Annotated in this window: 48 protein-coding genes, 2 tRNA genes and 1 riboswitch (1 of these 51 running past the window's edge); of the genes, 38 read left to right on the plus strand and 12 right to left on the minus strand. The window is 43.2% G+C overall.

Annotation, left to right across the window (positions count from 1 at the left end):
• The 4 genes from ACHZES_RS15825 to ACHZES_RS15840 form a co-directional block, all read left to right on the plus strand.
• Positions 1-1206 carry the 3' portion of an aminopeptidase gene (locus ACHZES_RS15825; RefSeq protein WP_154525077.1) on the plus strand. The gene continues 189 nt to the left of window position 1, outside the view, so the window shows 1206 of its 1395 coding nt (coding positions 190-1395); the start codon falls outside the window, past its left edge; the stop codon is at positions 1204-1206.
• Between the two features lie 231 nt (positions 1207-1437).
• Positions 1438-2532: a trigger factor gene (gene tig / locus ACHZES_RS15830; protein WP_395547145.1), complete on the plus strand. Its 1095-nt coding sequence runs from the start codon at positions 1438-1440 to the stop codon at positions 2530-2532.
• Positions 2533-2560: 28 nt separating this feature from the next.
• Positions 2561-3145, plus strand: a complete 585-nt coding sequence (locus ACHZES_RS15835; RefSeq protein ID WP_038280224.1) for a xanthine phosphoribosyltransferase — start codon at positions 2561-2563, stop codon at positions 3143-3145.
• Positions 3142-3939, plus strand: coding sequence for an HAD-IIB family hydrolase (locus ACHZES_RS15840; protein WP_154525073.1), 798 nt, complete (start codon positions 3142-3144; stop codon positions 3937-3939). The genes ACHZES_RS15835 and ACHZES_RS15840 overlap by 4 nt, the downstream gene beginning before the upstream one ends.
• Positions 3940-4024: 85 nt before the next feature.
• On the opposite strand, the gene ACHZES_RS15845 is transcribed toward ACHZES_RS15840, so the two are convergent.
• Positions 4025-5434: an NAD(P)/FAD-dependent oxidoreductase gene (locus ACHZES_RS15845; protein WP_154525071.1), complete on the minus strand. Its 1410-nt coding sequence runs from the start codon at positions 5432-5434 to the stop codon at positions 4025-4027.
• Positions 5435-5445: 11 nt separating this feature from the next.
• Positions 5446-5541: riboswitch (purine riboswitch) on the minus strand.
• Positions 5542-5792: 251 nt separating this feature from the next.
• Between ACHZES_RS15845 and ACHZES_RS15850 the strand changes: the two genes are divergently transcribed.
• The 6 genes from ACHZES_RS15850 to ACHZES_RS15875 all read left to right on the plus strand — a co-directional run bounded on the left by ACHZES_RS15850 (position 5793) and on the right by ACHZES_RS15875 (position 11885).
• Positions 5793-6299: a tetratricopeptide repeat protein gene (locus ACHZES_RS15850; protein ID WP_395547144.1), complete on the plus strand. Its 507-nt coding sequence runs from the start codon at positions 5793-5795 to the stop codon at positions 6297-6299.
• Positions 6300-6513: 214 nt separating this feature from the next.
• On the plus strand, positions 6514-7080 hold the full coding sequence (pth, locus tag ACHZES_RS15855) for an aminoacyl-tRNA hydrolase (protein WP_038280227.1): 567 nt from the start codon (positions 6514-6516) through the stop codon (positions 7078-7080).
• A 9-nt stretch (positions 7081-7089) separates the two neighbouring features.
• Positions 7090-10638 (plus strand): transcription-repair coupling factor, encoded by a 3549-nt coding sequence (mfd, locus tag ACHZES_RS15860; protein WP_395547143.1) that lies wholly within the window; start codon positions 7090-7092, stop codon positions 10636-10638.
• Between the two features lie 131 nt (positions 10639-10769).
• Positions 10770-10955 carry a hypothetical protein gene (locus ACHZES_RS15865; RefSeq protein WP_038280230.1) on the plus strand — a complete coding sequence of 62 codons (186 nt, stop codon included), beginning with the start codon at positions 10770-10772 and terminating at the stop codon, positions 10953-10955.
• A gap of 194 nt (positions 10956-11149) precedes the next feature.
• On the plus strand, positions 11150-11698 hold the full coding sequence (gene spoVT, locus ACHZES_RS15870) for a stage V sporulation protein T (protein ID WP_038280232.1): 549 nt from the start codon (positions 11150-11152) through the stop codon (positions 11696-11698).
• Between the two features lie 43 nt (positions 11699-11741).
• Positions 11742-11885, plus strand: a complete 144-nt coding sequence (locus ACHZES_RS15875) for a hypothetical protein (RefSeq protein ID WP_025230366.1) — start codon at positions 11742-11744, stop codon at positions 11883-11885.
• A 96-nt stretch (positions 11886-11981) separates the two neighbouring features.
• Here ACHZES_RS15875 and ACHZES_RS15880 read toward each other — a convergent pair whose 3' ends face one another.
• Positions 11982-12962 (minus strand): ComEC/Rec2 family competence protein, encoded by a 981-nt coding sequence (locus ACHZES_RS15880; RefSeq protein ID WP_404820245.1) that lies wholly within the window; start codon positions 12960-12962, stop codon positions 11982-11984.
• Between the two features lie 213 nt (positions 12963-13175).
• On the opposite strand from ACHZES_RS15880, the gene ACHZES_RS15885 reads away from it, so the two are divergent.
• The 14 genes from ACHZES_RS15885 to ltrA all read left to right on the plus strand — a co-directional run bounded on the left by ACHZES_RS15885 (position 13176) and on the right by ltrA (position 25324).
• Positions 13176-13568, plus strand: coding sequence for a MazG nucleotide pyrophosphohydrolase domain-containing protein (locus ACHZES_RS15885; protein WP_038280238.1), 393 nt, complete (start codon positions 13176-13178; stop codon positions 13566-13568).
• Positions 13569-13658: 90 nt separating this feature from the next.
• A complete protein-coding gene (locus ACHZES_RS15890; protein WP_013274629.1) occupies positions 13659-13934 on the plus strand; it encodes an HU family DNA-binding protein in 276 nt (91 codons plus the stop codon).
• A gap of 3 nt (positions 13935-13937) precedes the next feature.
• On the plus strand, positions 13938-14177 hold the full coding sequence (locus ACHZES_RS15895; protein ID WP_038280241.1) for an RNA-binding S4 domain-containing protein: 240 nt from the start codon (positions 13938-13940) through the stop codon (positions 14175-14177).
• An 89-nt stretch (positions 14178-14266) separates the two neighbouring features.
• Positions 14267-14551, plus strand: a complete 285-nt coding sequence (yabP, locus tag ACHZES_RS15900; RefSeq protein WP_025230362.1) for a sporulation protein YabP — start codon at positions 14267-14269, stop codon at positions 14549-14551.
• Positions 14552-14566: 15 nt separating this feature from the next.
• Complete coding sequence (gene yabQ / locus ACHZES_RS15905) at positions 14567-14923, plus strand: spore cortex biosynthesis protein YabQ (RefSeq protein WP_038280243.1); 357 nt, start codon at positions 14567-14569, stop codon at positions 14921-14923.
• Between the two features lie 17 nt (positions 14924-14940).
• On the plus strand, positions 14941-15264 hold the full coding sequence (locus tag ACHZES_RS15910; protein ID WP_038280244.1) for a septum formation initiator family protein: 324 nt from the start codon (positions 14941-14943) through the stop codon (positions 15262-15264).
• A gap of 246 nt (positions 15265-15510) precedes the next feature.
• The gene (locus ACHZES_RS15915; protein ID WP_330372887.1) at positions 15511-16926 is read left to right on the plus strand and encodes a SpoIIE family protein phosphatase; all 1416 of its coding nucleotides are present in this window, start codon (positions 15511-15513) and stop codon (positions 16924-16926) included.
• Positions 16927-17000: 74 nt separating this feature from the next.
• Positions 17001-18377, plus strand: a complete 1377-nt coding sequence (gene tilS / locus ACHZES_RS15920; protein WP_395547141.1) for a tRNA lysidine(34) synthetase TilS — start codon at positions 17001-17003, stop codon at positions 18375-18377.
• Positions 18370-18897 (plus strand): hypoxanthine phosphoribosyltransferase, encoded by a 528-nt coding sequence (gene hpt / locus ACHZES_RS15925; protein ID WP_154525063.1) that lies wholly within the window; start codon positions 18370-18372, stop codon positions 18895-18897. Before tilS ends, hpt begins: the two co-directional genes overlap by 8 nt.
• A gap of 12 nt (positions 18898-18909) precedes the next feature.
• Positions 18910-20727: an ATP-dependent zinc metalloprotease FtsH gene (gene ftsH / locus ACHZES_RS15930; protein WP_154525307.1), complete on the plus strand. Its 1818-nt coding sequence runs from the start codon at positions 18910-18912 to the stop codon at positions 20725-20727.
• A gap of 374 nt (positions 20728-21101) precedes the next feature.
• Positions 21102-23165: a glycoside hydrolase family 13 protein gene (locus ACHZES_RS15935; protein WP_395547140.1), complete on the plus strand. Its 2064-nt coding sequence runs from the start codon at positions 21102-21104 to the stop codon at positions 23163-23165.
• An 81-nt stretch (positions 23166-23246) separates the two neighbouring features.
• Positions 23247-23328: transfer RNA gene (locus ACHZES_RS15940), tRNA-Tyr, on the plus strand.
• 40 nt (positions 23329-23368) lie between these two features.
• Positions 23369-23454 (plus strand) — tRNA-Leu (locus ACHZES_RS15945).
• 451 nt (positions 23455-23905) lie between these two features.
• Positions 23906-25324 (plus strand): group II intron reverse transcriptase/maturase, encoded by a 1419-nt coding sequence (gene ltrA / locus ACHZES_RS15950; protein WP_395547139.1) that lies wholly within the window; start codon positions 23906-23908, stop codon positions 25322-25324.
• Positions 25325-25431: 107 nt separating this feature from the next.
• Here the strand turns inward: ltrA and ACHZES_RS15955 are convergent, their stop codons facing one another.
• Positions 25432-26397: a LysR substrate-binding domain-containing protein gene (locus ACHZES_RS15955; protein ID WP_395547138.1), complete on the minus strand. Its 966-nt coding sequence runs from the start codon at positions 26395-26397 to the stop codon at positions 25432-25434.
• Positions 26398-26544: 147 nt separating this feature from the next.
• On the opposite strand from ACHZES_RS15955, the gene ACHZES_RS15960 reads away from it, so the two are divergent.
• Complete coding sequence (locus ACHZES_RS15960; RefSeq protein ID WP_395547292.1) at positions 26545-27981, plus strand: aspartate ammonia-lyase; 1437 nt, start codon at positions 26545-26547, stop codon at positions 27979-27981.
• A gap of 109 nt (positions 27982-28090) precedes the next feature.
• Here ACHZES_RS15960 and ACHZES_RS15965 read toward each other — a convergent pair whose 3' ends face one another.
• The 8 genes from ACHZES_RS15965 to ACHZES_RS16000 all read right to left on the minus strand — a co-directional run bounded on the left by ACHZES_RS15965 (position 28091) and on the right by ACHZES_RS16000 (position 37878).
• A complete protein-coding gene (locus ACHZES_RS15965) occupies positions 28091-29434 on the minus strand; it encodes a sensor histidine kinase (RefSeq protein WP_395547137.1) in 1344 nt (447 codons plus the stop codon).
• 3 nt (positions 29435-29437) lie between these two features.
• Positions 29438-30124, minus strand: a complete 687-nt coding sequence (locus tag ACHZES_RS15970) for a response regulator transcription factor (RefSeq protein ID WP_038280249.1) — start codon at positions 30122-30124, stop codon at positions 29438-29440.
• A 94-nt stretch (positions 30125-30218) separates the two neighbouring features.
• A complete protein-coding gene (locus ACHZES_RS15975; protein ID WP_395547136.1) occupies positions 30219-32141 on the minus strand; it encodes a CotH kinase family protein in 1923 nt (640 codons plus the stop codon).
• 30 nt (positions 32142-32171) lie between these two features.
• Positions 32172-32840 (minus strand): DUF4956 domain-containing protein, encoded by a 669-nt coding sequence (locus ACHZES_RS15980; RefSeq protein ID WP_038280251.1) that lies wholly within the window; start codon positions 32838-32840, stop codon positions 32172-32174.
• 19 nt (positions 32841-32859) lie between these two features.
• A complete protein-coding gene (locus tag ACHZES_RS15985) occupies positions 32860-33534 on the minus strand; it encodes a polyphosphate polymerase domain-containing protein (RefSeq protein ID WP_395547135.1) in 675 nt (224 codons plus the stop codon).
• A gap of 188 nt (positions 33535-33722) precedes the next feature.
• Positions 33723-34427, minus strand: a complete 705-nt coding sequence (locus tag ACHZES_RS15990; RefSeq protein WP_038280254.1) for an SHOCT domain-containing protein — start codon at positions 34425-34427, stop codon at positions 33723-33725.
• Positions 34428-34712: 285 nt separating this feature from the next.
• Positions 34713-36215, minus strand: coding sequence for a response regulator (locus ACHZES_RS15995; protein WP_395547134.1), 1503 nt, complete (start codon positions 36213-36215; stop codon positions 34713-34715).
• On the minus strand, positions 36190-37878 hold the full coding sequence (locus ACHZES_RS16000) for a sensor histidine kinase (RefSeq protein ID WP_404820246.1): 1689 nt from the start codon (positions 37876-37878) through the stop codon (positions 36190-36192). Before ACHZES_RS16000 ends, ACHZES_RS15995 begins: the two co-directional genes overlap by 26 nt.
• A gap of 304 nt (positions 37879-38182) precedes the next feature.
• On the opposite strand from ACHZES_RS16000, the gene ACHZES_RS16005 reads away from it, so the two are divergent.
• The 13 genes from ACHZES_RS16005 (at position 38183) to ACHZES_RS16065 (ending at position 56873) form a co-directional block, all read left to right on the plus strand.
• Positions 38183-39508, plus strand: a complete 1326-nt coding sequence (locus ACHZES_RS16005; RefSeq protein ID WP_038280256.1) for an ABC transporter substrate-binding protein — start codon at positions 38183-38185, stop codon at positions 39506-39508.
• Positions 39509-39611: 103 nt separating this feature from the next.
• Positions 39612-40496 carry a carbohydrate ABC transporter permease gene (locus tag ACHZES_RS16010; RefSeq protein ID WP_154525041.1) on the plus strand — a complete coding sequence of 295 codons (885 nt, stop codon included), beginning with the start codon at positions 39612-39614 and terminating at the stop codon, positions 40494-40496.
• A 12-nt stretch (positions 40497-40508) separates the two neighbouring features.
• Positions 40509-41348, plus strand: coding sequence for a carbohydrate ABC transporter permease (locus tag ACHZES_RS16015; protein ID WP_154525039.1), 840 nt, complete (start codon positions 40509-40511; stop codon positions 41346-41348).
• 28 nt (positions 41349-41376) lie between these two features.
• On the plus strand, positions 41377-43371 hold the full coding sequence (locus tag ACHZES_RS16020) for an alpha-amylase family protein (protein WP_395547130.1): 1995 nt from the start codon (positions 41377-41379) through the stop codon (positions 43369-43371).
• A gap of 757 nt (positions 43372-44128) precedes the next feature.
• Positions 44129-45949, plus strand: coding sequence for a sensor histidine kinase (locus tag ACHZES_RS16025; protein ID WP_038280266.1), 1821 nt, complete (start codon positions 44129-44131; stop codon positions 45947-45949).
• A gap of 20 nt (positions 45950-45969) precedes the next feature.
• Positions 45970-46722, plus strand: coding sequence for a response regulator (locus tag ACHZES_RS16030; RefSeq protein WP_038280269.1), 753 nt, complete (start codon positions 45970-45972; stop codon positions 46720-46722).
• A gap of 114 nt (positions 46723-46836) precedes the next feature.
• Positions 46837-48150 carry an ABC transporter substrate-binding protein gene (locus tag ACHZES_RS16035; RefSeq protein WP_395547129.1) on the plus strand — a complete coding sequence of 438 codons (1314 nt, stop codon included), beginning with the start codon at positions 46837-46839 and terminating at the stop codon, positions 48148-48150.
• A gap of 93 nt (positions 48151-48243) precedes the next feature.
• Complete coding sequence (locus tag ACHZES_RS16040) at positions 48244-49143, plus strand: carbohydrate ABC transporter permease (protein ID WP_395547128.1); 900 nt, start codon at positions 48244-48246, stop codon at positions 49141-49143.
• A 44-nt stretch (positions 49144-49187) separates the two neighbouring features.
• Positions 49188-50018, plus strand: a complete 831-nt coding sequence (locus ACHZES_RS16045) for a carbohydrate ABC transporter permease (protein WP_038280274.1) — start codon at positions 49188-49190, stop codon at positions 50016-50018.
• A 23-nt stretch (positions 50019-50041) separates the two neighbouring features.
• Complete coding sequence (locus ACHZES_RS16050; RefSeq protein ID WP_395547127.1) at positions 50042-52054, plus strand: TIM-barrel domain-containing protein; 2013 nt, start codon at positions 50042-50044, stop codon at positions 52052-52054.
• Between the two features lie 15 nt (positions 52055-52069).
• Positions 52070-54346, plus strand: coding sequence for an alpha-xylosidase (gene yicI, locus ACHZES_RS16055; RefSeq protein ID WP_395547126.1), 2277 nt, complete (start codon positions 52070-52072; stop codon positions 54344-54346).
• Positions 54347-54499: 153 nt separating this feature from the next.
• A complete protein-coding gene (locus ACHZES_RS16060) occupies positions 54500-56470 on the plus strand; it encodes a methyl-accepting chemotaxis protein (RefSeq protein WP_395547125.1) in 1971 nt (656 codons plus the stop codon).
• Positions 56460-56873: an acyl-CoA thioester hydrolase/BAAT C-terminal domain-containing protein gene (locus ACHZES_RS16065; RefSeq protein WP_395547124.1), complete on the plus strand. Its 414-nt coding sequence runs from the start codon at positions 56460-56462 to the stop codon at positions 56871-56873. Before ACHZES_RS16060 ends, ACHZES_RS16065 begins: the two co-directional genes overlap by 11 nt.
• A 276-nt stretch (positions 56874-57149) precedes the next feature.
• On the opposite strand, the gene ACHZES_RS16070 is transcribed toward ACHZES_RS16065, so the two are convergent.
• A complete protein-coding gene (locus ACHZES_RS16070; protein WP_395547123.1) occupies positions 57150-57542 on the minus strand; it encodes a desulfoferrodoxin family protein in 393 nt (130 codons plus the stop codon).
• Between the last annotated feature and the right edge of the window lie 129 nt (positions 57543-57671).

Consider the following 57671-nt stretch of genomic DNA (forward strand, 5'->3'; position numbering starts at 1 on the left):
TATCGCCCCTTTGAAGCCGGAAGAAACTATAAAACTGGCGATAAAGTGTACTATGTGAACCGAGGCAAGGCCATCATTGCAACCACCTTTGGTAAAGCGGGAATGGAACAGGGTCTTCGCATCAACGGTGCTCACATCGATTCCCCAAGGCTTGATTTAAAGCCAAATCCAGTTTTTGAAAAAAATGACCTGGCTTATTTTAAGACCCATTATTACGGCGGAATCCGCAAATACCAGTGGGGAACGGTTCCCTTAGCAATCCACGGGGTGATCATTAAGAAAAACGGTGAGATTGTGGAATTAAACATCGGAGAAAAGGAAGGCGATCCCGTATTCTGCGTGACAGATCTGCTTCCTCATCTGGCGGGGGAACAAAATGACAGAAAATTAAGGGATGGATTAAAGGGCGAGGAGCTGAATGTACTCATTAGTTCCATTCCCTTTATTGACGAGGCGGAGCTTAAGGAACCTGTGAAGCTTCTGGCCTTAAAGCTGCTTAACGACCGCTATGGAATCACAGAAGCGGACTTCTTCCGTGCTGAGATTGAGCTTGTACCGGCTCAGAAGGCTTGTGACGTAGGACTGGATCATAGCATGATCGGTGCTTACGGACAGGATGACAGGGTATGTGCTTATACGGCTTTAATGGCAGAAATCGATGCAAACATGCCGGAGTATACGACTGTTACCGTACTTGCAGATAAAGAGGAAGTCGGTTCTGAGGGAAATACCGGCTTAGATTCCGATTTTGTACTTCATTACATTCAGGATCTGGCTGCTATGGCTGGGGTGGATGCAAGAAAGGTACTTAGAAATTCCATTTGCTTATCCTCTGATGTCAATGCGGCATATGATCCGACCTTTGGTATGGTATACGAGGACCGCAATTCCTGCTTTTTAAACAAAGGCTGCGTTCTTACCAAATACACCGGTGTCAGGGGTAAATCAGGATCCAATGATGCCAGTGCAGAGCTTATGGCAAAGATCATCGCCATGATGGAGCAGGAAGGCATTTACTGGCAGATCGGAGAGCTTGGCGCAGTCGATCAGGGCGGCGGCGGCACCATTGCCAAATATGTGGCTCATATGAATGTGGATGTGGTGGATTTGGGAGTGCCCATTCTTTCCATGCATTCCCCATTTGAGCTTTCTTCCAAACTTGATGTATACAATACATACAAGGCCTTCCGGGCGTTTTATAAATAATGGGGTAGTTCAGCCATGCTTCTGAAATTATCTGCATGGCTGAACGATGCCCCCACTTCATGCTTTTACATTTGAAACAGGGGACTTCTTGATTCGGTTAAATAATAACGGAATTTTGAAATTTTTGTTAATTTCGGGAAAAAGCTTTTTTTACCTTGCCCGATATGGTATAACTGACTGGAAGCACTTTTTTTATCAATTATTAAAAATAGAAAGAAAAAGGATCATATTATGAAGAAAATTTTTAAAGTTTGTATGTGCGGTTTGGTTGCAGCCACTCTTATTTCCGGATGCTCTAAAAAGCCGGCGGAAAAGCCTGCAGAAACTGAGACGGAAGCTACAGAAAGCTCAGCACAGGAAACTCTGGCTGTTGAGGATTTAACAGGCGTAGATAATGGTACCATCACCCTGGGAGACTACAAGGGAATTGAAGTGACCAAGGATCCGGTAGAAGTGACCGATGATGAAGTGAACCAGGCGGTTCAAAATGATTTATCTTCTAATGCAAAGGATGTGGAGGTTGACCGGGCTGTTCAGAAGGACGATGTGGTTAACATTGATTATGTAGGAACCAAAGATGGCGTAGCTTTTGATGGCGGAACCGCTCAGGGCTATGATTTAACAATTGGCTCCGGCCAGTTTATCGAAGGCTTTGAAGACGGCCTCGTAGGTGCGAAAAAGGGGGACAAGGTGTCCTTAAACCTTACATTCCCGGAAGGTTATCAGAATGCGGATCTGGCAGGAAAAGCTGTGGTATTTGAGGTAACTGTCAATACCGTTAAGGAAAAGCAGATTCCGGAATTAAACGATGCCTTTGTTCAGGAAACTACATCCTTTAAGACAGTAGATGAATACAAGGAAGACAAGAAACAGACTCTTTTAACAAATAAGAATGATGAAGCAGACCAGAAGATGAAAAGCGATATCTACACTGCCATCTTAAATGGTTCTAAAGTTGAGACAAAGCAGGAAGCAATTGATGCCAATTTCAATAACATAATTGCCAGATATACAAACCAGGCAGCAGCTTACGGTATGGACTTTAAAACCTTTGTAGGAGCATTTACCGGAATGGGCGAAGAGGACTTTAAGAACATCATCAAGACCCAGGCAGAGGCGACTGTAGAGCAGAGACTGATCGTAAACGCCATTGCGGAAAAAGAGGGTATCACAATTACAGATGAAGACCGTAAGGAAGTTGCAGAGCAGATGGGCTATGAAAGCGCTGAAAAGATGATCGAGACCGCAGGCCAGTTTGACGTAGATGATTATATTATGAACAATAAAGTAATGGATTTCCTGACAGAGAACGCAGTTATCAAATAATGAATAATTTACGATTGGGGGAACCTTTATGCAGCTTTTAAAGGACAGAATACGGAAAGATGGGAAGATTAAGTCCGGTGATGTACTGAAAGTAGACAGTTTTTTAAATCACCAGATGGATATCAAGCTGTTCGTAGAAATTGGAAAGGAATTTAAGAGACGCTTTGCCGATTATGAAGTCAATAAAATTTTAACCATTGAGGCTTCCGGCATTGGCATAGCCTGTATCGTGGCCCAGTACTTTGATGTACCGGTGGTATTTGCAAAAAAATCCAAGACCAAGAATATAGCAGGTGATGTATATACCACCCAGGTGGAATCCTTTACTCACGGAAGAACCTATGACATCATGGTTTCCAAAGAATTTCTGGGAGCCGGTGACAAGGTATTGCTGATTGATGATTTTTTAGCCAACGGGAAAGCCCTGGAAGGTCTGGCTGCTATCGTAAATGATTCCGGTGCAAAGTTAGTTGGTGCAGGAATTGTGATTGAAAAGGGCTTCCAGCCTGGAGGAGATCGATTAAGAGCGGAAGGAATCCGGGTAGAGTCCCTGGCCATTGTGGAGAGCATGGATGAAACAACAGGGACCATATGCTTTAGGGGTGACCGATGAGCGAGAATAGAAAGGCCTTGTTTTTCGATATTGACGGCACGCTTTTTTCCGAGGTGAACCGGAATGTGCCGGAGAGTGCGAAAGAGGCAATTTTACAGGCCCGAAAGAATGGTCATCTGGTCTTCATCAATTCCGGGCGTACGGATTGCCTGATCGGTTCCATCAAAGAGCTGATTAGAGTGGATGGCTACTGCTGTGGCTGCGGAACCCGCATTATAGCGGAAGACCAGGTTCTTTTCTCAGCATCGATTCCTCATGAGCAGGGGCTTGAGATTAAGCGCATCATACAGGAATATGACCTGGATGGAGTGTTAGAGGGAACAGAAAGCTGTTACTTCAGAAAAGGAATCTCCCGTCTTCCCCAGGTGGAGAGAATGAAGGAAATCGTTGAACGGGAGGGAAATTTATCTCCTTATAGTTGGGACGAGGACTGTTACGATTTTGATAAGTTCTGCGTATTTGCAGACGAAAAAAGTGACTTAAAGGGCTTTTCCCGGGCCTTGGGATTGGACTTTGAGATTATTGACCGGGGGAATGGATTTTATGAATGCGTTCCTTCCCAATATTCCAAGGCAACAGCCATTGAACTGGTTATTAAGCACTATGGAATTGCCCTGGAAGATGCCTATGTGTTTGGTGACAGTACCAATGATTTGTCTATGTTTGAATATGCAAAGAACTGTATTCTTATGGGGCATCATAGCGTGGAGCTTGAGCCTTATGCAACCTTTTACACCAAAAATGTAGAAGATGATGGAGTGGCTTATGCGATGAAGAAGCTGGGACTTGCTTGATTCGATACAGAAAAAAAGATGGAAGCATCAATAGATGCTTCCATCTTTTTATATATACTTACGTGAAAACCTTACTTTTTTATTCTTAGTTCATGGCTGCCAGAATGCTTCTGGCTACGCTTAAGCCGTTGGCAGATGCCTGCTGAAGCCCTCTTGTTACGGAGGCACCATCGCCGATGGCACGCAGGCCTTCTACGCTGGTTTCAAAGTCAGTGTTAACCACAACCTTATTGGAATAGAATTTTACCTCTACACCATATAAAAGGGTTTCTTCACTGGCAATGCCCGGAGTCACCTTGTCCAGTGCAAGAAGCATTTCTTTTATGTCAACCATAATGCGGTGCGGAAATACCAGGGATAAATCACCGGGAACCGCATCCTTTAAGGTCGGGATCAGGTTGTTGCGGCATAAGCGCTCCTCTGTGGTACGTCTTCCTCTTTGAAAATCACCAAAGGTCTGCACCAGGATCTTACCATCACAGAGCATGTTGCTCAGCTGGGCGATCTGCTTGCCGTATTCAATGGGGGTTTTAAATGGTTTTGTAAAGTTTTTGGATACCAGGATTGCAAAGTTGGTGTTGTTTGTCTTGTATTCCTGGGATTTGTAGGCATGTCCGTTGACAACCGCCAGCCCGTTTTCATAGTATTCTGTGGCTACCTCGCCGGAAGGGTTGGTACAGAAGGTACGAACCTTGTCATCAAAGGTTGGGGTATGGTAAACAAGCTTTGCTTCATAAAGGTTCTTGTTTAAGAATTCCATGACCTCGTCCCGGACCTCTACCCGGACTCCGATATCTACGGTTCCCACCTTCGTTTCAATTCCGTGGTTTTCGCAGATGTGGCTAAACCAGTCAGAACCTTCGCGGCCTATGGCGGACACGATTTCCGGTGCATAGCAGATTTCTTCCTTATCGGTAATGACACCGATTGCTTTATTATTTTCGATGATAATATCCTTTACCATCGTGTTAAATGCCATTTCAACCCCTTGCTCCAATAAATGCTCCTGGAGGCGGGTGTAGATTTTATAGCCTTCTTCCGTTCCCAAATGGCGGATGGGACATTCAATCAGCTTTAAGTTGGCTCCTATGGCTTTACGGCGGATTTCCTGGATCTCTTTTTGCTTGTCAACGCCGTAAACATTAGTGTCTGCGCCGAATTTCAAGTAAATGTTGTCTGATTCCTTAAGCAGCTCCACTGTCTTATCATATCCAAGTATTTCAGGGAGGTTTCCGCCAACATCAGGAGATAAGGATAATTTTCCATCGGAAAATGCTCCGGCTCCTGCAAAGCCTGTGGTGATGGAGCATGGTTTGCAGCCTACGCATGTTTTTGTTGTCCGTTTCGGACAGGTCCGGTTTTCAATCCGGCGGCCCTTTTCGATCATAAGAATCTTAAGATCCGGCTTTTTTTCGATCAGCTCATAGGCACAGAAAATACCTGAGGGGCCTGCACCAACGATGATGACGTCGTAATTGTTTGAAACATCCTTCATGAACATCACTCCTTTTTCCTTCTAACCCTTATAGTCAACTATTATGGTAGTTGGTAGAAACGCTCAACCGATTATGAACTTATATAAGCGCAACAGCTTTATTCTATCATAGTGGATACGAAAAAGACAAGAGATATCCATTTATCGGAGGAACTTTTTTATATGTATTTTGTTGATCTTAATTATCCACAGTGAAGGATTCCCTTGATTCCATATTTATATACCTGAAGGCAATAGTTCGTCCTTGCACCTGGCCTGAATGTTGAGTATACTTATTCTTAGGTAAATTCTTTTCCGTGCTTATTATGTTAATGGCACGGGGGTGAAAAGTTTAATAACTTATGTAGGGGGAAATTAAATGCCACAAGCTAAAACATTTATTCGTAAAACCGCCTGGATATCAATATTTCCACAGTTAGCTGTAATGGGAACATTAATGTTTGCCTTTAGTTTATTTATTAGACCAATATACATAGATGTCATTCTTGGGTCAGCTACTTACCTGGTATTATCTATGGTATTGGAGCGAGGTATCGCACATAATCATAGAAAAGGAATTTCGCTAACAAAAATGGGAAATTATACTCAAGCAATTGAAGAATACAAAAAAAGCTATGATTTGTTTTGCAAGCATTCATGGATTGATAAGTATCGTTATATTACGTTATTATCTTCAAGTAGTTACTCTTATACGGAGATGGCATTAGTCAACTTGGCTTTTTGTTATTTACATTGTGAAAACGTTGAGCTTGCGAAACAATACTATCAGAAGACACTTAAGCTCTTCCCAGATAATGAAATGGCTATAAACGTTTTAAATGCGATAAAATCCTTTGAAAGTAAAACTGACAATTTAACTACTTAACGACCGTTGCTCTGGAAGGAGTTAAAGCTGGATGCTTTTATAAAATAAAAAAGCTGCGTTAGCCTTTACATCTTAAGATCCAACTGTTAAAATAAAAAAAGCAGCGTTAGACCCCCCCATTTTGGGAAATCTAACGCTTTTCGGGCGTTTGAAACCCCTAAAAAGTCATGAATCGGAACCGTAATTAATATAGACAATAATAAGGAGAATCATCATGTATATCATCGCAGGATTAGGAAACCCCACCAGGGAATATGAAAAAACCAGGCACAATGTAGGGTTTGAAGCTGTGGACGTTCTGGCGGACAAACTGGGGTCCAGGGTAACGGAAAAAAAGCATAAGGCATTCTATGGAACCGGAAGGATCGGATTGGAAAAGGTTATTTTATCGAAACCACAGACCTTTATGAATCTAAGCGGAGAAAGCATCCGGGCTATGGCAGATTTTTACAAGGTGGAACCGGACCACATCATCATTATCTGCGATGATATCAACTTAGCGGAAGGCCAGTTGAGAATCCGGGCAAAGGGAAGTGCCGGAGGCCATAACGGCTTGAAGAACATCATAAGTCATCTGGGAACTCAGGAATTTTTAAGAATCCGGGTGGGAGTAGGTGAAAAGCCAAAGGAAATGGACCTGGCAGACTATGTTTTGGGCCGCTTCCCAAGGGAACAGGCAGCGATCATGGACCAGGCGTATAAGGATGCAGCAGAAGCAGCTATTATGGTGGTTACAGAGGGTGCGGAAGCAGCGATGAACCATTTTAACAGGAAGAAGTAAGGAGATTTCATGAGTGATCTATTTGAAAAACCATTGAGGGAATTAAAGGATTTTGAGGACCTTTCCGGTGATCTGTTAAAAAGGGCCGGACCTGTCATGGCCAGCGGTTGTATGGATTCCCAAAAGGTCCATCTGATGTATGAATCAGCAAAGCAGGAAGGCTTAAGGCTGGTGGTTACTTATGATGACACCAGAGCAAGGGAGATCTATGAGGACCTGCGCTTCTTTGATCCTGATGTTTGGCTGTATCCAGCCAGGGATCTTCTGTTTTTCAGCGCGGACATCCACGGAAACTTACTGACCAAGCAGCGTATGACCGTGTTTCGCCATTTAATGGAGAAATCCTCCGGCTGGGTTGTCACGACCTTTGACGGACTTATGGACCACCTTCTCCCGTTGGAGTATCTTAAGAAGCAGGTGCTGTCTGTGGAAGGCGGTCAGACCATTGACGTGGAAAAGTGGAAAAAGCGTCTTACAGAGCTGGGATATGAGCGTATGGGACAGGTAGATGGCATGGGCCAGTTCTCCATCAGGGGCGGAATCATTGACGTGTTCCCCTTAACTGAGGAACTGCCGGTGCGCATTGAACTATGGGATGATGAGGTTGACTCAATCAGAACCTTCGATATTGAGAGCCAGAGATCTATTGAGCAATTAGAAAGCATACGGATCTATCCTGCCACGGAAATGGCACTGACAGGGAAACAGATCCAAGAGGGAATCGAAGCCCTTGAAAAAGAAACAAAAAAATATGAGAAGGATTTAAGGGCTCAGTCAAAAATCCAGGAGTCCGCCAGGATCCGTTCCATTATATCCGAATTTTTGGAAGGGCTTAAAGAAGGTTTCCGGCAGCATGGGTTGGATGGCTATATTCATTATTTTTGCCAGGAGAGCGTGTCTTTTCTGGAGTATTTTCATGGAGAAAACTCGGTTATGTTCTTGGATGAGCCGGAACGGCTTAGGGAAAAAGGGGAGACCGTTGAAATGGAGTTCCGGGAAAGCATGATACACCGCCTGGAAAACGGCTACCTCCTTCCGGGACAGACCGGCCTTCTTTTTTCTGCAAAAGAGATGCTGGCCAGGGTTCAGACTAAGACCACTGTTTATTTGACCGGCCTTGAGCAAAAGCTCTCCGGTTTTTCAGTAAAAAACCGCTACAGCTTTCAGGTGAAGAATGTGAATTCCTATCAGAATGGGTTTGAGCTTTTGATAAAGGATTTAACCAGGTGGAAAAAGGACGGATACCGGGTAATCCTTTTGTCTGCTTCCAGAACCAGGGCCAGCCGCCTTGCAGGAGATCTAAGAGAATATGATCTGCGGGCCTACTGTCCTGATGATGGCGGAGAAGATCAGGAGGTGAAGCCAGGGGAGATTCTGGTCACCTTTGGAAACCTTCATCGGGGCTTTGAATATTCTATGATAAAATTTATCGTCATAACGGAAGGCGATATGTTTGGGGTGGAGAAAAAGAAGCGGAAACGGAAAAAGACCTCCTATGAAGGAACAAAGATCCAAAACTTTTCCGATCTTTCCATTGGTGATTACGTAGTCCATGAGGAACATGGTCTTGGTATTTACCGAGGGATCGAAAAAATCGAGCAGGATGGAGTCATCAAGGATTACTTAAAGGTAGAATATGCTGACAACGGGAACTTATATCTTCCTGCGACAAGGCTTGACGGAATCCAGAAGTATGCCGGCGCTGAGGCGAAAAAACCCAAACTGAACCGGCTGGGAGGGGACCAGTGGAACAAAACTAAGACCAGGGTAAAAGGCGCGGTAAAAGAGATTGCAAAGGAGCTGGTGCAGCTCTATGCGTCCAGGCAGCAGACCCATGGATTTCAGTACGGAGAGGATACGGTCTGGCAGAAGGAATTTGAAGAAATGTTTCCTTACGAGGAGACTGATGATCAGTGGGATGCCATAGAGGCGACCAAGACGGATATGGAGAGCAGAAAGATTATGGACCGTCTGATCTGCGGGGACGTCGGCTACGGAAAGACGGAAATCGCCTTAAGGGCCGCATTTAAGGCGGCACAGGACGGAAAACAAGTAGTCTACTTAGTTCCCACAACCATTCTGGCTCAGCAGCACTATAATACCTTTGCCCAGCGTATGAAGGATTTCCCTGTCCGGGTGGATTTAATGTCCCGTTTCCGGACTCCGGGGCAGATGAAAAAGACCCTGGAGGATTTAAAACGGGGTCTGGTTGATATCGTGATCGGAACCCATAGGGTTTTGTCAAAGGATGTACAGTTTAAGGATCTGGGCCTTTTAATTATTGATGAGGAACAGCGTTTCGGCGTGGCCCATAAAGAAAAAATCAAGCAGCTGAAAGAAAATGTTGATGTGCTGACTTTAACAGCTACTCCCATACCACGGACCCTGCACATGAGTCTGGTTGGAATCCGTGACATGAGCGTGCTGGAGGAGCCGCCCGTGGACCGTATGCCAATACAGACCTATGTCATGGAGCATAACGATGAAATGGTGCGTGAGGCCATTCACCGGGAGCTTTCCCGCGGAGGACAGGTTTATTATGTATATAACCGGGTAGGCAACATCGACGAGGTAGCAAACCACATTGCCAGTCTGGTGCCTGAGGCGGCGGTAACCTTTGCTCATGGGCAGATGCACGAGCATGAACTGGAACGGATCATGTTTGATTTTGTCAACGGTGAAATTGATGTCCTGGTCTGCACCACCATCATTGAGACCGGACTTGATATTGCCAATGCCAACACCATGATCATTCAGGATGCGGACCGTATGGGTCTTTCCCAGCTTTATCAGCTTCGTGGACGTGTAGGCCGTTCCAGCCGGACTTCCTATGCATTTTTGATGTATAAGCGGGATAAGCTGCTTAAAGAAGAGGCGGAAAAACGTCTTCAGGCTATCCGTGAATTCACAGAACTGGGCTCCGGGATCAAGATTGCCATGCGGGATTTAGAGATCCGGGGAGCAGGAAATGTTTTGGGAGCGGAACAGCACGGACATATGGAAGCGGTAGGTTATGACCTTTATTGCAAGCTCTTAAATCAAGCGGTTTTAGAGCTTAAGGGACAGAGAAAAGAAGAGGAAAGCTATGAAACCGTGGTGGACTGTGATATTGATGCATACATCCCCACTTCCTATATTAAGAATGAATATCAGAAACTTGATATTTACAAGCGGATTTCCAGCATTGAGAATGAAGAAGAATATATGGATATGCAGGATGAGCTGATGGATCGCTTCGGAGACATTCCTAAGCCGGTTGATAACCTGCTTAAGGTGGCTGGATTAAAGGCTCTGGCCCATAGCGCCTATGTGACTGAAGTTAATATCAACCGTCAGGAGGTCCGCCTGACCATGTATAAGAATGCTAGGCTTAAGGTAGAGGGGATTCCGAAGATCATTGATCAGTACCGCGGGGATTTAAAGTTCCAGATGGGAGAAGTACCGAGGCTTACGTATCTTGACAGAAAGAGGAATCAGACCACCGATGTCATGATCAACCAGGCTGAAGTGATATTAAAGCAAATGTTGGAATTGTCAGAAAAGAATGAAAAAATGTGAAAATTGACTTCTAAAATACCGTTAATCTAGTTGATTTTTGTCTTATTTGTGATATAATAATAGTAGAAGAAGGGCTTTTGTCCCAGATGCTTTCTTTGTTCCCATTAATGTTTCGGAGAAAGGTGGTAGCTATGGACGTTTTAGGTATGTATCTTCTACAGAGAGTTTCAAATGAATTGACGATTCAAAAATATGGTTCTTTTGAAAACCATTTTGTAACCCCCGTTCCAGATAGCGCGGCTGCAAAAGCGGCCCATGAGGGATATCTGTCATCCTCAAAGCAAATATTACGCCGTGTCAGACAGGGTGACTTTTAAACTGGGATAAGAAAACCCCGGCTTCTTCAAGGAAAATACTAAGTCTGATTAGAAAATCAGGGCTCGACTTTTTTTAACAGGTCGGCCCTGATTTTAAATTTTGGGAAAAATGGCAGACTTAAGTATAATCTGTTGCTTTCGTAGCAAAATAATATCAGTGATATAAAAACGCACAAGATGGAGGAATTTTTATTATGAAAGCAACTGGTATTGTAAGAAGAATTGACGACCTGGGACGTGTAGTGATACCAAAAGAAATTAGAAGGACGCTCCGGTTAAGAGAAGGGACTCCGCTTGAAATATTTACAGATAGGGAAGGAGAAATCATTTTAAAGAAATATTCTCCGATGGTAGAACTTACTGCTTTTGCATCCCAATATGCAGAAGCCATGGCTCAGACTACCGGACTTACCGTATGTATAAGCGACCGAGATCAGATTATTGCAGTGGCAGGAGGCTCTAAGAAGGAGCTTATGCAGAAAACCATTAGCAAGCAATTGGAGAACCTTATCAATGAACGCACGGTCGTAGTGGCCGGAAAAGATGACAAGGGCTTTATTCCTCTGTCAGGAGAAACCCTGGAAGGGATAACAGCTCAGGTGGTGGCTCCCATTATCTGTGAGGGCGATGCAATTGGAGCGGTAGCCTTATTGAGCAGAGAACCCAGAGCACGTTTTGGAGATATGGAGACTAAGCTGGCTACAACAGCAGCCGGATTTTTAGGTCGCCAGATGGAAGGCTAGTCTTGCTGCCAACTATCATACATGAATCAGGAGGTGAACAGAAATGAAGGTTTTTGTACCGGAGGAAGATGATTACAACGATGGCGATATTCCGGAAATTGATACGGAACCATACAAAGATGGATCCTATGTAGAACCATTGCCGGAATCGGAACGGCCAAGGAGAGATGGCCCGGGGGGAAATTAACCTGCCTCTCCGTTAGGAACCCATAGACAGTAAGTAAGTGAAGGAATGACAAAAAAAGAAACGGCAGATGCCGTTTCTTTTTTCAAATGAAATCTGTTAATAGATGATCTGGTCTCCGTCCTTAATGCAGTAATTTACTTTTACTCCCAGCTCTTCCATCCATTTCCTGGTTTCAAGTGTCTTCCAGTCACCGCTGCCGATTCCGCCGCCGTTGTCGTTATTCCACAGCCAGAGCGGACAGGGCCAAAGGGCGATTTGAGGTTTAATGATAGCATATACGTCCTGGTTAACCCCATACTGGCCGTGATGAGCCATCTGAACGATATCGCTTTTTAAATCTTCTGCGCTGCGTTCTGCAGCCAGGAGTTCACCGGCCTCGGGCCCCATATCGCCCAGTACCAGGATGCTTACGTTATTTAAGAAAAATTTATAAGCAACGGAGCTGTTATTAACGGAGGTGACATCCAGAAGATAGGGATTGTTTAAAACCCTTGCTTTAATCTGGCCCAGCTGGATTTCCTGATCCTTCTGTACGGTGTGGAGCTTTTCGGCAGGGAGCGTTGCAAGGGCTGATATCAGCCTGCTCACCATACTGTTACGGGAAGGCTCAACTTTCTCATACCAGGCCGGGTCCGCCAGAGAATAATAGACGTTATCAATGGTGATCTGGCTGTCCGGATTCTCCAGGATCTGAACAAGTGCCCCCACATGGTCTGAATGAGGGTGGGTAATAAACCATCCGGATACATGTCCGCCCTTGGAACGGAGCACTTCCGTCAAGTGAGCCGCATCGATATCCCAACCGCCGTCAATGACTACAAGGGTTCCGTCCTTGTCTTGTAAAATCATGGAAAGCATTTGCCGGTTGTCGTAATCCGAAAGTAAGGATAAGCTGCCGCCGTTAAATATTTTGCTTCCCGGTCCGATATTAAGAGCCGGCCCAAAGCCCATGCCCCGCATAGTCAGCTCTCCGGCTGAAACGCTGGGTGTTAAGAGCTCCGTGGTAAAAGCGGTAAATACAATGTTTAAAAATAGTACACAAGCTGCTATTTTTTTCCATATGCTGAAATTTTTCATGGCTACCTCCGTTTTCATTTGTATCATTTACTTCATGAAGGAAAACAAAACATTGCCTCAGTGAAGTAAAGAATAATCCTTATTATTATATAAGAACAAGCTCTTTTTTAACAGGGGGCAGAAACAATTGTCAGAAAATCTTCAGAATTAAAAAAAGCATAATTCCGTAGGCTGCCGTGTCATGGTATAATAACGGCAAAAGGAGGCCGAGTCATGTATACTTTTGAAGATTTAGTAAATATTACAAATAAACTCCGATCCGAAAAAGGCTGTCCCTGGGACAGGGATCAGACCTATGAGAGTCTGAAAAAATGCCTGGAAGAGGAAAGCGGAGAGGTTCTTGATGCCATTGATCATGAGGATATGGAAAACCTTTGCGAGGAACTGGGAGATATCCTGTTTCTGGTAATGCTTTACAGCCAGATTGCAAACGAGCGGGGAGACTTTTCCATTGATGATGTGGTAAACGGAATCTGTAAAAAAATGATACGCAGACACCCCCATGTTTTTGGCGGCGAAAATGCAGGTTTGCAGCAGGAGGGACAAGCACTTTGGGATGCGATAAAAAAGCAGGAGAAAGCCCTTCAAAAGAGCGAAAAACCTTGACAAAAACGGGAGAAACAGCTATAAATGATATAGTAATCGTGTTATGCGAAAAATCGTAGCCTGGTGCTACATTCTAGGAGGAAGATATCAATGAACAAAGCAGAGTTAATCGCAGCAGTCGCAGAGAAAGCAGAACTGTCCAAAAAGGATGCAGAGAAGGCAGTTAAAGCTTTAACAGATGTTATATCTGAAGAACTGGTTAAAGGCGAGAAGATCCAGTTAGTTGGTTTTGGTACATTTGAGGTATCTGAAAGAGCGGCAAGAGAGGGAAGAAATCCAAAGAGTGGCGAAGTTATGAACATCCCTGCTTCCAAAACACCAAAATTTAAGGCTGGAAAGGCTTTAAAGGATATGGTGAACGCTTAATCCATGAGACTGGATAAGTTTCTTAAGGTTTCTCGTCTGATCAAGAGAAGAACCGTAGCGAACGAAGCCTGTGATGCAGGCCGTGTGCTTGTAGGTGGAAAACCTGCAAAAGCTTCCTTAAACGTTAAGCAAGGCGATATAATAGAGATCCATTTTGGGACCAGCTCTGTAAAGGTTGAAGTTCTTGATGTAGCAGAAACGGTAAAAAAAGATGAAGCAAAAGAGCTTTACCGTTATCTCTAGCTCACAGTTTCGATACGTACGATAAATTTCAGTAATATTGGAGCGCGCCTCCTAATATACTTTAGACAGGTATATTAGGAGGTTTTTGTATGGAAGAAAAGGTGAATATCCGTCCTCACAGGCTCACAATAGAAAACCGGGGGTCCGGTACGATGACAGGAATACGGGAAGTGGTGTCCTTTGATGAAAACCAGGTAGTTCTTGATACGGACATGGGACTTTTGACTTTAAAGGGGAAGGGGCTCCATGTCAGCCGGCTGACTCTTGAAAAGGGAGAAGTGGATTTAAACGGTAATATTGAGAGTCTTACCTATTCCTCCAATGAAGCACTGCGCAGGTCAGGGGAATCCATGATTTCCAGACTGTTTAAATAAAAAAGGAAAAGTCATATGAGCGTTCATATCGTATATGAAGTAAAACTTCTGCTCTACAGCTTTTTAACAGGTGCAGGGCTTATGATCACATATGACCTGTTACGCATTTTCCGTATATTTATTCCCCATTCCTATGTGTTTATAGGAATAGAGGACATGATATACTGGATTTATGCTGCCTTAGTCACGTTTTCCTTGTTGTATGAACAGAATGACGGAGGATTAAGAGGATATGCCGTTGCTGGAGTATTTATCGGAATGCTTTTATATGATAAAATAATAAGCAGACATTTCATAAAACTCTTGAAACATTTCCGAAAATATCTTAAAATAAAGATGGCTGGTTGTAACCGAAGAAAGAAGCGGCATTAGAGGTGATTGGTGATCGTATGGACAAAATGGGAAAATCAAGACGAAAGAGAAAAGATAGGTGGGGCAATCGAATGACGATCATCGGCATTACCTTTGTCGTATTCAGCCTTGCTGTGATTGTTACCATTAAGGGAGTCACGTTAAAAGAAAAGGAACGGGAATATGAGCTCCGTCTGGAGAATCTTCAGGCCCAGGTGGACAAGGAAGAGGAACGGTCTCAAAAATTAGAGGAATACCGGGTTTATGTCCAAACCAAACAATATATTGAAGAAGTCGCAAAGCAAAAGCTGGGCCTTGTAAATCCTGATGAGATTTTGCTGAAGCCGTCACAACGGCAGTAAGACACCCTTCGGGTATCCCTCTATGTCCAAAGTGCTTGGACAATAAAGGGGAATGCTGTCGTACGATTTTAGATCATGAGTCAGCCGTTTTGACAAATATTTTCCTTCTGCCTGTATATAATGTGGATTATGAGAAACTGTATTTTAGTTTCTCATAAAAGGTGCTGCTTTTGCACCGTCCATCCGATTATGAAAACTTGTTTTCATAATATGGTTTAAAGCATGATACAGGCAGGAGGGATTTTTGTGTTCAGACGTAAGGCGGCACATCATGATATGGCTGATGTGAATGTATATACGGCAAAGAGATTAAACGACATGGCAAGCTCTTTGGGAGAACTTGCCAAAGCTTGTACAGATGATTTGTCAGCAGAACAGGGACTTACAAAGGAAGATGGGAAAGCGGCCCTTGAAACGGCTGCGGCTATGGTATGCGCAGGATGCAACAAATGCATCGTGTATCCCGGAAAAGAACAGGACAATCAATATTATCTGCAATATCTGGTTCGTGCATTTGAACAAAAAGGGAGTGTGGACTACGGGGACATGCCCCGTTTTTTTCTGGAAACCTGTAAACGAAAGGATGACTACATGGTCCAGCTGAACCGGGGGCTCGGTAGAGCCACCATGAATCTGGCCTGGAAGAACCGCTTTTTGGAAAGCCGCGACGCAGTTATAGTCCAATTTAAGGAACTGGCTGTGATTCTTGAGGAGTTTTCCCATCAGGTAGAGCATTCTATTGACATAACTCCGGATTGGGAGGATGAAATAAAACGGGCCTTCCGCCGCAACCATATTATCGTTGAAAAGATGCTCATTTTAGAATATGAGAATCATCAGAGAGAAGCATTTCTGACTATGAGGACTTTGAATGGCCGGTGTATGACTGTAAAGGAGGCTGCGGAGATCCTGGAAAACGCCATAGAGGAAGGGGAATGGACGGTGGCCCCTGACGGCAGAAACCTGGTGACAAAGCAGGCCGATACCATACGGTTTGTTGAAAAGGGTGAGTACCGGGTCCTTTATGGTGTGGCCAAAGCTGTAAAAAGCGGAGAAGAGGTATCCGGAGATAATTACACCTTTGGACAAGTCCAGCCTGGACAGGTCATCATGAGTCTGTCAGACGGCATGGGAAGCGGCAAGGTGGCCGAAGAAGAAAGCAGGCAGGTCATTGAGTTGACACAAAGGCTTCTGGAGGCCGGATTTTCCACCAGGGCGGCCCTTAAAATGGTCAATACGGTTCTTCTTCTCACAGGAATATCCCAGCATCCGGCTACCCTGGATTTATGCTGCATTGATTTAAAGACCGGGATCATGGAGGCGATGAAGTTGGGAGCGGCGGCCACCTATATTCTCAGTGAAAAGGGAGTGGAGCTTTTGGAAGCAGGTGAGGTTCCTATGGGAATCTTAAATCCGGTGGAGCCGGTTCTCCTTTCTAAAAAGCTATGGGATGATAACCGGATCATCATGGTGAGCGACGGCGTGCTAGACGCCCTTCCCGTAGATGAGAAGGAACTGATGCTGCAGGAATTCATTGCCGGAATGCCGGTAAAGAATCCTCAGGATATGGCTGACAGGATTCTCCTGTTTGCAAGATCCTTCAGTGACAAGGCCGCGGATGACATGACGGTTCTCACTGCCGGGATATGGAAAAGAAAATAATAATTGCAACAGACATGTTTTGTGGGTATATTTATAATATAGAGGGGAGAAAATCAACTAAGGAAGGTGGCTGAATGTACAGAACGATATTAGATTATATCAGACGGAACCGGCTGTTTTCTCCGGGGGACCGCGTCATTGTGGCGCTTTCCGGAGGAGCCGATTCGGTCTGTCTTCTTGTAGTCTTAAACGAGCTTAGGGAAGTGCTGGGGTTAGAATTAAAGGCGGTTCATGTCCATCACGGCTTACGAGGGAAAGAGGCTGACCGGGACAGTGAGTACGCAGGCAGGCTCTCAGAAACACTGGGAGTGCCTTTTGTATGTGTCCGGGTGGATGCGGCCCTTTATGCCAGGGAACATGGTATGTCAGTGGAAGAGGCAGGAAGGCATCTGCGTTACCAAATCTTTGAGAAGGAGCGTCTTGACTTTTCGGGTACAAAAATAGCGGTGGCCCATCACAGGGATGACCAGGCGGAGACCATTCTTTATAATCTGTTCCGGGGGACCGGATTAAAAGGGCTTGGAGGAATGCGCCCGGTGCGGGACAATATTGTCCGCCCGCTGCTGTCTGTTGGGAGAGAGGAAATTCTTGCATATCTGGCGGAAAAAGGGATATCTTATTGTGAGGACTCTACCAATGCCCAGACGGATTATGTGAGGAACCGCATAAGAAGCCTGATATTACCGGAGATCAGGGAAGAAGTCAACAGACGGGCGGGGGAAAACATCCTTCATGCGGGAGAAATGGCTGCACAGGCAGATGCATATCTGGAAAAACAGGCAGATGGCATATTAAGAGCCTGGGGAGTCAGGGAGACGGATGAGGCCGGAACAATAACGGCGCAGGGAGTTGATGCAAAGGCCCTTTTGGCGGAAGATGACATTATAAAGAACTATGTGATCCGGATGATGATCCGGTCTGTCAATGAATCCATGAAGGATATTACAATGACTCACGTGGAAAGCGCAGCAGCGCTTCTTTTTGGTTCTTCCGGCAGGCAGGTGGATCTGCCCTGCGGGCTTATTGCTGTGCGTATTTTTGATGAATTGTGGATAAAAAGGAAAAAACAGGAAGGATCGGTGGATAAGGAAAGAGCTGTTTCTCTTCCTGAACTGGATTTTAAGATCTTTCCCTACAAAAAAGGTCAGGAAATTCCCAAAAACGGGTATACGAAATGGTTTGATTATGATAAAATCAAGTGTGCACTGTCTGTGAGGTATCGAGAAACCGGGGATTACATGACACTGGCCGGAGGCGGCAGAAAAACCGTCAAGGAATTCATGATTAATGAAAAGATACCGAAAGAGGAACGGGAAAAAATACCGCTGGTTGCGGATGGTTCCCATGTCCTCTGGGTCATCGGATACCGGATCAGTGAATATTATAAGATAACAGATGATACCCATACAGTAATACAAATGCAGTTAAACGGAGGAAAAAACAATGGATGATAAGATACGTATATTGTTATCAGAGGAAGAAGTAGCGGCAAGGGTAAAAGAAATAGCAGAAGAGATCAGCAGGGATTATGAGGGAAAACCTCTTCATTTGATTTGTATTTTAAAGGGAGGCGTTTTCTTTACCTGTGAACTTGCAAAGCGGATTAATCTGCCTCTTACCTTGGATTTCATGTCCGTATCCAGTTACGGTGCCGGTACGGTGTCCAGCGGAATCGTTAAGATCACCAAGGACCTTGATGAGCCAATTGAAGGGAAGGACGTATTGATTGTGGAGGATATCATTGATTCCGGCAATACCCTGGCCTATCTGATTGAGGTATTAAAGCAGAGAAATCCAAACAGCATTGAGCTGTGTACCCTTCTTGATAAACCGGAGCGCCGGGTGAAGGATCAGGTCAAGGTGAAATATACCTGTTTTACCGTGCCGGATCAATTTATCGTTGGATATGGCCTTGACTACGATCAGATATACAGGAATTTACCATATATTGGAGTTATAGAACAGCAATAAGGAGGCAGCATGTTGAAACAACAGCAACCATTCAGAGGCTTGGGCTTTCTGCTCCTTCTGGTCATCATGCTTTTCTTTGCCAGTAGGCTGCCCCAAAAGAGCGGTATTATTACCAATCAGGAGCTAATGCAGGCAATTGATAATGGAACCATAGTCTCGGCAACCATAAGGCAGAACGATCCGCCCCCAACGGGAAGGATTGAGATGACCATGACTGACAACTCAACAAAACAGGCCAATGTGTCCAATGTCATTGAGATTCAGGATCGTTTGGATCGCAATGGGATTACCTATACAGTGGATGCAGTACAAAAGGAAAATTTATTCCTGACGATTACGCTTCCATTGATCTTAACGGCGGTAGTTTTGGTTTTTCTGTTCATGTTGATGAATGCCAGGGCAGGGGCAGGAAGCGCCAATGCCAAAATGATGAATTTTGGAAGAAGCCGGGCTCATCTTGCTAAAGACGCGAATAAGGTGAACTTCAGTAAGGTGGCAGGACTTGAAGAGGAAAAGGAGGAGCTGGAAGAAGTCGTTGACTTCTTAAAGAATCCTCAGAAGTATACCAGTGTAGGTGCCCGGATTCCAAAGGGAATTCTCCTTGTGGGACCACCTGGAACAGGAAAGACCCTTCTTGCCAAGGCAGTGGCAGGAGAGGCAGGAGTACCATTTTTCTCTATTTCCGGTTCCGATTTTGTGGAAATGTTTGTAGGTGTCGGTGCATCCCGTGTAAGAGACTTATTTGAAGAGGGGAAAAAGCATGCTCCCTGTATCATATTTATCGATGAGATCGATGCGGTAGCCCGTCGAAGAGGTACCGGTATGGGCGGAGGACACGACGAAAGAGAGCAGACCTTAAACCAGCTTCTGGTTGAGATGGATGGTTTCGGGATCAATGAAGGAATCATCGTTATGGCGGCCACAAACCGTGTGGATATTCTGGACCCGGCGATTCTTCGTCCCGGACGCTTTGACCGGAAGGTAGGGGTCGGAAGACCAGACGTAAAAGGAAGAGAAGAAATCTTAAAGGTTCATTCCAAGGAAAAACCTTTAGGCGAAGATGTGGATTTAAAGAGGATCGCCCAGACAACTGCCGGATTTACCGGTGCTGATCTGGAGAACCTTATGAATGAAGCAGCCATTTATGCGGCGAAACACAGCAAGAAATTTATCAACCAGGCTGACGTTGACAGGGCTTTTGTAAAGGTTGGAATTGGAGCTGAGAAAAAGAGCAAGGTAATAACCGAGAAAGAAAAGAGGATTACGGCTTACCACGAAGCAGGTCATGCAATTTTATTCCATCTGCTTCCGGATGAGGGACCGGTTCATACCATTTCCATAATTCCTACGGGTGTCGGTGCCGCCGGTTATACCATGCCATTACCGGAAAATGATCATATGTTCAATACCAGGGGCAAGATGCTCCAGGATATCATGGTGGATTTAGGCGGAAGGATCGCTGAGGAGCTTATCTTCGGTGATATCACCACCGGAGCCTCCCAGGATATTAAGCAGGCGACAGCAACGGCCCGGGCCATGGTGACCCAGTACGGTATGTCTGATAAAGTGGGTATGATAAATTATGGGAATGAAGGTGATGAAGTCTTTATCGGCCGTGATCTGGCCCATGCTAAGAGCTACGGCGGCCAGGTAGCCAATACCATTGATAATGAAGTAAAACGGATTATTGATGAGTGCTATGAAAAGGCGAAAGACATCATCTTAAAGCATGAGGAGATTCTTCACGCCTGCTGCAAGCTGCTCATGGAAAAAGAAAAGATCGGCCAGCAGGAATTTGAAAATTTGTTTTCTGCAGCAGCTGAAGGTTAAGTATCTTCTGCAAGCTTAAAAGAGATAAAAGCGCGGACTCCGGGAAAATATCTAAGTTTCCACCCCGGAATCTGCGCTTTTTTGTGTTTAGTGCAGAGGGAAAGAAAAAGTGCATAAAAAATCAAATGTAAAAAAATGATGTTTGTGCACACTTATTTTCTTAGTCGTGATATAGTAATAATCGTAAACCCCCCCAATACATTATATAGTTTTTGCTACACCCCATAAGAAACGAAATACCTTCTCCGAAAAACGGTCAGCTGCCCCGCTGGCCGTTTTTTATGCGTTTTACTTAGAAAGGCAGGGTTGTATATTTTGTTTCAATCGGATAAAATAGAACATATATAGATGACGAGAAAGGAAATGAAAATCATATGTGCTTCCAGGCTGAGGCGTTAAATAGAGATGCATTATTTACTGATGAGACAGAAAATTTCCGATTCCCGGCAGAGCCCTGTGTGGGGGATGATGTGATTCTGTATTTTCGGACGGCAAAGGACAATGTGGACCAGGTCTGTTATATCCAAGAGGGGTTAAGCAGAGAGACGGCCATGGAAAAGGCAGAGTCTGACGGACAGTTCGATTATTATAAACATAAATTGACGGCAGGACATGAGAATATCTGCTACAGCTTTAAGGTGGTTAGGGACGGCGATGTATGCTATTATAACCGGCTGGGTGTTTCCGGGGATAACCCGGAAGGGTTTTATTTTCGCATTGTTCCCGGTTTTTCTACGCCTGACTGGGCCAAAGGGGCCGTTATGTATCAAATTTATGTAGACCGGTTCTGCAACGGAGACGTGTCCAATGATGTGGTAGACGGAGAGTATGTATATATTGGCCGCCCGGTATCCAATGTAAAGGAATGGGAGAAATATCCCAACCAGATGGATGTGGGATATTTTTACGGCGGTGATTTACAGGGAGTATGGAACAAGCTGGATTATTTAAAGAATCTTGGCGTTGATGTCATATATTTTAATCCCATTTTTGTATCACCATCGAATCATAAATATGACTGCCAGGATTATGATTACATTGATCCTCATTATGGCCTGATCGTTAAGGATGGGGGGCAGCCTGTGGCAGTGGATGCGGTGGATAACCGGCTTGCAGCAAAATACATGATTCGTACGACAGATAAAGAAAATTTAGAAGCAAGCAATGAATTTTTTGCCCGGTTTGTGGAAGAGGTGCACAAACGAGGGATGAGGGTTATCCTGGATGGGGTATTTAATCACTGCGGCTCTTTTAATAAATGGCTTGATGGAGAGCGGATCTATGAGATGTCCGGAGAGTACGAGCCGGGAGCCTATGTGTCAAAGGACAGTCCGTACCGGTCGTTTTTTAAATTTTATGATGAAGAAGCATGGCCCTATAATGGATCCTACGACGGCTGGTGGGGGCATGCAACCCTTCCCAAGCTTAATTATGAGGACTCCCGGACTTTGTATGAGTATAGCCTTCAGATCGCCAGAAAGTGGGTTTCCCCGCCCTATAATATAGATGGATGGCGGCTTGATGTTGCGGCAGATTTGGGACACAGCAGCGAATATAACCATAAGTTCTGGAGAGATTTCCGTAAGGCGGTTAAGGAGGCCAATCCGGAGGCCATTGTGCTGGCTGAGCATTACGGAGACCCGTCCAGCTGGCTCCAGGGTGACCAGTGGGATACGGTCATGAATTATGATGCCTTTATGGAGCCGGTAACCTGGTTTTTAACAGGCATGGAAAAGCACAGCGACGAAAGAAACCCCGGCCTGTTTGGGGATGGCGATAGCTTTTTTAAGTCCATGAATTACCACATGAGCCGCATGATGACAGGTTCCATTCAGGTGGCCATGAATGAGCTGTCGAATCATGACCATTCCCGATTTATGACCAGAACGAACGGCCGGGTGGGACGGACCTCCACTCTGGGCCCGGAAGCAGCCTCTCAGGGCATCAACAATGGGATCTTTAAGGAGGCGGTTATGATCCAGATGACCTGGCCCGGCGCTCCCACGATTTATTACGGAGACGAAGCCGGTGTCTGCGGCTGGACGGATCCTGATAACCGGAGAACCTATCCCTGGGGCAGAGAGGATTTAGAACTGATCGAGTTTCACCGGTATATGACCGGGCTTCATCACAGCATACCGGCATTGCGCCTGGGGTCCTTAAAACAGCTTCTGGCTGGGAGACATCTCATCTCCTATGGACGTTTCTTAAAGGACAGCATTTGTGCTGTGGCGGTCAACAATCTTCCGGAAGAACGGCAGATTGGGATCCCGGTATGGCAGCTGGGAATGAAGGACGGGGAAATTATGTCCCGTTACATGTTGACCTATGAAAATGGGTATAATGTGGGTAAAATTCCTTATGAAGTGAAGGACGGTCAGGTGCTTGTCTCTATGCCGGGAACAAGCTCTGTTTTGCTGGTAGCTGAACGGGATTAGAATTTTTATTTTTCTAAAAAAAACCTTGATTTTTTCATGTCCCTATGATAAAATAACACTCGCTTGCTTAATAAAGAGCATGGGTGGGTTCCCGAGCGGCCAAAGGGGGCAGACTGTAAATCTGTTGTCGACGACTTCGAAGGTTCGAATCCTTCTCCACCCAGTCCGTACCGTTTATAAGAACTGAAACGGTATATGAGAATGCCGGCGTGGCGGAACAGGCAGACGCACAGGACTTAAAATCCTGCGGGACTAATCTCCCGTACCGGTTCGATTCCGGTCGCCGGCATGATAAGAAAAACCTTGTACTCTGATATGGAGTACAAGGTTTTTTGTTGGTGTGCCCGGCGGGCGCATGTTCTAATGAGTGCAAGTCTCGAATCCGCCCGGTAGTGGGAAGGATATAGCCAAGACCAAGGGTGTCGTCCGTGAGGACGAATCTGAAGGAAGGTGGAGGCAAATCTCTGGTCTGACGAATAGAAATCTTATCAGGCTGTAAATGGGGGTAAGGTTGCCAAACAAGCCAAAGCCCAATAACTACACGGAACCATTTGCAGTAAATAAGGCAGATAGATGGAGAGAAAGAGCATGCGAGTACCCGGGGAGATCTCACGGACGTGGAGAGTTTTTTTTTACGAACGACGGTTGAAATAAGATTTATCGTGAGAAGTCAGCTGAAACCATAGTACCATGCCAGTCGACGGGTATGGGAAGGGTGGAACCTTAGGAGGTGGGAGTAAATGAATGTTACCGAAGTCGAGAAAAGAGAGAGCACAAAACATTGCTGTAGCAATGGCTGCCGCCGGAGGGATAGTGCGGAACACGAAGAGAATGGCGGAGCGCTTATTGACAAGAGGATAACTGAAAGCAACGCCACCAACGCCGACAGAAAAGTAGATGGATTGCTGGAAATAATCGTCAGTAATGAAAACTTAAACCGTGCATACCAACGAGTGAAACGGAATAAGGGAGCAGGCGGAGTCGATGGAATGGAAGTAAATGAACTTTTACAGTATCTAAAAGACAATGGCGAGAAAATAAGGAAATCCATACTGGCAGGAACCTATCAGCCAGCCCCGGTAAGGAGGGTAGAGATACCCAAAGAAAACGGGAAGAAAAGAAAACTGGGAATACCAACAGCAGTAGACCGTGTCATTCAACAGGCAATTGCCCAGATATTAACGCCCATATATGAAGAGAAATTCGTGGAAACGAGTTACGGATTCAGACCGGGAAAGAGTGCCCATGATGCCCTGTTAAAGTGCCAGACATATCTGGAAGAAGGGTATGTTTGGACGGTAGATATGGACCTGGAAAAGTTTTTCGATACTGTGAACCAGAGTAAACTTATACAAGTCCTGTCAAAGGATATCAAAGATGGAAGGGTGATATCCCTGATCCATAAATATCTAAAGGCAGGAGCAGTATGGTGTGAAAAGTTCGAGGAAACAGGAATCGGTGTACCACAGGGAGGACCGCTTAGTCCTCTTTGTGGAAATATCATGCTAAATGAACTGGACCAGGAACTAAGGAATAGAGGGCACCGTTTCGTCCGCTATGCGGACGATATGGTGATATTCTGCAAAAGTAAAGCAAGTGCAAAGCAGACACTTACCCATATCATACCGTATATAGAGAAGAAGTTGTTCTTAAAAGTGAACCGGGAAAAGACGAATGTATCATATGCAGGGAAAATAAAATTTCTGGGGTATGGTTTCTATAAGAGTCGTTTGGGCTTTCGAATGAGAGTACATGGGAAGAGCAAAGAAAAGATGAAGGCAAAGGTCAAGGAACTCACAAGTAGGAGAAATATCCAGAGCTATGAAGAGTGGAAAAGAAAAATGAAACAATTCATAGTGGGATGGATAAACTACTACAAGCTGGCAGATATGGAAAATCTGTTAAAAGAGACGGACGAATGGATGAGGAGACGAATCCGAATGGTATTCTGGAAGTGTTGGAAAAGAGTGAAAACGAGGTATCGAAACCTTGAGAGCCTTGGAATCAGCAAAACCAATGCAGGAATCCTTGCAAATACAAGGAAAGGCTACTGGCGTACAGCCAGCAGCCCAATTCTAAAAGCAGCCCTGACGAATCAAAGGATAGAAAAGGACGGCTTTCAGTTTTTCAATTCTTACAACAAATCTGTGATAGCGTAAACTAGGGAAACGCCCAGTACCGAACGGTATGCTGGGTGTTGTGAGAGGTCGGCTGACTAACTAATGGTCAGCCTCCTACTCGATTCTGACATAAGAAAAATACTCAATTAATAGGAAGCCCTTTCATTCATTTTTTGACTGCTCCCCGCAATCTTTAAAAACTCCTCCATTGCCCGGGTGAACCGTCTCCCTGTTTTCCAATAGAAATATAGATTCCGATGGCAAAATTCACTTTCAATCTTATAATAAACAACATTTGGATGAGAGAGAACCTGCGCAATCAGTGTGTCACTAATAAAGGATATTCCCATACCCGAACAAGTGATATTGTAAGAGGTAAGCTGCTGGTCAAGCTCAAATACAATATTTGGAGTAATGTCATGATCCTGAAGAATTTCCATCGCGCGCTTCCTTGTATCGTTTTCAGGCTTCAGCATAATAAATGGTTCCTTTTCAAATAGATTCAGTGGTACAGGCTTAATTTTTTCTTCCAAAAAGGAGCCGTCAAGAATCAGCTGTACCGGAATCTGGTACTGCTCTGCTTTTTGGTTAATTTCAAAAGTCTTTGGTACAGCCAGAAGCAGATGTTCTTCCTTGTAAATACTGTTATCAAATATACCTTTGTCCAAAGAACAATTATCAATCATCAAATCAATTCTGCCGTTCTGAAGATACAATGCCAGCTCCGCTGTGCTCTCTTCAATTAACTCGATCTTAACCATTGGAAACCGTTTTGTAAATTCGCCCATTAAAGGAGGCAGTACCCATGAAGAAAAAAGGCTGCTTCCTCCTAAAATCAGCTCTCCTACTTTTAAATCGCCCCAGTCATTTACAAAATTATAAAACTCGCTTTCAATATAGAGCATTTCTTCCACGGATTTAATATATTTTTTTCCGCATTCTGTCAGAGCCAAAGGTTTTGTACTTCTATCAAAAATCGGATATCCAATTTTAAGCTCGATTCTTTTTATTGTAGCACTCAGCGAAGGCTGCGAAATAAAAAGTTTTTTTGCAGCTTTGGAAAAACTTTGTTCTTTGTATACCATATATACATAATCCATCCCCTTAAACACTGTAAACCTCCTCTGCTTCGAGGTATAACTTTAGAGTTATACCAATTATAGAAATATACGTATTTGATTATATTATAAATAGATTTTATAATAAATACAATACAAAACGGTATTTTACCGATTACGGAGGATTAGACATTGGATAGCATAAATAACATAGATTACAGAGTCGAAAAGGATTCAATAGGAATGAAAGATGTGCCGGGCAATGTGTATTACGGCGTACAATCAATGCGTGCGGCAGAAAACTTTCATATTACTGGTCTCAACATTCACCCAGAAATCATTAACAGTCTGGCTTACATAAAGAAAGCAGCTGCCATAACGAACCTTGAGATAGGTCTTCTGGACAGGAAAACTGCAGAAGCGATTATTCAGGCATGTGATGAAATTCTGGCAGGACAATTCCGCAAAGACTTCATCGTTGATCCGATTCAGGGCGGCGCAGGAACTTCTCTGAATATGAATGCCAACGAAGTGATTGCAAACCGTGCGATTGAGATTCTTGGAGGACAAAAAGGCGATTATTCCATTGTCAATCCCAATGATCATGTAAACTGTGGACAGTCCACTAATGATGTCATTCCTAGTGCCGGGAAAATGACTTCTTTAAGACTCCTTAAAAAACTGAAAATAGAACTTCTCCGGCTGCATCAGGCATTTTGTGAAAAAGCCGACGAATTTGACCATGTCCTGAAGATGGGGAGAACCCAGATGCAGGATGCAGTCCCCATTCGGTTAGGTCAGGAATTTAAGGCTTATTCAACAGCAATTATGCGTGACCTCCGCCGTATGGACAAAGCCATGGAAGAAATGTGTACTTTGAATATGGGTGGAACAGCCATAGGAACTGGAATCAACGCTGATGTAAATTATTTGAAACGTATTGTGCCTAATTTAGCGAAGGTGTCTAATATGGAATTAGTGCAGGCGACGGATCTGATAGATGCGACACAAAATCTTGATTCTTTTGTTGCCGTATCAGGTGCTGTCAAGGCCTGCGCTGTGACATTGTCTAAAATAGCCAATGATCTTCGCCTGATGTCTTCCGGACCAAGAACAGGCTTTCATGAAATCGACCTCCCTGCGAAGCAGAATGGCTCCTCCATTATGCCGGGAAAAGTAAATCCGGTGATTCCTGAAGTTGTAAACCAGGTTGCCTTTAATATCATTGGGAATGATGTAACCATCACCATGGCCGTAGAGGCCGGACAATTGGAATTAAATGCATTTGAACCTATCATTTTTTATTGTATGTTCCAGTCTATTGACACTCTTTCCTATGCTGTACAGACATTTGTAGATAACTGTGTATCCGGCATTACAGCGAACGAAGCAAGATGCCGTTTCCTGGTAGATAACAGTGTTGGGATCATCACAGCGATTTGCCCCCACGTTGGGTACCAAAAGGCGGCAGATATTGCTAAGAAAGCCATGTTAAGCGGCAAACCCGTAAGAACTCTGATTCTGCAGGAGAAGCTTTTAGGGGAAGAAGAACTGGACCATATATTAGATCCGGTACAAATGACAGAGCCGGGGATATCCGGGAAAAATTTATTGTTAAAGAAAAAGCTGGAAGCGTAACTGCCATACCTTTAAGGGGTGTAGATTCACAACGATATAACGCCTGACGAAACCTTGAGTTCGTCAGGCGTTTTGACTGTGCTAATTTGACTGTGCTAATTTGACTGTGCTAATTTGATTGTTCTCCTTTCGGCTGGACCTTATTAATTCCTGGTATCTGAAACCAGAACACACTGCCTTTACCTACTTGCGAATCTACTCCGTAGTCACCATGATGCAGCTCAACAATTTCTTTAACAATGGACAGTCCAAGGCCGGTTCCTGTGATCGCACGTTTATGCCTTTTATCAATTTTATAATATCTGTCCCAGATGTAAGGCAGATTATCCTTGCCAATGCCCTCACCATGATCTTCCACTTCGATTCTGACCACTTTGTCTGTGACTTTTTGCCGAATGATAATAGTTAAATCGTTTGTGCTGTAATGAATTGCGTTCGTCAGTAAATTATAGATTGCCTGTGTTATTTTCACTTCATCCGCATTTACGAAGACCTCCTCGTCATGTTCGAAAACAAGGCTGTAATTTTCTTTTTTAACCAAGTCGGCTATTCTGCCAACGGTTTTATCAATGCTCTCCGTAATGTTATATTCTGCCGTGTTTAGCTCCATTGTACCGGTTTCCAATCGGGAGACATCAAGAATATCATTTACTAAAGAGGAAAGCCGCTGGGTTTCATCCATGATCGTCTGTGTTTGCTCCGAAGTAATTTCATCAGGGAAATCATGCATCATTTCAGCATGGCTATATATTAGAGCGAGAGGAGTTCTCAAGTCATGGGAGATATTAGCCATAAGTTCGCGCCTTAACCGTTCCACCTTTGAGAGCTCGGAAGCAGAATGATTCAATGTGTCCGATAATTCGTGGATTTCTCTGTAGCCCTTGCCAGAAAAATGAATATCATAGTTTCCGGTTGCCAGTATTTTAGCGCTCTTATTCAGTTTTTCGATTGGCTTCGAAACGGTTTTGGCAATAGCAAATGCCAGAATAATGGATAAGACGAACATGATGCCAGTGACATAATACAACTGAACTTTTATCGTGGAGATCGTTGCGTTGACAGGAGATATCATGGCATAAAAAACAAGGGAGACTGTTCTGCCATCAGACGTGATAAAATCTCTTGTTTCGGTTATTGCCTGCCGCATTTGAGGTCTGTTTTCAGGGGCGGGCCTGTTTTCGGGATTTGGCCTGTTTGGCGGTACGAAATCATGAGCCGGAGTAACAAGTATTTCGGAATCGTCGGAAAGCTGCATGATAATTTGATTGAGATTGGGATTGTCAATGTTTTTCTCAATCATAGCAATGGCGTTGTTTATTTCCTTTCTACGAATATCTTCATACATTTTACTTAGAAATACTGTTTCAAACAGCCACAGAATAACAAGAAGCAACGCGCAGAATCCAAGCAAAAAGATAAAGATTTTCCACATTAACCGCTGTGATTTTTTCATATGCTAGCCCTCAAACCGATAACCTAATCCCCGTAAAGTAGTAATAAACTTTGCATAAGGGCCTAAGGATTTTCTCAGTAATTTCATGTGTGTATCCAGCGTCCGGTCATCGCCGTAATAATCAAATCCCCATACTTCTGTGAGAATTTTTTCGCGTGGAACAGCGATGTTTTTATTTCGAATCAAGAAGAATAGCAGATCATATTCTTTTGGGGCAAGATTTGCAAGAATGCCGTCAATTGAAACCTTATAGGCGGTCAAGTCTGCTTCAAATCCCTCTTTCCGGAATATGACATGTCCATTGTCATTATCACTAGCAGCCGTATTTTTCTGTGTTCTGCGCAGGATCGCATTTACACGCATCATGATCTCCTTAGAAGAAAAAGGCTTAACTACATAGTCGTCAATGCCAACCTCAAACCCTAAAACCTTGTCATATTCCTCCCCCCTTGCTGATAGCATAATAACGGGAGTATCTAATGTTTTTCTGATTTCTTTTACCGCTGAAAACCCATCCAGCTCCGGCATCATAATATCCATGATAATGATATCAAAGGATTCCTTGCGGCAGGCCTCAACAGCTTCCATGCCGTCAGCTGCTTCAACAACCTCATGTCCTTCAAAGACCGCATATCTTTTAAGTACGGTTCTAAGTCCGCTTTCATCGTCACAAACCAATATTTTTGCCATAGTTTCACCACCTTATTAACTGTAATTATAGCATGAAAGCAAATGAGTAGCCAGTACAAGGGGCTGAAGGATCACCTTCAGCCGTTTGTATTATTTAATAAGTTTTTTTGGCTCTCATTAAGAATAGGATCGCTCCGGATAGAAGGATAAGTGATATAAATACACTAACCGCATAGGTTGGATCCATTGCGTTTGCGGAGACAGCCTTACTCTGTTGGTTCGCTGCGTTCCTGCCGGGCATCCTGCTTGTCATTTCCGTCACTTGCGAAATTTGTTCTTCTGTCAAACCCATTTCCAAAAGCTGCTCTTTGATTTCATCATTAAGCACACCGCTGTTTTCCTGCAAGATTGGCATGGCCTTCTCCATAAGCTCCCGGTCCGGCATACCTCCCATACCACCGAAGCCACCTTCCCCCTGGCCGCCTTCGCCCCGGCTGCCTTCCCCTCGGCCGCCTCCGCCCATCATACTGCCCAGTACGGACAGATTAATACCGGAAGTATCAATTAATGCATCCTTATCTGAATTTTGTCCATCTGTCGTAGAAGGAATGGTTCCGTTAAGCTGCCCGTCAATACTCTGAGCACGAAGGGTTCCCAGTTCAATAAAAACCGGAAGAGATGCTTCATATTCTTCGTAAGTGGCAAAGGCAGAAACATCGTTTTTTACATAGCTATTGATTTTTGCGTCTAAATCCATTACAGTTTCCGCAAAAACACCGCTTACAAAATAACCATCCACGATCTGTCGCAGGTATTCATGGTATTTGTCCTTATATTCCGGGACTTCAAGCAATTTATTAATGAGGGGGCGGTCTTCCATGCTTACACCGCTGACAGGTGTGTCGATCGGGAAGTTTACAACGTCACTGGCGCTGTCACTCTGGAATCCGCCAAATGCAAGACCGTAATCCCAAGGCAAAACAGTGATTTTTCCATCGCGCTCATAAATGTAATAATTTTGCGCCATACCAGATGTATAGCTGTCAAGATTTACAACCACCGTATGCGCGGCCAGATAGCGGAGAATTTCGTCCACATCAAAATACTGCTCCAGATTTGTTCCTTCATTTAAGTTTTTTATTGCGGTAATAACACGCTGTTTGTCTTTGTCGGAGTTTTTTTGAGATTGAGCATTGTTAAATATTGAACGATAGCTGCTTATATTATCATCAACGTAAACAAGGTCTCCGCCACCTCGTCCGCCCATACCGCCCATTGGAAAAGCGCCCATACCGCCGTTTTGGTTATTCAGCTGTTCCAATTGGCCTCCGGTATCATCGCTTTCCAGCGTCTCCTGATTGCCTTGCCGGCGTTGCCCGCCAGCACTTGGCTGCCCATTAGCTCCCCGATCTGCGTCATCTTGACCGGTTTTATGATCCGTGAAGTCTTCTCCTTGCCCCATTGTGGTTTTGACACTGTAGAGTTGTCCGCCGGACGTATCGTAAACCCTGTCAAGAAAAGATTTTTCATACCGTTCCAGCGCCAGGTAGAAACCGAAATCTTCTCCATTAACTGTTACGCTGGCATAATTCATAAGCGGTGTTTCTACACCTATATATTTCATAATGTCGTATGATAGATAGTCTTTCATATAGGTGTTATCACCCATCAGGTTATTAATGCAGAAAGTGTCCAGCCCATAACATGTCTGCCCTTTTACATAATAACTAAATTTGAAATTAATACTATAGCGGTCACTGTCGTCCATGCCGACTACCTGTGATAAGCTTGAATTGCCCTTGGTGCGAATACCGACTGTATGAAATGATTCACCGTTTATGACTAAATCCGCTGAAATATATTCTTTATCTATGGCGTTGTCAAGCATTTCCTGCCACTCATTTTCATCGACACGTATATCTATTGTAAGGATCTCATCTCCGAACAGCTTTGATTCATAATCCATCACCTTTTTATTTTGATTCACTCCAGCGGCATAAACGATCATGACACAGGCGAACAGCGACAGGCAAACAAGCAGTGCCGTGATTTTTGCTATATGTTTGCTGGTTATCATTGCCTTCACTTCCCATCTGTATTTTTTTCATTACATATAATAATCGCCATTATAGCTAACTAGGACTGCATTTGAAACACCGTTTATCGTAAGCAGATCATTAATGAATTTCACTGAGGAATCTTTGAGGCGAACCTCAACAGTAAGCTCGATTCCGTTTTTCGACACGTTCTTAGATTTGACAAGATGCTTTTTCGTATGATTATTAAGCATTGATGTTGATTGGGTTTCTGCATTCTCATCATCGCAGTTTATTACAACTACATAAGGCGTATCTGCAGTTTTCCTGTTGACAAATACAAACAGGACGCAGCCTATAGCAATGGAACCTATCACTGCAAGAGGAATTAAGCCTGCGCCGACAATAATACCTGTAGTAATGGACCAGAACAGATATACGAGGTCAAGCGGTTCTTTTACAACGGTACGGAAACGGACAATGGATAGTGCGCCCACCATACCCAGCGATGTAATCAGGTTTGAAGACACTGCCAAAATAACAAGGGTTGTGATCAAGTCCATGGCGATTAGGGTAATACCGAAAGATGAGGAGTACATGACACCTATGTAGGTTTTTTTATATACCATAAAAATAAACAAGCCAATCACAAATGAAATACCTAAGGCAGCTAAAATATCCGGTATGGAAAATGAAGCAGCCTTATTGAGGAAGGTGAAATTCAATAGTTGATCTAACATAATTAACACTCCTTTTTATTTATATAAGTCTTGATACTACGTATTTGGAAAATTCAGTCTCGTTCCTGCTGTCTACCCGAACCAGCTGGCGAATGATTTCAGGAATAAAACCATCATATTTTATTTCAAGCACTATGGCGTTTGCTGCCGGAATTGTAACAAGTTCCGGGTTAAATAAGCCGCCTACATTGTTTGAAGTCCGGATGTTACTGTCAAATGTAATACGGACATTACCAGCAGGATAGACATATGTTTCTCTTTTATAGTCCACAATTGTTCGAGGCCGCAAGTTCTGATAGTGCATTTTTGTGTATAGTTCCATCATCAATGCCTGACCACTTTCTTTCAATAATCCCAAATTTCCATCCAGAATACCTTCACATTGCGCTAAGGTTATTGGTGCGTTTTTTTTATAACATAATCTGTTTGCTTTGCTCTTTTTTTCAAGCCTGATAAATGAAGGATCATTGTTATAAAACCGGATTCTGAATTTTTCCCGCCTGCTGGCTCCGGACAATTTTTCGATGACTGCTTTATCAGCGTAATTGTCGAAATACAGGCTCCTGATTATGTAGGAACCATCATCCAAGGCATTTTCGTCAAAATCAGCAATATGCCTTAGCTTAGAGGATAACTGCATATAGTCAGAATAATTGATGTTCAATTTATGTTCATGTCTTCCTTTTTCATTCATGTTCTCACCTCCTTACTACTGATGAGTAATATGTTATAGTGTTAGTCTGAAATTCACTTGTCGCCTGTCTGAACTTTATCTGAACTTTTTGTTTCCAGCCATAGCGATCACATACTATAAGAAATCATTTGGTGTACATGAAAAAACAGAGCACAATTTTATTGTGCCCTGTTTGAATTTGAATCCGGCTAAATATCCGTAGTGCTTTCTGTTTTATTGCCATGGAATCCGCCTCGGCCCATACCGGAAATCTCGGGAATCTTGCCCTCGGTAATATCATTCAAAGCCTGGTCATACTGCTCTTGTGTGATTTTACCATCAGCAAGTAGCTGTGCTATTTTTTCCTTCATCTTTGATAGCATCTCAGACTTTTGTTCCTCAGTCATTTCAGGCCTGTTCTTTTCGCCGGACTCATCTTTGTCTCTTCCGGGCATTTCAGGTGCTTTGCCCTCGGCAATATCACTCATGGCCTGGTCATACTGCTCCTGTGTGATTTTGCCGTCAGCAAGGAGTTGTTCGAATCGTTCCTTCATCTTTGTTTGCATTTCCGCTTTTTGCTCTTCGGTCCATTCAGTGCAGTCCGTTTCACCGCCTCGGCCCCGGCCTTTGCCGAGCACTTCAGGCATTTTGCCCTCGGCAATATCACTGATAGCCTGATCATACTGCTCCTGTGTGATTTTGCCGTCAGCAAGGAATTGCGCTAATTTTTCCTTCATATGTGATTCCATTTCTTCAGATGATAATTTGGTTTTTTCTAAGCTGGTTGTTACAGCAGAAACGTTTGTTTTCAATGTGCCCGTTGTATTTGTGTTTGCAGCAAATGCGGTAACTCCCGATGCTGCTAATAAGCCTACGGCCATTACGGTAGAAGCGACAACAGAGATTTTTTTCATTATTAACACCCTTTCTTTCTTATACGTTTGACGTGGCAACAGGTATGGATTTTTCCCTCCTTTCTTTTTTCTGTCTACATCATAAATCGCTTATTTGAATTACCAATGTTTGGAAGCTGATTATTTGCTGAACTTGCGCTGAACATTTGCTGAACTTGCGCTGTCTATTTTACGGTGCATGCACGGCTGCGAGGGATCTGTCCCGGAGGCAGAAAGATAATTGGACTAAGCAAAAACCAAAAGTTTATGGTTTCGCTTAGTCCAGGATTTTGTTTTTATATTATTTTATTTTTTACGATGCAAATGATCCTTCGGAGAATAACCAAACATTTTTTTAAAACGTTTACTGTAATAAAAAGCATCTGTATATCCCACCAGCTCCGCAATGTCCGATATCTTATATTGATTGGATTCCAATAATCTCTTTGAAGCCTCCATACGTATCATGGTAATATACTGAAGCAAGGATTCATTATTTACTTTTTTAAAGACACTGCCCATATAGGAGGGATTTAATTGAAATACGTTTGCGAGCCGGTTTACGGTTAATTCTGGATCGGAATAATGTTTATCAATATATGCAATGATTTTTTTGCTTAAGGAGAGGTCGGAAGGGATGGTTTCACTTTCAGTCATGCATAACCGCCCATATGCAAGAATGGTACTTTTAACCTGGCTCAGCCGATATTCTTCATCAATGATCTGGGAGGCAGATTCAGCGGGATTGTGGCTGAATTCTACCTGGCCGCCATAATGGATATGATAAGTGGTAAAAAATTCCGTTACGATTAAGTATAGGTATTTCACATCGTGCGCTTCTTCTACCGGCTGAAACAGGTCTTTGATATAAGCTTCCAGCCCCTTTGGATCCTTGCTGTTTAAATAATATAGAATCGTTTGCCTTACCTTTGATAAATCAGCGGATCTATTTTCCCAGGTAAGTTCCTCAGTCAGGATAAGCTTTGATTCTGGATTAAAATACCGGTGGTTAAGGGCGTAAAGATTTTTTTTATAATCAGGCAGCCAGGATTCTGTTAAAGGGATACAGTCTCCCAGAGCTAAAAATGTGTAGGAGCTGCATTTTGGTATATCATTATCCAAAACTTCTTTTAACTTCTGCCGTTCCTCTTTCTTGTGAAGGAAAAACTGTATGGTATAGGCATAATCCAGCTCCTTAAAATATTCACAGTCTAGTCCATGACGGCGGATCTTAGCTGCCAGCTCTGATATAAAATCTTCATTTTCTTCATAGATAAAAGCACCTAAATAAAGGGTGTAATCATAAGCTGATACCTCAGGATATCTGGCAGTTAACTGTTCAATGCTTTGACAACCATTTAATACATTGGAAAGAAACGTGCATTTTTCAAAGTGATAATACTTTTGAATTTGTTTCTGCTGTTTTTTTAACAATTCTATTTTTTCTTTGGTATCCTTTAAAACAGCGGTTAAGGTAGAAGCGTCTACAGGCTTTAACAGATAATCCATAACTCCGAACCGCATCGCGGAACGTGCATATTCAAAATCATTATAACCAGATAATAGAATGATTTTGGTGGAAGGGTAATTCCTGTATACAGATTCCGCCACTTCAATTCCATTCATACGGGGCATTTTAATATCCAGCAGGATAAGGTCAACCGGATGCTGTCTTAATAACTCAAGAACTTCTATACCGTTTTCGGCTTCCCCAATAAAATGAATGTCCAATTCTTCCTGCGGAATGATTTTAATAATTCGTTGCCTGATAAAGTACTCGTCATCAGCAATTATAATATTTAGTGGCATCAGTGGACACCTCCTTTTTTCCAATGGTTATGGTAGAGATACAGCCGCCCTGAGGGTGATTGGCAATGGTAAGCCCATATTCACTTCCGTAATAAAGTTGGATTCTCTGGTGAATATTTTTGATACCAAAATGAGTATTACCTGTAGCCCATATGCTTTCATAATCCTCTTCCCGGATTCCGATTCCGTTATCCCGGATGGTGAATAAAATGGAATCAGGGGTTTCCGTTACGAGAATATCTAATTGCCCTTTTCCATTCAGCTCTTTGATTCCGTGATAGATACTGTTTTCCACGATGGGCTGCAATAGGAGCTTGAGGCAGGGGTAACCTGATATACTGGAATCACAGGTGATATGAAAGTCAAACCGGTTATAGTATCTTACTTTCATAATTCTTAAATAGGCTTCGGTAACCGCCAGTTCCTCCTTAACCGTAATGTGGGTGTGACCGTTGCTTAGACCCTGACGGTAAAATGCAGAAAGATTCATGACAAGGTCAATGAGAGTCTCCTTTTCATCTATTTCTGCAAGAGAACAGATGTTGTCCAGTGTATTATATAAAAAGTGCGGGTTTACCTGCTGCTGAAGCAGGTCCAGGGCTACTTTATTCTTCATTTTCTCTGAATTCAGTAAATCATTCTTTAACTTTTTCTGAGCAATAATCATGCTGTTGAATTCCTCGAACAGAAGACCGATATCACTATCGTTATAGGATTCATTGACTGGAATCCATTCTCCTTCCTTTACCCTCTGGGTATGGGAGATCAACTGGTAGATCGGAGAGGTGATTGTACGGGATACTTTACGGGAGACATTAAGACAGGCAATAATGCAGAGCAGGGCCATAATAATGGATATTCCCAAGGTGGTAAAGGTTGGCTGTAAAAAATAGAGCAGATTGATTTCGTTGACGAGATACCAGTTCAGTTCAGGAAAATGTTCCGAAAAAACAATCGTGTTCTTAGTCAGTTTGTAATTGCTCCTGTTGATGTAGTTTAGCTTCTTTACATCCTCATAGCGTCTCATTAATGGTATGGAGCCATCTGAGCTTTGTACATTGCCATCTGAGTCTACAATAAAAAGCCTGCTGAAGTTACTTGCATTATCCTTATAGATATCTGAAATAGTGCTTTCAGGAATGGCGATTTCCACGTATCCAAGCATGGTACCTGTGGAGCTGCTGTAAAACGGCAGCATGAGGGACAGGACATGTATCTCCGTGTCACGCTCCTTATTGGAGTATTTTATCTCCGGTATCCAGATTTTCCGGTCTGAAGCAGAAGTATTCCGAAGATTTAAAGGATAGGGATAAATTTCGGTGGTTGCAATCAGCGCATGTTCCGGTGAGTAGATGCTGACAGAATGAATAAAGGGAGTTGACTGGATGATATGATTGATCTCAGTTTTTATATTCATCTGGTCGATGGCATTAAACTCCTTGTTATTGTTGTTAAATTTAGATACAATGGCCTGTACGCTCTTATCCGTTATAATGGTTTTGGAATAATTATTAACAGATGCGAGATAATAATCCAGCTGGTTGGAAATGTAATCCAACTGCCGAATGGCAGAATTAGTCTCTAATGCCAGAGTATGTTTATAAAATACGACAGAAGTACTGATCAATAATATTATAAGGAATAACAGCAGCGTCTGAAACATAGAGCGGAAAAATCTCGAATTAATAGAAGTTATTTTTTTAGCCTTCATATGGTTTCCCTTCTGTATGCAAAGCGTGTTTTGATTTCATGGAAGACTTAAATATAACAGTAATATTAGTACATTTTATTGGCTGTGTCCATATTGAAATTGTGAACTTGGCCCATTAAACCATTGATTTTATAAAGCGGTATGTAAAATATACATAAAAACTATAAAATGACCATTCATTGTATGGTGATATTTTTCTATAATGGGATTGTAAAGAGGGACGAAAATCTGAAATAAAAAAGGGAGGAAACAATTTATGAAAATAAAAAAAGTAATGGCTCTGACATTAGCAGGCGTACTGAGTTTATCAATGTTAACAGCCTGCGGGTCGAAAACAGACAGCGCGGGCAAGGAGTTAAGTGATGAAAAGGTTACGATCAGACTTTTAACAAGAATGGCAGGAACTTCAACTCAGGTAGGTATTTATAACGATATCATTAATGAATTTAAAAGTAAACACCCAGAAGTAACCATCATTGATGACTCCCAGGGTGATGAATCGGCATTTAATAATATCCTGACGACTGATATTGCTTCCGGAACCATGGCTAACATCTTCCGAATCCAGGGTGTTGCAAATCTTTCCGACTATATCGATAACGGCTTATTATTAAATCTTCAGCCATATCTTGATGCAGATAAAGAATGGAGCGGTGGATTTACGGAAGGTTCCCTTTCCTATTATCAGGTGCCGGGGCATGAAGGTACCTATGCAATTCCGATGGAATCTGGTCTGATTGGCGTTTATTATAATGAAATGCTTTTTAAGAAAGCAGGAATTGAAAAATTCCCGGAGACTTGGGAACAACTGTTAGATGCGATTGCGAAGTTAAAAGAAAACGGTATTATCCCAATCGCAATGGGAGCCCAGTCCACTTATATGGCGGGTCATTTACATGACCAGATCTTCTATAAATGGATGGGAACAGAAGCAGCTAAATTATTGGGAAACAGAGAGATGAAGTGGACGGATGAGGGTGTTGTCCAGACATTACAGTTTGAAAAAGACTTAATCGATGCAGGAGCCTTTGATCCAAGTGCAGCAGGTATCACAGATAATATTGCTTTAACCCAATTTCAGCAGGGGGAAGCTGCAATGGTGATTACCGGACCTTGGAACATCAGTACATTTACAGATAAATCCGCCACTCCTGTGTCAGATAATGTTAAGGTTGCAAAGTTTCCCTATTTTGAAGAAAAGCCTGAATTTAAAAATCAGGATATGCAGATCCTGAGTCCTTACATGGTAAGCGGTAAATTAGAAGGAAAAGAATTAGACTTGACGATTGAATTATTAAAAATGTTAACCGGTAAAGAGGCAGCTAAAAGATTTGCAGAAGAAGCGGCTTTCTTAATTCCAAGAACCGATCTGGATTTGGATAAGTCAAAATGCACCGACTTATTTATGCAGAACGTAGAGATTGGAGGAACGTCTGAAGGAATCGGCGTTGACGTATTCGACTTTGATCCTTTGACTTCCATGCAGGATAGAACAAGAAATTCAATTGTAAGCTTATTTACAGGGGCTTCTGCCCAGGATGCGGCAGCAGTAATCCAGGCTGAGATTGATCATGCAAAATAGATGATCTGGAATTTCATAATTCATTTCTAAATATATGTAGATACTTCTAACTATATTTGATATTGAATTATGAAATTCCTTTTCATTATAAGGAGGAATTTCATTGATAACATTAAAAAACAGGAAAGTGAAAATGTACATAGCACTGTTTTTACTACCGGCATTGATCGTATATCTTTTATTTCAAATTGTACCTTTAATTCTGGCGTTTTACTTTTCACTGGTTGAGTGGAATGGTATCTCGGGTGCGGCTCTTAAATTTGTTGGACTTAAAAATTATATCGATGCGTTTCATAATGCGGACTTTTTACTTTCCATTAAAAATATGGTGAAAATGGTATTCTTCAGCGTATTATTCCATACGCCCATTGCTTTATTAACGGCGGTTGCAATTAATACCAAGTGCAAAGGATACCGGGCATTTAAAGCTCTCTTTTTTGTACCTACGGTTTTTCCGTTAACTTCCGTTGGTTTGATGTGGTACTTTGTGTTCATGCCAACCGGTTCTCTCAATGCGTTGTTAAAGAACATCGGTCTGGCCGACCGGGTAGTTCCCTGGCTGGTGGATCCTGCAACCGCAATGAATACCATAGTATTTGTTAATATATGGGCCGGCATCGGCTACTATATGGTTATTCTCCTTGCAGGACTTACGACTATTTCTGATGAGCTATATGAGGCAGCCTCTATTGACGGAGCGACTGCTGTTCATAAGTTCTTTGAGATTACGGTTCCTATGTTAAGATCTACAATTTCCATGTGCATTTTAATGGATATTATCGGCTCTGTAAAAGTTTTTGACCTGGTCTTTGCCATGACCGGCGGAGGGCCAAACGGTCTGACGAATCTTCCTACAACATTAATGTACAATGAGGCATTTAAATACAGCCATTATGGACTTGGAAGCGCTATAGGCATTATTATTCTGATTGCCTGCCTGGCAGGAACATTAGGAAGTAATTTTATCATGTCCCGCAAACACGATTAAGGGAGGAAAGCTATGAAAAAAACAGAATCAAAGAGCAGGCTTGGCAAAGTCATCATGTACTTCTATCTGCTGGTAATGACAGTGGTATTTGCCATGCCCATGGTTTTTACCTTATTATCCTCTGTGAAAACAAAGCTTGAAATCTTTTCAGACCCATTTGCGCTGCCCAAGGTACCGCAGTTTGTCAATTATATCGTAGCCTGGAAAGAAGCCAATATGAGCCGGTATTTCATCAACAGTATCATACAGGCCGGTGCTACTGTCATAATATTGGCAATCATGGCATCCATGGCGGCATATGTTTTATCCAGGTTTGATTTTAAGGGGAATAAGTTTCTGCTTTTATTCTTTACCGTAGGAATGATGGTTCCCATGCATACGGTATTGGTCCCTGTTGCCTATATTATTGGTGCCCTGAACTTAAAAAACAATATACTGGCACTGATTTTAATCTATGTATCGTTTAGTCTTCCTTTTAGTATTCTTGTGATGACTAATTTTATGAAAGGCGTCAACCGTTCTCTGGAGGAAGCGGCAGTAATCGACGGTGCAACGTATTTCCAGGTATACAGGCTGGTGATACTCCCGCTTTGTATTCCTGCATTATCGACTATTTCAATTTTTAATTTCTTATCGGCCTGGAACAATATTTTATTCCCGCTGTTGTTTATCAACGATAAAAAATTGAAGCCTATTTCCCTGGGGCTTCTGAATTTTAACGGGGAAAGAGGTAGTGATTACGGCCCATTAATGGCGGCTATCGTCATTACGGTAGCGCTGCCCCTGATTCTCTACCTGTTATTCCAGGAAAAAGTTGAGGGCGGACTGGCAGCAGGGGCTGTAAAAGAATAAATAAATATTTGGATCAGGAGGATAAGCAATGAGCGATTTAAGATTCAGACAGGTTCATCTGGATTTTCACACCAGTGAATATATACCAGAGGTTGGAGCCGATTTTAATGGGGAGGAATTTGCCGAAAGACTTGAAAAGGCCAACGTGGATTCCATTACCTGCTTTGCAAGATGCCATCATGGATGGCTGTATTATCCATCAAGAAAACATACAGACCTCATCCATCCCGGCCTTGCCAATCATAACCTGTTAATCGATCAGATAAAGGCCTGCCATGACAGGGGAATCAAAGTGCCGATTTATACCACGGTACAATGGGATGGCCGAATCATGAGGGAACATCCGGAATGGCTTTCCGTTGATGAGCAGGGAAATTATATCAATACCCAGAATGTGGAAGAGCCTCATTTTTATCATACAATTTGTTTAAACAGCGGTTATCGTAAATTCTTTAAAGAGCATCTCCATGACATTATGGATGTGGTGGGAGTAGAGAACATTGACGGATTCTTTATGGATATTTTATTTCAGGTAGATTGCTGCTGTGACCATTGTAAAAAGAAAATGGAGGATCTGCATCTGGACAGCAGGAAGAAAGAGGTAAGATTAAAGTATTCTCTGCAAATGTTAGAGGAATTTAAAACAGAAATCACAGCAGAAATTAAAGAGAGAGTTCCTGAGGCCTCTGTTTTCTATAACAGTTCCCATGTGGGGCCGGCCTCTAAGGATAATTTTAAGGAGTACAGCCATCTGGAATTGGAATCCTTGCCAAGCGGAGGATGGGGCTATGACCATTTTCCGGCAACCAGCAGATATGCGCGAACTCTTGGTATGGATATGATAGGGATGACCGGAAAGTTCCATACTTACTGGGGGGATTTCCATTCCCTTAAGAATCAGGCGGCTCTTGAGTTTGAATGTTTTAATATGCTGGCTATGGGGGCTGGCTGTTCCATCGGAGACCAGCTTCATCCAAGAGGCCGGTTATCGGAAGGAGCTTATGACCTGATTGGAAAGATATATAAGAGCGTCAGGGAAAAAGAACCTTACTGCAGGAGGGCGAAGCCGGTAGCGGAGATAGCAGTCCTTACACCGGAAGAATTCTATCCTGAGGGAGAATATAACCTGGGAATCTCCCCTTCTTTAATTGGAGCAGTTCGAATGCTTCAGGAGCTTTCTTTTCAGTTTGATGTGATTGACAGTAAAACGCCAATGGATTCCTATCAGTTAATTATTTTACCGGATTGTATTTATTACAATGAAGAGCTGGAAAAAGTGATGAAGAACTATATTGCCAATGGGGGGAAAGTAATCGGTTCTTATGATTCCTGCCTTAACAAGCACAGCAAAAATAATATATACGGTATTACATGGAAAGAAGAATCTCCGTATTACAGGGAGTTTGTGATGCCGAATCAGATCATTGGAAAAGATTTATATAAAGAAGAGTACGTCATGTACTTAAGAGGGCATAACGTGGAGGCAAACGACGGGGAGGTTTTAATGGATAAAATAGAACCTTATTTTGACCGTTCCGGAAAAACCTTCTGCTCTCACCAGCATGCACCTTCTTCCGGGAAAGTTGGTTATCCGGAAGTGATCCGAAATGGAAATGTTATTTATTTTGCACACCCCATATTTAAACTGTACCGGAAAAATGCCGCCAAATGGTGCAAGCTAATGCTAAAGGATGCGGTTGCGCTATGCCTGGAACATAAATTAGTGAGCCATAACGGACCCTCTACGATGACAACAGCCTTAAATCATCAGGAACAGGAGAAACGGGATATTCTACATATCCTTCATTACATTACAGAAAAGCGATCAGAGGATATCTTTACGGTAGAAGATGTAATTCCCCTGTATGGCGTGGAATTTAAAATATATACAGGGAATAAGAATCCGGCAGCCGTAACATTGGTTCCGGAAGAAGCAGCCGTTCCTTTCGTAAGAGACGGACAATATATTTCCTTCCGGTTAGATAAAATAGAAGGACATTGTATGATAAGCATTCAATATTAATTTAGATGCCCCTTTTTGTGCCAAACACAGAAAGGGGCATTTCTGTCTTCTTCTCCAGGAACTAAATGTTTGACTTTGTTCTCCATTCGGGAACGAATTTTCTCCATATGGGAATAATAATATTGATTTCTATTTTTATTATGTGTTAATATGTACATATCAAACAATGCAAGAATGAGAATGTGGATTAAAACAAGCAAAGTGAACAAAAAATATTCTGTTTTCAGAAGCGAGGTGATTCATTGGAATTTTTAGAAAGATTACAGCAAAACGGTAAACCCTCCCATGTGCAATCAGTAGGCAGAGCATTGCTGTTAATTGAGCTGCTGGCCTAGTATATTCAGGCGGCTACACAGCCTATCCGGATCATCCGCAGCGCCGCTGGGATGCCGGAGAATTAGGAAAAGGATTATTCTACTATGAGGGTGAGATGATTCCAAGCTTCTTGTCAATTATTACCTGATAAAAAGAAATCCAAGTTAAAGAGAACAATATCTAGAGGGTATCCAAGAGTCATGAAATGACTTAAGAGATACCCTCATTTTTTATAAAATATAGAAGATGGATACCCGGATTCCATCAAACGAAAATAATAAGTAAACCCAACGGATCGGATCGATATTAAATAAGAGTGGATATTGTAAATTTTGCATGATAATATATTTATAAAAATTATGACAATGGACGGCTTTACTCGGACCGGGATTCTTATAAATGAATATGGTCATTACAATAAAAATGGAAGGTACGGATAAACATGAAAAGTCATATGGAACGTTTCCTTGGGAAAAAATCAAGTATACAAAGAAAGGTTGTGGTTGTATACCTGCTGATAGCAGTGCTTCCTCTTATTATTATCACCTTATCTGCCAGTGCCATTTATTACCGTAGTTTTTTAAAGGAGGCATATGGTTTGGTTGAACAAAATGCCCGTCAGCATGAAACCGTTGTTCAGGAGAGGATGAGTGCATATGAAAATGTATTGTATGAACTGATTACAAAAAAAGATTATATAGAATTGTCGAGAAATATTAATACAGGGGATGAGAATTCTCTGCTGGTAGATGCTGCACATATGGAGGCATTGCTTCGAAGCTGTGTTTATACATACGATGGAATCAGAAGCATTACCTTTTTAGCGGACAGCGGCAGATATGTAACATACTCCAAATGGTACGGCAGCATGAACGAATATATCTGGTCGGAGCCGGAGCAGAGAAGGGACATTCATGATGAAATTGAGAAGAGCCAGAAGCTGACATTCATAGCCACGGTGAACTTAAGCAATTCTACTCGAAAGGATGATTACGTCATTCTCATGGGATATCCGGTTAAGAACTTAAGAACAAAAGAGCAAAGCGGAGTTCTGGTTATGGCCCTGGAAGATGATGTTCTCTTGTTTGATGACAACAGAGTAAAACAAGCAGGAAAGATGGATAACAGTGGCGTTACCACAGTAATTGTAGATAATAACGATAAGGTACTGGCTGGGGGTGGTCCGGCCAATGTTAATGAAGGGTATCAGAATTATCTTAAAGAGGAGTTTGGCGGAAGAAAGGGGATTTCAGAGAACCGAAGAAAAATCGGAGGTACAGAATGGACGATTGTCAACATCATAGATGCTGCAGTCTATCAAAGTGAAATCTACCATTTTATCAAAATTGTTTTCATATTAATGATAACCATTACCTGTCTTTTTTTTGTAATACTGTATTTCATATCAAAAAAATATATCGGAGCGATTCAGAAAATTGCGCAGAACATCCATGATTTTAAAGGCACAGATGCGGATCAGATTATAACGGATCTGAATGAAGAAGACGAATTATATGTAATAGTTCGCCAATTTAACACCATGACAGCCCGTGTGAATTCCTTGGTAGAAACTTTAAGGCAGAGAAATGAAGAAATCAAAATCGCTGCCATCAGTCAGAAACATGCGGAAATCAAAGCTTTAGAGGCACAGATAAATCCTCATTTTTTATACAATATACTGGATTCCATCAATTGGAGAGCCATTGAACACGACGAGGAGGAAATCAGCAATATGCTTGGAACCTTGGGGAGCCTTTTGAGGTACAGTGTGTCCAATATCGATATGAAGGTTGTGCTGGGGGCGGAAATCAGCTGGCTGGAGAAATACATCTTTCTTCAAAGGGACCGTTTTCAGAATTCCTTTGACTGTCAATATGATATTACGGATGAGGCAATGCAGTTTCCTATTTATAAAATGCTTTTACAGCCGATTATAGAAAATATTATCCTGCATGCTTTTGAAGATGTGAAGGAAGGAGGCATGATTCATGTAAAAGCATTCGTCCGTTTGGATGGAAAGCTGGAGATCAGCATAAGAGACAATGGCTGCGGCATGACAGAGGAAACTCTCGCAGAAATACAAAAGGAAATATCAGAAAAGGGAGCTTTAAACAGCAAAAGCATCGGGATTAGCAATTGTTTACATAGACTCCGGATTTATTATCAGGATGAGGCGGATATCGTTGTAAATAGCAAGCCTGGAAAAGGAACGGAGTTTATATTGATCATACCGGATAAGCAGGAAGGTAGGATTTATGGGTAGAAAGGAAACGGAGGGGGAAGATGAAGACAATCATTATCGTGGAAGACGAATTTCGGATCAGGCGGGGACTCAGCAATCTGATCAATAAAGTAGACATGGGGTGCAAAGTAATTGGGGAAGCGGAAAATGGTTTCGAAGGCCTAAAAATGATTCAGGATCTGGATTGCGATATCGTGATAACAGATATCCGTATGCCTAAAATGGACGGTCTGGAAATGATTGATAATGCAAAAAAAATGGGTGCGGTTTGTTCATTCGTGATTCTTAGCGGTTATGCTGATTTTGAGTATGCAAGACGAGGTATGCACCTGGGCGTAAAGGAATATCTATTAAAACCGGTTATGATATCGGATGTGAAGGAGCTGCTTCATAAATTAACGTTTAAAAAAGATGAGACTCCGCCCGGCCATTCCGAAATGGGTCAGTATTCCATGATGGTGAGTGAAATGGTCGCTATGATGGAGGAAAGCTATGGGATGCGTCTTGGGCTGGATGTTTTTTCAGACAAATTCCGATTAACGCCGGAGTACATCAGCAATTTGTTTGGTAAAGAAACCGGCATGACCTTTTCCAATTATTTAAAGAAAATCCGGATCGAAAAAGCGAAGGAACTGATTCTGAATACGGATATGAAAATTTATGAGATAGCATGCAGTGTTGGATATCCAGATCAAAAATATTTCTCAAAGGTTTTTAAGGAATACACTGGAGTTTCCGCAAAACAGTTTGCCATAGACAGCCGCAAAGAGGAACGCCGGTCTGCAGGAGAATAAGTCCTGTTGGCCGGTGTTATTTTGATTTTGTACACTTTTCTTAAAATATTGGTATTTTTTTTACATTTTATGGAAGTTATACTAAAGTCAGAAAGAAGACAGGAGGGGTAATCAATGAAAAGAAAGTTTGCAACACTTATGGCACTGTCACTGGCTGTGGGAGCGCTCACTGCTTGTGGAAGCAAAACAGATACGACGGTTCCTGCGGAATCCACCGCAGCAGCAGCGACAAGCAGTGCATCATCTGAAAGTACGGAAGGGACCACTACTGGTCCGGTATCTGCGGAGGGCAGACAGGAGATCACCTTCTGGCATTATATGTCAGAGGACAAAGAGGGCAAATTCGTAAAGCAGGCGGTGGAGGAGTTCAACAATTCCCAGAATGAAATTTACGTAACGGCGGAGTATCTGCCGAGGAAAGAGCTTATGAAACAGTATACCATCGGCGTAGTATCGGGAGAATTGCCAGACTGTGGAATGGTGGATAATCCGGACCATAATTCCTATGCGTCCATGGGTGTTTTTGAAGATATTACGGATCTTTATAATTCATGGCCGGAGGCGAACTTTATGGAGGGGTCCATCAACTCCTGCTATTACGAAGGAAAGCTGTACGGGCTTCCATGGGGAAACAACTGTCTGGGACTCTTTTATAACAGAGAGATGCTTGACGCAGCAGGCGTAAAGGTGCCCACCACATGGTCGGAGCTGGAAGATGCTTGTGAAAAGCTTACAACAGATACAGTCAAAGGATTGGCGATTTCTGCTATCGGGAGCGAGGAAGGAACCTTCCAGTACATGCCCTGGCTTTTATCTTCTGGAGGAAGTGTAACTGATCTGACCTCGGAAGGCTCTAAGGAATCTATGTCCTTTTTATACAAACTGATCGATAAAGGATATATCAGCAGAGAATGTGTCAACTGGACCCAGGCGGATGCGGAGAAGCAGTTTGCCTCCGGCCAGGCGGCTATGATGATCAATGGTCCATGGCAGTTTTCCGGCCTTGAAGAGGATGCTCCTGGTCTTGATTACCGGGTGGCAAAGGTCCCGAAAGCGGATAATGGCAAGTACGCTTCAGTTTTGGGTGGAGAAAACGTAGCCATCTGTGCAGGTGCCAACGTGGATGCATCCTGGAAATTCTTGACCTGGATTACCAGCAAGGAAAAGTCACAGGAGATCTGCAAATCAATCGGACGCTTCTCTCCTAGGTCTGATGTGGATATTCAGGTGATGTTCGCCGATGATCCGTTAAATTCCGTATTTGCGGAGGTCATGCCCAGCGCTCAGTCCAGAGGGCCCTCACCAGACTGGCCGGAAATTTCTACTGCTATTTATACCGCGCAGCAGGAAGTGTTTACAGGACAAAAGGATGTGGAAACCGCAATGGCGGATGCACAGGCGAAAATTGATAAATTAAACGCCCAATAAGAACTCATGTGGGAAGTCTCATCGCATGTACAATGTTTCATTGTGATGTGATGGGACTTTTCATTTATAAACAGAGAAAAGGAGAGATCGGGAATGGGGCAGAACAGACGGGAAAGACAGGAACAGCTGCTGGGATATTGCCTGATATTGCCTGCAGTCATTTACATGCTGATTTTTATCGGATATCCCATCGTTTATAACTGGATCATCAGCTTTCAGGTGGTCACGGCTAAAACTCTGGGCAGTAAAGTGAGGGAGCTTGCCGGCTTTGGAAATTATAAGGCTGTTTTTGCGGAGGTGACCTTTTGGGAATCTCTACTGCACACGTTTATCTATACGGCAGGTTGTCTGGTGATCCAGTTTTCTCTGGGTTTTATATTTGCTGTTTTTTTTGCAAAAAAATTTACCCTATCAAAATATATCAGAGGATTTATTGTGATCAGCTGGATGCTTCCGGTTACAGTTACGGCTTTGGTTTTTAAATTCATGTTTGCGGAAGGCAACGGCATTATCAATACAATTTTAATGAGCCTGCACATCATAAGAAAGCCCATTGGCTGGCTGTTAAATGGAAACACGGCAATGTTTGGACTGATTATTGCCAATTCCTGGGTAGGCATCCCTTTTAACATGCTTCTGCTAACCACGGGACTCAATAATATTCCTGGAGATATTTATGAGGCGGCCTCCATTGACGGAGCAAACAGTATCCAGAAGTTTATGAGAATCACCATTCCGTTGTTAAAGCCCACCATTATGTCAGTCCTAGTGCTGGGATTTGTGCTGACCTTTAAGGTCTTTGATCTGGTATATGTCATGACCGGAGGCGGACCTGTCTCTGCAACGGAGGTTTTGTCCACCTATTCCTATAAGCTGTCCTTTCAGCTGTTTCATTTTGGAGAAGGAGCGGCAGTTGCCAATGTATTGTTTGTCTGCCTGTTTTTCGTTGCGTTGGTTTATTTAAGAACGATTTCCAGGGATGAGACCATGTAATGCGCTAAGGGAATTTTAGATAAACCGGAAAGGAGATCTGTGAATTGAAGAATGTTACATATAAACAGAAAAATGCTTTGATGTGCCTTCTTGCCATATTGATCGCCTGCATATTTTTGTTTCCGCTCTACTGGATTGTTGTTAACTCCTTTAAGCTGGACAGCGAAATTTTTGCAGGAACTCCAACATTATGGCCGAAAGAATTTACATTAAAGGCATATCAGGATCAGCTTGGAAATTTAAGAATAACCATGAAAAATTCTATGTTAATCGCTGCAGGCTCTATGATATTATCCTTATGTCTTTCCGTGCCTGCCGCCTATGGTCTGGCAAGGTACCGAGTGAAGGGGATGAAAATATTTGTGTTGGTATTTCTGATCACCCAGATGCTGCCGGCCTCTCTGGTGCTCACCCCCCTGTTTTTAATTTTTTCAAAGCTGGGGATATTAAATTCGTATCTGGCTCCTATTTTATCGACCGCCACCATATCCATTCCGTTCATCGTGCTGATGCTCCGGCCAGGCTTTTTGAGCATTCCGGTGGAACTGGAGGATGCGGCGAAAATCGATGGGTGCAATGGGATCAGTGCATTTTTCCGCATTGCAATCCCCATTTCTAAGCCCACTGTGATCACGGCGGCCTGCTTCAGCTTTGTATTTGCATGGAACGACCTGGCGTATTCCATGACCTTTAACACAAAGGAAGCCATGCGGCCCATGACCTCCGCCATATACACGTTCATGAACCAATACGGAACCAAGTGGAACAGCATTATGGCCTATGGAGTATTGTTGATCCTACCGAGCTGTTTAATTTTTGTCACCATGCAGAAATATATTGTAGAAGGGATGACAAGCGGTTCTGTAAAAGGATAAATCATTTAAAGGGGAAAGAAAAAATGAGTGTTTTCAGAAAAGAAAATAACTGCCTGAAATTCCATTATGATGCGGAAGAGCTGTGGATTCAGCCCTGGGGTGCCAACAGCTTTCGCGTGAGGGCTTCGAAAATGGATAAGATGCAGGAAGAGGACTGGGCGCTTTCCATGAAATTGGAGGACATGCGGCCTGAGTTCAAAATAGAAAAGGACTTTGCAAGCATTCGAAACGGCAAAATTGAGGCCAGGATCTCCCGATATGGGAAGCTGACTTTTTATAATCAGAGAGGAGAAGTACTACTTGATGAGTATTTAAGGAACCGTATGGATGTGTTTGCTGATTACTGCAGTGCTCTGGATGTGGAAGCAAGAGAATTCAAGCCCATCCTGGGGGGAGATTATCATTTATCCATGCGCTTTGTATCAAATCCGGACGAAAAGATATATGGAATGGGCCAGTATCAACAGCCTTATCTGAACTTAAAGGGAACCGATCTGGAGCTGGCTCAGAGGAACTCCCAGGCAAGCGTTCCTTTTGCCATATCCTCTCTGGGCTATGGCTTTCTCTGGAACAATCCAGCGGTGGGAAGAGTTTTTTTCGGCAAGAACATTACAACCTGGGAAGCATATTCCACCAAGGGGCTGGATTATTGGATTACGGCAGAGGATACGCCTGCGAAAATCGAAGAGGCTTATGCAAAGGTTTCCGGAACGGTCCCAATGATGCCGGAATATGCCATGGGATTCTGGCAATGCAAGCTGCGGTATCAGACACAGGATGAGCTCTTAGAGGTAGCAAGAGAGTATAGAAGGAGAGGGCTTTCTATCTCTGTGATCGTAATTGATTATTTCCATTGGCCATTACAGGGAGACTGGAAGTTTGATTTAACATATTGGCCCGATCCGGATGCCATGATCAGGGAACTTAAGGAGATGGGGATCGAGCTCATGGTATCCATATGGCCCACCGTAGATTACCGCAGTGAAAACTTCCAGGAGATGAAAGAAAAAGGGTACTTGATCCGAACAGACAGGGGATTCCGGATAGCAATGGATTTCCAGGGAAATACGGTTCATTTTGATGCTACGAATCCGAAGGCCAGGCAATATGTATGGCAAAAGGCAAAAGAAAATTATTATGACAAAGGAATCCGGGTATTCTGGCTTGATGAAGCAGAACCGGAATATAGCATTTACGATTTTGACAATTACCGTTATTATTTGGGATCCAATGTGCAGATCGGGAATATCTATCCGGCCATGTATGCTAAGGCCTTTTTTGACGGTATGAAAGCAGAAGGGCAGGAGAATATCATTAATCTGCTTCGTTGTGCATGGGCCGGTTCTCAAAAATATGGAGCTCTTGTCTGGTCGGGGGATATCCATTCCAGCTTCGGAAGCCTTCGGAACCAGTTGGCAGCAGGGCTTAACATGGGGATCGCGGGAATTCCCTGGTGGACTACCGATATCGGGGGATTTCATGGAGGCGATCCAAAAGATCCGGAATTTCAGGAACTTCTGATCCGATGGTTTGAATATGGAACGTTTTGCCCGGTCATGCGTCTTCATGGTTACCGGGAACCGTTAAAAGAACCCATGGGAACGGAAGGCGGTGCGGCCTGTGTTTCTGGTGCAGATAATGAGGTCTGGTCTTTTGGGGAGGAAGCGTATGAGATCTGCAGAACATATTTGCAGATAAGAGATCATATGAAGCCATATATTACGGAACTGATGGAGGCAGCCCACCGGAAAGGTACCCCGGTTATGCGCCCTCTCTTTTATGATTTCCCGGAAGATAGACAGTGCTGGGAGGTGGAAGATGAGTATATGTTCGGGCCGGATGTCCTTGTGGCTCCTATCCTTTACGCAGGTATGAGAAAAAGAACGGTGTATCTGCCAAAAGGTTTTACCTGGAAGGAGTATTGGACAGGAGAAACGATAGAAGGTGGCAGAACCATTGAATCCGATGCTCCCCTCCATAGGCTTCCTGTATTCACGAGAAATAACCGTTGTTTTAAACCGGCAGAAAAAGAATGATAGGAGGAATTAAAAGTGAAGTTTACAAATGGCTACTGGCGGATCAGAGAAGAGATATATCCGGTTTATGCAGTGGAGTATTATGGCTGGGAGCGATATCATGATCAACTGATCGTATACGCTGCAACAAGGCATATGGGAGATCGGGGGGATACGCTGAATCAGCCGCTGCTCACTGTGACGTTTTCAAGTCCCATTGAAAATGTAATTAAAGTGTCAGCCGTACATTTTAAGGGAACAGCTTATAAAGGCCCCCATTACGAGGTGGCGAAGCAAAAGGGTGATTTCATTTCCATAACGGAGGATGAAGAAAAAATCACATATACATCCGGAGAGACCAGTGCTGTCATATATAAGTCTGCCAATAGCTGGAAGGTGGAGTTTAAAGACGGAGATCGGCTGCTGACAGAGAGCAGCTACCGTAACCTTGCCTATATGCAGAATCGGGAGACAAAGAAGGGCTACATGGTAGAACAGCTCCTTTTGGATGTTGGAGAATATGTTTATGGTCTGGGGGAACGGTATACTCCGTTTATAAAGAATGGCCAGACTGTTGAGATCTGGAATGAGGATGGGGGAACTGCATCCGAACAAACCTATAAGAATGTTCCCTTTTACATTACCAACAAAGGCTATGGTGTGTTCGTAGGGCATCCCGGAGATGTGCATTTTGAGGTGGGAAGTGAAAAGGTAGAAAGGGTACAGTTCAGCGTACAGACGGAAAGACTGGATTACTATATTTTGAATGGACAGACGCCCAAGAAAACCGTTCAGCTGTATACGGAGCTTACAGGGAAACCGGCATTGCCGCCGGCGTGGTCTTTTGGCCTGTGGCTGACAACATCGTTTACTACAAGCTATGATGAAGCAACCGTCACCAGCTTTATACAGGGCATGGAAGACCGTGATATCCCTCTTCATACCTTCCATTTTGATTGTTTCTGGATGAAGGGTTATGAATGGTGCAGCTTTGAGTGGGATAAGGATACATTTCCGGATCCGGAAGGCATGTTAAGGCGCTACAAAGAGCGGGGCCTGCATATCTGTGTCTGGATCAACAGCTATATCGCCCAGAAATCAGTGTTATTTGACGAAGGGGTGGAAAATGGATATTTCGTAAAAACTCTCGATGATGATATATGGCAGTGTGACCGGTGGCAGGCAGGTATGGCTTTGGTCGATTTTACGAACCCGGAGGCCTGTAAATGGTATCAGGGTAAATTGGAGAAACTGATCGACATGGGGGTGGATTGCTTTAAAACTGATTTTGGGGAAAGAATTCCGGTTACGGGTGTTAAATATTACGATGGTTCCGATACAGTCAAAATGCATAATTACTATACCTACCTATATAATAAGACTGTTTTTGAACTTCTGGAAAGTAAGCTTGGGAAAGATAAGGCTCTGGTATTTGCAAGATCCACTGCAGCAGGAGGACAGAAGTTTCCTGTTCACTGGGGCGGTGACTGTACTGCCACCTATCCCTCCATGGCAGAGGATTTAAGAGGAGGATTATCCTTATCTCTTGGTGGATATGGTTATTGGAGTCATGATATTGGCGGGTTTGAACAGACGGCTTCCGCTGATGTATACAAGCGGTGGTGTGCATTTGGACTATTAAGTTCTCACAGCAGATTGCACGGCTCTACATCCTACCGGGTTCCGTGGCTGTTTGATGAAGAAGCCGGTGATGTATTAAGAAAATTTGTGAAGCTGAAGTGTTCTCTGATGCCTTATCTCTATAGCCAGGCAGTAAAAGCACATAAAGAAGGTATACCAATGATGCGCCCTATGTTTCTTGAGTTTCCGGAAGATTTGACCTGTGAGACTCTGGATAAGCAGTATATGCTGGGGGATTCCCTGCTGGTGGCACCCGTATTTAAGAAAAACGGAGAGGTTTCCTATTACTTACCGGAAGGAACATGGACCAATTACCTTACTGGAGACGTAAAACCAGGTGGAAAATGGTATAAAGAAATCTTTGACTATTTCCATCTTCCTCTCATGGTAAGAGAAAACACCGTTTTGGCAGTAGGAAATTGTGAAGAAAAGCCGGATTATAATTATACGGATGGGACCATGTTAAAATTGTTTCAGATTAAAGATGGGGCTGATTTCCATGTGTTGATACCAGATGAGAACGGAAAGGAAGCCATGAAAGTTGAAGTTTTAAAAAAGAGTGAGAGGATTCTGATGAAAGTAGTCGGAGGAAGAAATTGGATAGTAGAAGCAAACGGATATCCGGAGGCAATGATACAATATGGTGAAAATAACGCAGAAGTTATTTTATAGGGCACTTATATTTGATATGTAAAAAGTTGTCCAAATTAACGTAAAACTTTAGTAAAACTCATATAGTTATCTGAAAACTGTCCGATATACCAATTGGGCCGCTATAAATTGTATTGGCAAAGGGGTAAACTGGACATCGGAGGATAACGTAATATGAAAAGGAAATACAAAGGAATAAAAAGGGAAATGGTAGCTTTCACCATTGGTTGTATCATCTGTATTGTATTTGTACTGTCCATAGGCTCCATTTATATGACCTATGACACGACCCAGAAGTCACTGGCCAAAAGTTTAAAGGAAACTTCGGAACTGGTTTCTGAAAAAATAACTCAGAAGCTGGAAGAATATTCGATCATATCCGAGTCAATCGCCCTCTATATGAAGGGAAATGTACAAAAAGGAGGTAACATCAATATATTTTTACGGATCGCAAGTTCCCAGTACGGCCTTAATAACATTGATATCATTTCGTCTGATGGAACCTCTGTCGTCAATGGAAAATCCTATGAGCAGGACGAAGCATACCTTCAGGCAAAAAGCGGAACTCCTTTTTTATCCGATCCTATCATTCAAAAGGATTCTGCCTCCTTTGAATATGCGTACCCATACGATGATCTGGTCATCATGATTGAGTTCCCTTATTCTGTTTTCCAGGGGATGATTGAGGATACAAAACTTGGGGATACCGGAAGTACTTATATTATAAATCGGGAAGGAACGAAAGTGGCTTACGAGGATTTTTCCCTGGTATTATCACAGCAAAATGACACAGAGTCAGCAAAAACCAATCAGGCTGCTTATGGAGAGATCGCAAAGCTGGAAGCTGTCATGGTGAACGGCGAAACCGGCTTTGGATTCTATCATTGGAACGGCGAAAAAAGATTTGGTTCCTATACTCCTGTGAAAAATACCAATGGCTGGTCAGTAAATGTGACAGCTTCAGAATCTGAATTTATGTCCGGTGTTGTAACCTCCATGTTTAATGCTGTTATTTTGGGAGCTGTCTCTCTGATCCTTGCAGTTTTCGTTATGCTCCGGATTACGGACCGGATCACAAAACCCATTGGACAGGTGGTCGACTCCATTGATCAGTTATCCGCCGGAGATTTAAGTATTGAACTGAATATGAAACGACATGATGAAATAGGGGTTATCGGGGAAAAGGTCAGTGAAATGGCAGGGAAATACAGAGATATCATCTACGATATTTCCCAGTTTTTGCAGGAGATTTCCAGTGGGAACCTTGCAGTTCAAAGTAATTGTGAATATCCAGGTGAATTTCATGGTATACGCAGCTCCATGGAAATGATTGCTTCCCGCTTAAATGATGCCATATTAAACATCCGTTCCTCTGCCGAGGAGGTCAATTCGGGAGCAGGGCAGGTTTCCGGTGCTTCCCAGGCGCTCGCCTCCGGAGCGGCTGTGCAGGCAGCAACGGTAGAGGAATTAAATGCTGCCATAGCAGATGTCTCAGAAATGGCAGGAAAAAGTTCGGATTCTGTACGGAAAGCTTCCGATTATGTAAAACAATCCGGATCCAGGGTCAGCGCAGGGAACCGGCATATGCAGAGCCTTCATTCAGCTATGGAAGAGATAAGTTTATCTTCTGAAAAAATATCCGGCATCACAAAAATGATTGAGGATATCGCATTTCAGACCAACATTCTGGCTTTAAACGCCGCTGTTGAGGCAGCCCGGGCCGGAAGCGCGGGTCAAGGGTTTGCGGTGGTGGCAGGAGAAGTCCGGAATCTCTCTGCAAAATCTGCTGATGCTGCTAAACAGACTGCCCAGTTGATCGGGAATACGGTAAATGCGGTTTCGGAGGGAAAAAGGCAGACAGCTGAGACGGCAGGAATCCTTAAGGAGATCGCCAATAAATCGATTCTTGTGGAACGGGTGATGGAGGAGATTGAATCAGACTCTATGGAGCAGGCCAAGGCTATGGTGCAGATCCTTGGAGGACTGTCCCAGGTATCTGCGGTGGTACAGTCCAATGCTGCAGCAGCGGAGGAAAGTTCAGCTTCCAGTGAAGAACTGGAGGCCCAGGCCCAGGCTTTAAGGCAGGAAGTTGCAAAGTTTAAGTTGTTTGAGGAAACTGTTTCTCACGAAGAAAATGAAGAATAAAAAAATTTATCCTGGTTTACGATCCTCCAGTAGGGGTGTTTGCTTTCAGGCATTAGACGGACTGCAGAGCGGCAAAAATGTTTCTTCCTGGTCCTATCAGGGAAAGTCCATTCCATTTATCAAAGTAGATAATAATATCTTCTATGAAGATTATAAAAAGGCCCTCAGCGAAGGAAAGCCGTTTGGATTTGCCAATACTTATAAAAAAAGCATTGAAAGAGCACTCTTGTCCTATGAAAGCATGGGGCATCCTATGCCGGTTCCCTATGTGATTCCGATTAGCTTTACCCTTGAAATGCCCATGAACGGCGGCATATTTACTTCTGGTGGAACGGTTTATGGAAATGCAAAAGGACAGTATAATTCGTTTCAGGAAACTATTAAGTTTTTTAAGAAACGGTAGGAACGTTGATAAATGATTCAAATCGTTGTATACTAAAAGGCAATAAATTGACGATACATTAGAATCTTTGATAAGGATGGTTTCAGCTTGATTTCTGTTTCCAGATTCTCTCTAAGGCGGAGAAATCAGCCATTATCGTGATAAAAACGAGTAGGATAATATGCTTATGGGAAGATTGAGGGCATAGGAATCGCCGCAGGATTATGAATCCTGCGGCGATATTGGAAACAGAGAATGCATCTTTCCTTGAGTGTGATTCAGGGGATGCTTTTTTCGTTACGCCTCTGTTTTCCAGAATCCGTGAAGATTGCAGTAGGCGAAAGCGGTTTTTGGAGAATCACCGTTCTCCAAAGTAAAGCAGGCCACCGGTTCACAGTCAGGGCTTAAGCTTACTCTCATGACACTTCCTGCCGTTGTCTGTAAGCAGACCCAGGAAATGTTGTGTTCCTCGGTCATGGGATGGAACGTGCTGCCCACCTTTACGGTCACATGATTTCCTTCTGTCTCAATGACCGGAACATGTTTTTCCGTGGCACCGTCCGAAGTATTAGGTTCCAATATTTCAAAAGGCTTCAAGCTGTCCGGAAGCGCAGCATTGGGAGTACCAGAGATGGCTTCCAGAATGACGTTATGATTTTTGTCAGTTAAAAATACAGGTTCATTTTTCATGGTGTTCCTCCAGTTGTAGATGATGATAGAAAACGGCTTCATTTCATATATCAGAATTCCCAGTTATTAGGCAAAACATTATGCCAACTTATTCCAGACAGATGCCATATTCGAAGTTCTTAAAAAAGT

This window comes from Lacrimispora sanguinis (assembly GCF_044987295.1).
GTDB lineage: Bacteria > Bacillota > Clostridia > Lachnospirales > Lachnospiraceae > Lacrimispora > Lacrimispora celerecrescens_B.

Coding starts and splice junctions, on each gene's coding strand:
- tig (WP_395547145.1), top strand. CDS start 1,438: ATGAAGAAAATTTTTAAAGTTTGTATGTGCGGTTTGGTTGCAGCCACT.
- ACHZES_RS15835 (WP_038280224.1), top strand. CDS start 2,561: ATGCAGCTTTTAAAGGACAGAATACGGAAAGATGGGAAGATTAAGTCC.
- ACHZES_RS15840 (WP_154525073.1), top strand. CDS start 3,142: ATGAGCGAGAATAGAAAGGCCTTGTTTTTCGATATTGACGGCACGCTT.
- ACHZES_RS15845 (WP_154525071.1), bottom strand. CDS start 5,434: ATGAAGGATGTTTCAAACAATTACGACGTCATCATCGTTGGTGCAGGC.
- ACHZES_RS15850 (WP_395547144.1), top strand. CDS start 5,793: ATGCCACAAGCTAAAACATTTATTCGTAAAACCGCCTGGATATCAATA.
- pth (WP_038280227.1), top strand. CDS start 6,514: ATGTATATCATCGCAGGATTAGGAAACCCCACCAGGGAATATGAAAAA.
- mfd (WP_395547143.1), top strand. CDS start 7,090: ATGAGTGATCTATTTGAAAAACCATTGAGGGAATTAAAGGATTTTGAG.
- ACHZES_RS15865 (WP_038280230.1), top strand. CDS start 10,770: ATGGACGTTTTAGGTATGTATCTTCTACAGAGAGTTTCAAATGAATTG.
- spoVT (WP_038280232.1), top strand. CDS start 11,150: ATGAAAGCAACTGGTATTGTAAGAAGAATTGACGACCTGGGACGTGTA.
- ACHZES_RS15875 (WP_025230366.1), top strand. CDS start 11,742: ATGAAGGTTTTTGTACCGGAGGAAGATGATTACAACGATGGCGATATT.
- ACHZES_RS15880 (WP_404820245.1), bottom strand. CDS start 12,962: ATGAAAAATTTCAGCATATGGAAAAAAATAGCAGCTTGTGTACTATTT.
- ACHZES_RS15885 (WP_038280238.1), top strand. CDS start 13,176: ATGTATACTTTTGAAGATTTAGTAAATATTACAAATAAACTCCGATCC.
- ACHZES_RS15890 (WP_013274629.1), top strand. CDS start 13,659: ATGAACAAAGCAGAGTTAATCGCAGCAGTCGCAGAGAAAGCAGAACTG.
- ACHZES_RS15895 (WP_038280241.1), top strand. CDS start 13,938: ATGAGACTGGATAAGTTTCTTAAGGTTTCTCGTCTGATCAAGAGAAGA.
- yabP (WP_025230362.1), top strand. CDS start 14,267: ATGGAAGAAAAGGTGAATATCCGTCCTCACAGGCTCACAATAGAAAAC.
- yabQ (WP_038280243.1), top strand. CDS start 14,567: ATGAGCGTTCATATCGTATATGAAGTAAAACTTCTGCTCTACAGCTTT.
- ACHZES_RS15910 (WP_038280244.1), top strand. CDS start 14,941: ATGGACAAAATGGGAAAATCAAGACGAAAGAGAAAAGATAGGTGGGGC.
- tilS (WP_395547141.1), top strand. CDS start 17,001: ATGTACAGAACGATATTAGATTATATCAGACGGAACCGGCTGTTTTCT.
- hpt (WP_154525063.1), top strand. CDS start 18,370: ATGGATGATAAGATACGTATATTGTTATCAGAGGAAGAAGTAGCGGCA.
- ACHZES_RS15935 (WP_395547140.1), top strand. CDS start 21,102: ATGTGCTTCCAGGCTGAGGCGTTAAATAGAGATGCATTATTTACTGAT.
- ltrA (WP_395547139.1), top strand. CDS start 23,906: ATGAATGTTACCGAAGTCGAGAAAAGAGAGAGCACAAAACATTGCTGT.
- ACHZES_RS15965 (WP_395547137.1), bottom strand. CDS start 29,434: ATGAAAAAATCACAGCGGTTAATGTGGAAAATCTTTATCTTTTTGCTT.
- ACHZES_RS15970 (WP_038280249.1), bottom strand. CDS start 30,124: ATGGCAAAAATATTGGTTTGTGACGATGAAAGCGGACTTAGAACCGTA.
- ACHZES_RS15975 (WP_395547136.1), bottom strand. CDS start 32,141: ATGATAACCAGCAAACATATAGCAAAAATCACGGCACTGCTTGTTTGC.
- ACHZES_RS15980 (WP_038280251.1), bottom strand. CDS start 32,840: ATGTTAGATCAACTATTGAATTTCACCTTCCTCAATAAGGCTGCTTCA.
- ACHZES_RS15985 (WP_395547135.1), bottom strand. CDS start 33,534: ATGAATGAAAAAGGAAGACATGAACATAAATTGAACATCAATTATTCT.
- ACHZES_RS15990 (WP_038280254.1), bottom strand. CDS start 34,427: ATGAAAAAAATCTCTGTTGTCGCTTCTACCGTAATGGCCGTAGGCTTA.
- ACHZES_RS15995 (WP_395547134.1), bottom strand. CDS start 36,215: ATGCCACTAAATATTATAATTGCTGATGACGAGTACTTTATCAGGCAA.
- ACHZES_RS16000 (WP_404820246.1), bottom strand. CDS start 37,878: ATGTTTCAGACGCTGCTGTTATTCCTTATAATATTATTGATCAGTACT.
- ACHZES_RS16005 (WP_038280256.1), top strand. CDS start 38,183: ATGAAAATAAAAAAAGTAATGGCTCTGACATTAGCAGGCGTACTGAGT.
- ACHZES_RS16015 (WP_154525039.1), top strand. CDS start 40,509: ATGAAAAAAACAGAATCAAAGAGCAGGCTTGGCAAAGTCATCATGTAC.
- ACHZES_RS16020 (WP_395547130.1), top strand. CDS start 41,377: ATGAGCGATTTAAGATTCAGACAGGTTCATCTGGATTTTCACACCAGT.
- ACHZES_RS16025 (WP_038280266.1), top strand. CDS start 44,129: ATGAAAAGTCATATGGAACGTTTCCTTGGGAAAAAATCAAGTATACAA.
- ACHZES_RS16030 (WP_038280269.1), top strand. CDS start 45,970: ATGAAGACAATCATTATCGTGGAAGACGAATTTCGGATCAGGCGGGGA.
- ACHZES_RS16035 (WP_395547129.1), top strand. CDS start 46,837: ATGAAAAGAAAGTTTGCAACACTTATGGCACTGTCACTGGCTGTGGGA.
- ACHZES_RS16040 (WP_395547128.1), top strand. CDS start 48,244: ATGGGGCAGAACAGACGGGAAAGACAGGAACAGCTGCTGGGATATTGC.
- ACHZES_RS16050 (WP_395547127.1), top strand. CDS start 50,042: ATGAGTGTTTTCAGAAAAGAAAATAACTGCCTGAAATTCCATTATGAT.
- ACHZES_RS16060 (WP_395547125.1), top strand. CDS start 54,500: ATGAAAAGGAAATACAAAGGAATAAAAAGGGAAATGGTAGCTTTCACC.
- ACHZES_RS16065 (WP_395547124.1), top strand. CDS start 56,460: ATGAAGAATAAAAAAATTTATCCTGGTTTACGATCCTCCAGTAGGGGT.
- ACHZES_RS16070 (WP_395547123.1), bottom strand. CDS start 57,542: ATGAAAAATGAACCTGTATTTTTAACTGACAAAAATCATAACGTCATT.